Origin of the sequence: Methanoculleus sp. UBA303 (assembly GCA_002501655.1) — an archaeon.
Classification (GTDB): domain Archaea; phylum Halobacteriota; class Methanomicrobia; order Methanomicrobiales; family Methanoculleaceae; genus Methanoculleus.
In genome coordinates this window covers 1-56,704 of sequence record DANY01000035.1, presented here as the reverse complement: position 1 = coordinate 56,704, position 56,704 = coordinate 1, and the positions used below count along the sequence as shown (strand labels likewise).

The 56,704-nt window shown below is 61.1% G+C and carries 56 protein-coding genes and 1 tRNA gene; 12 read left to right on the top strand and 45 right to left on the bottom strand.

Features of this window, described 5'->3' with window-relative positions; all coding sequences use genetic code 11:
• Window positions 1–616 precede the first annotated feature (616 nt).
• From BP846_RS08570 to BP846_RS08550, 5 genes are all read left to right on the top strand, one after another.
• On the top strand, window positions 617–3,241 hold the full coding sequence (locus BP846_RS08570; RefSeq protein ID WP_292394423.1) for a PKD domain-containing protein: 2,625 nt from the start codon (window positions 617–619) through the stop codon (window positions 3,239–3,241).
• A gap of 419 nt (window positions 3,242–3,660) precedes the next feature.
• Window positions 3,661–7,389, top strand: coding sequence for a PQQ-binding-like beta-propeller repeat protein (locus BP846_RS08565; protein ID WP_292394421.1), 3,729 nt, complete (start codon window positions 3,661–3,663; stop codon window positions 7,387–7,389).
• Window positions 7,386–9,356 carry a helical backbone metal receptor gene (locus BP846_RS08560; protein ID WP_292394419.1) on the top strand — a complete coding sequence of 657 codons (1,971 nt, stop codon included), beginning with the start codon at window positions 7,386–7,388 and terminating at the stop codon, window positions 9,354–9,356. The genes BP846_RS08565 and BP846_RS08560 overlap by 4 nt, the downstream gene beginning before the upstream one ends.
• A 17-nt stretch (window positions 9,357–9,373) precedes the next feature.
• Window positions 9,374–10,468 carry a WD40 repeat domain-containing protein gene (locus BP846_RS08555; RefSeq protein ID WP_292394417.1) on the top strand — a complete coding sequence of 365 codons (1,095 nt, stop codon included), beginning with the start codon at window positions 9,374–9,376 and terminating at the stop codon, window positions 10,466–10,468.
• 10 nt (window positions 10,469–10,478) lie between these two features.
• Window positions 10,479–11,219 (top strand): sugar phosphate isomerase/epimerase family protein, encoded by a 741-nt coding sequence (locus BP846_RS08550; protein WP_292394415.1) that lies wholly within the window; start codon window positions 10,479–10,481, stop codon window positions 11,217–11,219.
• Window positions 11,220–11,223: 4 nt separating this feature from the next.
• Here BP846_RS08550 and BP846_RS08545 read toward each other — a convergent pair whose 3' ends face one another.
• From BP846_RS08545 to BP846_RS08525, 5 genes are all read right to left on the bottom strand, one after another.
• The gene (locus BP846_RS08545; RefSeq protein WP_292394413.1) at window positions 11,224–11,646 is read right to left on the bottom strand and encodes a hypothetical protein; all 423 of its coding nucleotides are present in this window, start codon (window positions 11,644–11,646) and stop codon (window positions 11,224–11,226) included.
• A 7-nt stretch (window positions 11,647–11,653) separates the two neighbouring features.
• Window positions 11,654–12,439 (bottom strand): energy-coupling factor transporter transmembrane component T family protein, encoded by a 786-nt coding sequence (locus tag BP846_RS08540; RefSeq protein ID WP_292394410.1) that lies wholly within the window; start codon window positions 12,437–12,439, stop codon window positions 11,654–11,656.
• Entirely contained in the window at window positions 12,370–13,893 is a 1,524-nt protein-coding gene (locus tag BP846_RS08535; protein WP_292394408.1) for an ABC transporter ATP-binding protein, read from the bottom strand. Before BP846_RS08535 ends, BP846_RS08540 begins: the two co-directional genes overlap by 70 nt.
• On the bottom strand, window positions 13,883–14,449 hold the full coding sequence (locus tag BP846_RS08530) for a hypothetical protein (protein WP_292394407.1): 567 nt from the start codon (window positions 14,447–14,449) through the stop codon (window positions 13,883–13,885). The genes BP846_RS08535 and BP846_RS08530 overlap by 11 nt, the downstream gene beginning before the upstream one ends.
• 247 nt (window positions 14,450–14,696) lie before the next feature.
• Entirely contained in the window at window positions 14,697–15,755 is a 1,059-nt protein-coding gene (locus tag BP846_RS08525) for a histone deacetylase (protein ID WP_349680768.1), read from the bottom strand.
• A 13-nt stretch (window positions 15,756–15,768) separates the two neighbouring features.
• Between BP846_RS08525 and BP846_RS08520 the strand changes: the two genes are divergently transcribed.
• Both BP846_RS08520 and BP846_RS08515 read left to right on the top strand, forming a co-directional pair.
• On the top strand, window positions 15,769–16,908 hold the full coding sequence (locus tag BP846_RS08520; RefSeq protein WP_292394405.1) for a V-type ATP synthase subunit C: 1,140 nt from the start codon (window positions 15,769–15,771) through the stop codon (window positions 16,906–16,908).
• Window positions 16,909–16,918: 10 nt separating this feature from the next.
• A complete protein-coding gene (locus BP846_RS08515) occupies window positions 16,919–17,563 on the top strand; it encodes a V-type ATP synthase subunit D (protein ID WP_292394403.1) in 645 nt (214 codons plus the stop codon).
• Here BP846_RS08515 and cmk read toward each other — a convergent pair.
• The 28 genes from cmk to BP846_RS08375 all read right to left on the bottom strand — a co-directional run bounded on the left by cmk (window position 17,560) and on the right by BP846_RS08375 (window position 33,506).
• Window positions 17,560–18,102: a (d)CMP kinase gene (gene cmk / locus BP846_RS08510; RefSeq protein WP_292394401.1), complete on the bottom strand. Its 543-nt coding sequence runs from the start codon at window positions 18,100–18,102 to the stop codon at window positions 17,560–17,562. The two genes, BP846_RS08515 and cmk, sit on opposite strands and share 4 nt — an antisense overlap.
• Window positions 18,102–18,722 (bottom strand): DUF106 domain-containing protein, encoded by a 621-nt coding sequence (locus BP846_RS08505; protein WP_292394399.1) that lies wholly within the window; start codon window positions 18,720–18,722, stop codon window positions 18,102–18,104. Before BP846_RS08505 ends, cmk begins: the two co-directional genes overlap by 1 nt.
• A gap of 6 nt (window positions 18,723–18,728) precedes the next feature.
• On the bottom strand, window positions 18,729–19,304 hold the full coding sequence (locus BP846_RS08500) for an adenylate kinase (protein WP_292394588.1): 576 nt from the start codon (window positions 19,302–19,304) through the stop codon (window positions 18,729–18,731).
• Window positions 19,305–19,499: 195 nt separating this feature from the next.
• A complete protein-coding gene (gene secY / locus BP846_RS08495) occupies window positions 19,500–20,933 on the bottom strand; it encodes a preprotein translocase subunit SecY (protein WP_292394397.1) in 1,434 nt (477 codons plus the stop codon).
• 20 nt (window positions 20,934–20,953) lie between these two features.
• Entirely contained in the window at window positions 20,954–21,379 is a 426-nt protein-coding gene (locus tag BP846_RS08490) for an uL15m family ribosomal protein (protein WP_292394395.1), read from the bottom strand.
• A gap of 5 nt (window positions 21,380–21,384) precedes the next feature.
• The gene (locus BP846_RS08485) at window positions 21,385–21,846 is read right to left on the bottom strand and encodes a 50S ribosomal protein L30 (RefSeq protein WP_292394393.1); all 462 of its coding nucleotides are present in this window, start codon (window positions 21,844–21,846) and stop codon (window positions 21,385–21,387) included.
• Window positions 21,846–22,463, bottom strand: a complete 618-nt coding sequence (locus tag BP846_RS08480; protein ID WP_292394391.1) for a 30S ribosomal protein S5 — start codon at window positions 22,461–22,463, stop codon at window positions 21,846–21,848. The genes BP846_RS08485 and BP846_RS08480 overlap by 1 nt, the downstream gene beginning before the upstream one ends.
• Before the next feature lies 1 nt (window position 22,464).
• Window positions 22,465–22,992 (bottom strand): 50S ribosomal protein L18, encoded by a 528-nt coding sequence (locus tag BP846_RS08475; RefSeq protein WP_292394389.1) that lies wholly within the window; start codon window positions 22,990–22,992, stop codon window positions 22,465–22,467.
• Complete coding sequence (locus BP846_RS08470) at window positions 22,992–23,444, bottom strand: 50S ribosomal protein L19e (RefSeq protein WP_292394387.1); 453 nt, start codon at window positions 23,442–23,444, stop codon at window positions 22,992–22,994. Before BP846_RS08470 ends, BP846_RS08475 begins: the two co-directional genes overlap by 1 nt.
• The gene (locus BP846_RS08465) at window positions 23,437–23,865 is read right to left on the bottom strand and encodes a 50S ribosomal protein L32e (protein ID WP_292394385.1); all 429 of its coding nucleotides are present in this window, start codon (window positions 23,863–23,865) and stop codon (window positions 23,437–23,439) included. Before BP846_RS08465 ends, BP846_RS08470 begins: the two co-directional genes overlap by 8 nt.
• A 5-nt stretch (window positions 23,866–23,870) precedes the next feature.
• The gene (locus BP846_RS08460) at window positions 23,871–24,395 is read right to left on the bottom strand and encodes a 50S ribosomal protein L6 (protein ID WP_292394383.1); all 525 of its coding nucleotides are present in this window, start codon (window positions 24,393–24,395) and stop codon (window positions 23,871–23,873) included.
• 13 nt (window positions 24,396–24,408) lie between these two features.
• Window positions 24,409–24,801: a 30S ribosomal protein S8 gene (locus tag BP846_RS08455; protein ID WP_292394380.1), complete on the bottom strand. Its 393-nt coding sequence runs from the start codon at window positions 24,799–24,801 to the stop codon at window positions 24,409–24,411.
• A gap of 12 nt (window positions 24,802–24,813) precedes the next feature.
• Window positions 24,814–24,993 (bottom strand): 30S ribosomal protein S14, encoded by a 180-nt coding sequence (locus BP846_RS08450; RefSeq protein WP_292394378.1) that lies wholly within the window; start codon window positions 24,991–24,993, stop codon window positions 24,814–24,816.
• A gap of 3 nt (window positions 24,994–24,996) precedes the next feature.
• The gene (locus BP846_RS08445) at window positions 24,997–25,500 is read right to left on the bottom strand and encodes a 50S ribosomal protein L5 (protein WP_292394376.1); all 504 of its coding nucleotides are present in this window, start codon (window positions 25,498–25,500) and stop codon (window positions 24,997–24,999) included.
• Entirely contained in the window at window positions 25,497–26,231 is a 735-nt protein-coding gene (locus BP846_RS08440) for a 30S ribosomal protein S4e (RefSeq protein ID WP_292394374.1), read from the bottom strand. The genes BP846_RS08445 and BP846_RS08440 overlap by 4 nt, the downstream gene beginning before the upstream one ends.
• Window positions 26,231–26,596, bottom strand: coding sequence for a 50S ribosomal protein L24 (rplX, locus tag BP846_RS08435; RefSeq protein WP_292394372.1), 366 nt, complete (start codon window positions 26,594–26,596; stop codon window positions 26,231–26,233). Before rplX ends, BP846_RS08440 begins: the two co-directional genes overlap by 1 nt.
• 13 nt (window positions 26,597–26,609) lie before the next feature.
• The gene (gene rpl14p / locus BP846_RS08430) at window positions 26,610–27,008 is read right to left on the bottom strand and encodes a 50S ribosomal protein L14 (RefSeq protein ID WP_292394370.1); all 399 of its coding nucleotides are present in this window, start codon (window positions 27,006–27,008) and stop codon (window positions 26,610–26,612) included.
• Entirely contained in the window at window positions 27,005–27,331 is a 327-nt protein-coding gene (locus BP846_RS08425) for a 30S ribosomal protein S17 (RefSeq protein ID WP_292394367.1), read from the bottom strand. Before BP846_RS08425 ends, rpl14p begins: the two co-directional genes overlap by 4 nt.
• A gap of 13 nt (window positions 27,332–27,344) precedes the next feature.
• Window positions 27,345–27,617 carry a ribonuclease P protein component 1 gene (locus BP846_RS08420; protein WP_292394365.1) on the bottom strand — a complete coding sequence of 91 codons (273 nt, stop codon included), beginning with the start codon at window positions 27,615–27,617 and terminating at the stop codon, window positions 27,345–27,347.
• Entirely contained in the window at window positions 27,614–27,817 is a 204-nt protein-coding gene (gene rpmC, locus BP846_RS08415) for a 50S ribosomal protein L29 (protein ID WP_292394364.1), read from the bottom strand. Before rpmC ends, BP846_RS08420 begins: the two co-directional genes overlap by 4 nt.
• On the bottom strand, window positions 27,818–28,510 hold the full coding sequence (locus BP846_RS08410) for a 30S ribosomal protein S3 (RefSeq protein ID WP_292394362.1): 693 nt from the start codon (window positions 28,508–28,510) through the stop codon (window positions 27,818–27,820).
• Window positions 28,510–28,971, bottom strand: a complete 462-nt coding sequence (locus BP846_RS08405; protein WP_292394359.1) for a 50S ribosomal protein L22 — start codon at window positions 28,969–28,971, stop codon at window positions 28,510–28,512. Before BP846_RS08405 ends, BP846_RS08410 begins: the two co-directional genes overlap by 1 nt.
• A 5-nt stretch (window positions 28,972–28,976) precedes the next feature.
• Window positions 28,977–29,390, bottom strand: a complete 414-nt coding sequence (locus BP846_RS08400) for a 30S ribosomal protein S19 (RefSeq protein WP_292394357.1) — start codon at window positions 29,388–29,390, stop codon at window positions 28,977–28,979.
• A gap of 10 nt (window positions 29,391–29,400) precedes the next feature.
• A complete protein-coding gene (locus tag BP846_RS08395; protein WP_292394355.1) occupies window positions 29,401–30,123 on the bottom strand; it encodes a 50S ribosomal protein L2 in 723 nt (240 codons plus the stop codon).
• A gap of 12 nt (window positions 30,124–30,135) precedes the next feature.
• On the bottom strand, window positions 30,136–30,384 hold the full coding sequence (locus BP846_RS08390) for a 50S ribosomal protein L23 (protein ID WP_292394353.1): 249 nt from the start codon (window positions 30,382–30,384) through the stop codon (window positions 30,136–30,138).
• On the bottom strand, window positions 30,381–31,133 hold the full coding sequence (gene rpl4p, locus BP846_RS08385) for a 50S ribosomal protein L4 (protein ID WP_292394351.1): 753 nt from the start codon (window positions 31,131–31,133) through the stop codon (window positions 30,381–30,383). The genes BP846_RS08390 and rpl4p overlap by 4 nt, the downstream gene beginning before the upstream one ends.
• Window positions 31,134–31,139: 6 nt before the next feature.
• Complete coding sequence (locus BP846_RS08380) at window positions 31,140–32,153, bottom strand: 50S ribosomal protein L3 (RefSeq protein WP_292394349.1); 1,014 nt, start codon at window positions 32,151–32,153, stop codon at window positions 31,140–31,142.
• A gap of 948 nt (window positions 32,154–33,101) precedes the next feature.
• Window positions 33,102–33,506: a Tfx family DNA-binding protein gene (locus BP846_RS08375; protein WP_292394347.1), complete on the bottom strand. Its 405-nt coding sequence runs from the start codon at window positions 33,504–33,506 to the stop codon at window positions 33,102–33,104.
• A gap of 141 nt (window positions 33,507–33,647) precedes the next feature.
• Between BP846_RS08375 and BP846_RS08370 the strand changes: the two genes are divergently transcribed.
• Window positions 33,648–34,490: a F420-dependent methylenetetrahydromethanopterin dehydrogenase gene (locus BP846_RS08370; protein WP_292394345.1), complete on the top strand. Its 843-nt coding sequence runs from the start codon at window positions 33,648–33,650 to the stop codon at window positions 34,488–34,490.
• Between the two features lie 245 nt (window positions 34,491–34,735).
• Here BP846_RS08370 and BP846_RS08365 read toward each other — a convergent pair whose 3' ends face one another.
• Window positions 34,736–35,665 (bottom strand): galactose-1-phosphate uridylyltransferase, encoded by a 930-nt coding sequence (locus tag BP846_RS08365; protein ID WP_292394343.1) that lies wholly within the window; start codon window positions 35,663–35,665, stop codon window positions 34,736–34,738.
• Window positions 35,666–35,845: 180 nt separating this feature from the next.
• The gene (locus BP846_RS08360) at window positions 35,846–36,853 is read right to left on the bottom strand and encodes a 5,10-methylenetetrahydromethanopterin reductase (protein ID WP_292394342.1); all 1,008 of its coding nucleotides are present in this window, start codon (window positions 36,851–36,853) and stop codon (window positions 35,846–35,848) included.
• A 339-nt stretch (window positions 36,854–37,192) separates the two neighbouring features.
• Between BP846_RS08360 and BP846_RS08355 the strand changes: the two genes are divergently transcribed.
• The gene (locus tag BP846_RS08355) at window positions 37,193–39,097 is read left to right on the top strand and encodes a tubulin/FtsZ family protein (RefSeq protein WP_292394340.1); all 1,905 of its coding nucleotides are present in this window, start codon (window positions 37,193–37,195) and stop codon (window positions 39,095–39,097) included.
• Here the strand turns inward: BP846_RS08355 and BP846_RS08350 are convergent.
• Window positions 39,081–40,049 (bottom strand): DUF128 domain-containing protein, encoded by a 969-nt coding sequence (locus BP846_RS08350; protein WP_292394338.1) that lies wholly within the window; start codon window positions 40,047–40,049, stop codon window positions 39,081–39,083. The two genes, BP846_RS08355 and BP846_RS08350, sit on opposite strands and share 17 nt — an antisense overlap.
• Window positions 40,046–40,471 (bottom strand): dCTP deaminase, encoded by a 426-nt coding sequence (locus BP846_RS08345; RefSeq protein WP_292394336.1) that lies wholly within the window; start codon window positions 40,469–40,471, stop codon window positions 40,046–40,048. The genes BP846_RS08350 and BP846_RS08345 overlap by 4 nt, the downstream gene beginning before the upstream one ends.
• A 55-nt stretch (window positions 40,472–40,526) precedes the next feature.
• On the opposite strand from BP846_RS08345, the gene BP846_RS08340 reads away from it, so the two are divergent.
• Window positions 40,527–40,598 (top strand) — tRNA-Arg (locus BP846_RS08340).
• 26 nt (window positions 40,599–40,624) lie between these two features.
• On the opposite strand, the gene BP846_RS08335 is transcribed toward BP846_RS08340, so the two are convergent.
• From BP846_RS08335 to BP846_RS08300, 8 genes are all read right to left on the bottom strand, one after another.
• On the bottom strand, window positions 40,625–43,600 hold the full coding sequence (locus BP846_RS08335) for a VWA domain-containing protein (protein ID WP_292394334.1): 2,976 nt from the start codon (window positions 43,598–43,600) through the stop codon (window positions 40,625–40,627).
• A gap of 435 nt (window positions 43,601–44,035) precedes the next feature.
• Window positions 44,036–47,116: a hypothetical protein gene (locus BP846_RS08330; RefSeq protein ID WP_292394332.1), complete on the bottom strand. Its 3,081-nt coding sequence runs from the start codon at window positions 47,114–47,116 to the stop codon at window positions 44,036–44,038.
• Window positions 47,117–47,580: 464 nt separating this feature from the next.
• On the bottom strand, window positions 47,581–50,652 hold the full coding sequence (locus BP846_RS08325; RefSeq protein ID WP_292394330.1) for a VWA domain-containing protein: 3,072 nt from the start codon (window positions 50,650–50,652) through the stop codon (window positions 47,581–47,583).
• 271 nt (window positions 50,653–50,923) lie between these two features.
• The gene (locus tag BP846_RS08320; protein ID WP_292394328.1) at window positions 50,924–52,318 is read right to left on the bottom strand and encodes a carboxypeptidase regulatory-like domain-containing protein; all 1,395 of its coding nucleotides are present in this window, start codon (window positions 52,316–52,318) and stop codon (window positions 50,924–50,926) included.
• Window positions 52,319–52,357: 39 nt separating this feature from the next.
• Complete coding sequence (locus tag BP846_RS08315) at window positions 52,358–53,881, bottom strand: AMP phosphorylase (RefSeq protein WP_292394326.1); 1,524 nt, start codon at window positions 53,879–53,881, stop codon at window positions 52,358–52,360.
• A 216-nt stretch (window positions 53,882–54,097) separates the two neighbouring features.
• The gene (locus BP846_RS08310; protein WP_292394324.1) at window positions 54,098–54,334 is read right to left on the bottom strand and encodes a type II toxin-antitoxin system HicA family toxin; all 237 of its coding nucleotides are present in this window, start codon (window positions 54,332–54,334) and stop codon (window positions 54,098–54,100) included.
• Window positions 54,335–54,550 (bottom strand): type II toxin-antitoxin system HicB family antitoxin, encoded by a 216-nt coding sequence (locus BP846_RS08305; protein WP_292394322.1) that lies wholly within the window; start codon window positions 54,548–54,550, stop codon window positions 54,335–54,337. It lies immediately after the preceding gene.
• 137 nt (window positions 54,551–54,687) lie between these two features.
• Complete coding sequence (locus tag BP846_RS08300) at window positions 54,688–55,107, bottom strand: hypothetical protein (RefSeq protein ID WP_292394320.1); 420 nt, start codon at window positions 55,105–55,107, stop codon at window positions 54,688–54,690.
• Window positions 55,108–55,461: 354 nt separating this feature from the next.
• Between BP846_RS08300 and BP846_RS08295 the strand changes: the two genes are divergently transcribed.
• Together BP846_RS08295 and BP846_RS08290 are read left to right on the top strand one after the other, a co-directional pair.
• A complete protein-coding gene (locus BP846_RS08295; RefSeq protein WP_292394318.1) occupies window positions 55,462–55,851 on the top strand; it encodes a PIN domain-containing protein in 390 nt (129 codons plus the stop codon).
• Window positions 55,829–56,038: a hypothetical protein gene (locus tag BP846_RS08290; protein WP_292394316.1), complete on the top strand. Its 210-nt coding sequence runs from the start codon at window positions 55,829–55,831 to the stop codon at window positions 56,036–56,038. Before BP846_RS08295 ends, BP846_RS08290 begins: the two co-directional genes overlap by 23 nt.
• The last annotated feature ends 666 nt before the right edge of the window (window positions 56,039–56,704 follow it).

The window sequence follows — 56,704 nt, the reverse complement described above, 5'->3', positions numbered from 1 at the left end:
CACAGCATCATCGAGAGTTCCTACCGGTGTTACCACACTGCACATGTCCCGCTAACATCCATTCAATATTTTTTGGTCTCTGTGACCATTGTATGGAACGTCAAAGGAAGTGGGTGCCCCTCCTCTTCCTTCCTCACCCTCTTGCGGGTCGTGCTCTGCTCCAGGCCAGCCATTCCTGCCTCGTGAGGGATGAATAGCCGCCCGGATCGTTTCATCCGGTATACCTGCGGCCACACGGGCATCATGGGTTTTTTGCCCGCGCGGGGAACCGGCAGACTGCTCACCCCCGATCCCGGCCCGGCGGCTCCTGAAGCGGGCAGATAGGTATGGTAACACTGATGCTTGCATTGCGCATCGAAGGTATTACTGAAAATATAATAATTGCGATCAGATATGAATGATCTTAATTTATATAATACAAAATAGCAGATCCCTATCATCCCATTTTATCTCCGACGCTCTCCCGACCGGCGATCGGGGGCGCCGGCGTGCCGGGCAACATAAACTAAAAACGGAGATGGTGAAGAGATGCGACACGCACTACTAATCTGTTGTATCGCTGGATCGCTGTGCATGATCGGGCCGGATACCCCGGGGGCAATCTGAGGGTGAGAACGTGAAAAATCAGTATATCCTCGCACTGGTCCTCCTCCTCGCCCTCGCCGCCGGTGCGGCGGCGGACGGGGGGGAGGTCCCTCCGGCTCTCCCCCATGAGTTCTACGGGAACGTGACGATCGGTGGAATGTCCGCACCTGCCGGGACCGTCATCACCGCAATGATCGGGGATGCGAACTGCGGCTCGATCCGGGTGGTGGATGCCGGAAGATACGGCGATCCCGACCGGCGCAAGGCGGACCGCCTGTTTGTGGAGGTGGCCCCCGACCAGAAGGGAGCAACGATCACGTTCCTCGCCAACGGGGCGGCGGCAAAAGAAACCGCGGCGTTCACGCCCGGCGCGGTGACCCGCCTCGACCTCACCTTCGACGAGGTCGTGACGGCACCGGTTGCAGCCTTCAGCGCGAACGTAACTGAGGGTGACGCCCCGCTCACCGTCGCGTTCACCGACGCCTCGACCGGCGCGGCAATCTGGTCCTGGGATTTCGGTGACGGCAGCACCTCCACCGACCGAAACCCGGTCCACACCTACGCGACCCCGGGCACCTACACCGTGAACCTGACGGTTACGAACAAGGCCGGGAGCAGCAGCGCGACCGCGACCATCACCGTGAAGACTCCAGTCGGGAGCATCACCGTGACCTCGGTGCCCGAAGGCGCTACGATCTGGCTTGATGGTGAGAACACCGGGTTTGCGACCAATGCCACCCTCACCGGGATCCCGGCCGGTGAGCACGTCGTCACCCTGAAACTCGACGGCTACGCTGATGCTTCGACAACAGTGACGGTCGGCGGCGGCGAGACTGCAGAGGTCCACCTCACCCTGACCACCCGAACCGGGAGCCTCGCCGTCACCTCGGTGCCCGCAGGCGCGAAGGTCTTCATCGACGGCGCCGATACCGGTAGAGTGACGAACACCACGGTCGATGGGATCTGGATCGGCACTCACACCGTCACCCTCAAGAAAGACGGCTACGTCGACGCCGCGGCAGAGATCGTCATCGAGGAAGCTAAGACCGCAACCCTCCACCTCGACCTCGAGGAGGTCGTCGCGGCCCCGGTTGCCGCCTTCACGGCAAACGTCACGAGCGGTGACGCCCCGCTCACGGTTGCGTTCACCGATGAATCCACCGGTGCGGCAACCTGGTCCTGGGCCTTCGGGGACGGGAACACCTCGACCGACCGAAACCCGGTCCACACCTACACGGCCGCGGGCACCTACACCGTCATCCTCACAGCGACGAACGCCGCCGGGAGCAGCAGTGCGACCGGCGTCATCACCGTCCAGGACGTCCCGCAGGCAGACCCGAAGGGGGAGGAGAACTTCACCCTCGGCGATGACGCAGTCACCACCGGCGAGGGCGGCCAGCAGGTGACCTTCAACGCCACCGCCGGGACCGGCAACGTCACCGGTAACGACATCCACCTCCAGACCGGCGGTCTTGCCGTCACCATCCGGACCGACAATCTCACCACCACCGGTAACGTCTCGACCGGCAACGTCACCGGCGTCCACCTGGAGTCCGCTCCCGTCAACGCTACGGTCGGCAGCGCCGGCAACGTCTCGGTCTCCTTTGCGGCCGAGATGAACAACTACAACCCCGCGCTCGGGATAACAACCTCGATCTACGAGCAGCCGGGCGACGCGGCGAAGACAGCGTTCGTCCTTGCGGCACAGGACAATAACCTCGAACTCGGCAATGTGGCATACGCGGTCTACTTCACCAAGACCAACATCACCGGAAACGACACCATCCACGACGCCGTCCTGCAACTGACGGCCTCGCCGGCGTGGGTGAACGCAAACGGCGGCATCGATGCCGTCCGGATCTTCCGGCTGGGCGACGACGGCAACCGCTCGGTGCTGGAGACGACCTACGAAGGGATGGAGAACGGCATGATGGTCTTCAGGGCCGTCTCCCCGAAGGGTTTCTCCGCGTTCGCGCTCGCCGCCGTAGCCGGTCCCGCGCCGGCCCCATCCTCCTCCCGGAGTAGCAGCGGTGGCAGCACCCCGACCGCGGTCGGCGCGGTAAGCAACCTCAAGGCCGGCGAGACTGTCACCCTCTCGATGCGGATGACGGCAGTCTCGGCGGTCACCCTCACCGCGAACGGCACGGTCAAGGACGCCATGGTGACCGTAGCGGAGACCTCGCTCCCGCGGGGCGCCGAACCCCCGGCAGGCACCGTCTACCAGTACGTCCGGACAACCCTCTACAAAGCGGCCGAAATGGACCTGAGCGCCGTTCAACTCCGGTTCGCCGTGCCGGCCGCCTGGCTCGCGGAGCACGGCTGCACCGCAGGACAGGTCGCGCTCTTCCGGCACACCGCCGACGGCTGGCAGAAGGTCCCCGTCGAGGCGCTCGATGACGCCATCTTCACCGCCGCTCCGGACGGGTTCGGCCTCTTTGCGATCGCGGCGACCGGGGAGGCCCCCGTCCCGACCGGCGACGCGACACCTGTGGCTACCGGAACGACGCCGGTCGGGACGGCAACCACGGCTCCGCCAGCGAAACCACCGGTCGAAGAGCCGTCCGCCGAAGGATTGCCCGTGAAGATGCTCGTCTTCATCACCGGCGCAGTCGTCATCATCGCGGCAGCAGGATACCTCCTCATGAAGAGGAGGTAACCTCCTGATTTTTGAACGAACCCCTCTTCAGTCGCCCCGCCGGACGTTCATCCGGTTGCTACGAAGGTCTCCTTGCTCCCCCGGGGGCGCCCGATTGGACCCACGGAGCCGGCACTGCCGGTTTTCATCCAGTCACACCTGCGCCGTGGCAGGAGGTCCGCGAAAGCACCCGGGTTACTGCCGACAACAGCAAAGACAACCCTCGTTACCGGCGGGGATGCGCGCGGCGCCGCCCGGGTCAACGGAATCGGCGATCTCATATCCTGGCGCTTCCCGCTGCAGCCCGGCCAGACCTGGAATAACCGGAGCAGGAGAGCACTTTCGTGTCGGTACATCCCGCCCAAAGATCAAAATAACTTTAGTTACATAAAAAACATTTTGTAAAGTTTTATTACCTTAAATAAAGTGTACTTGTACATATGGTATCGAGACAGTTATCACTCTTTGTTGGACATATCATGCTCTCCATCCTGCTCGTTGGAGTGGCTAGCGCATCGTACCCAATGTTTCACCACGACGAGCAGCGGACCGGCTACGTTCCCGAAGAGGGGCCGCAGACGAACGCCACCCTCTGGGTGGCAGAGACCGCCGAATTTGCCGAAGGTTCGCCGGCAGTGCATAACGGAAAGGTCTTCATCCCGACCTGGCCGGATATGGACTTCGCTGAAACCAACCCGATGGGGCTAGTCTGCTATGACGCCGCCACGGGGGCGGAACTCTGGACGAACGAACTCGGCGGCGACGGCATCGGTTCGGTCTCGGGTGTCGCCGTCGCCGACGGGAGGATCTACCTCGGCGGTACCGATGGGCGGCTCTACTGCATCGATGAAGCGACGGGGGAGACACTCTGGGCGAGCGACCGGATCGATGCCACCGGCTATTTCGGGCTCTCGTCCTCGCCCCTCGTCTACGAAGGGACGATCTACGCCCTCTCGGCTTTAGACGGCGTGCTGCACGCCTTCAACACCGATGGTACCCGGGTATGGGCCTTTGAAACAGGTAACGGTGTGCTCTCCTTCACCTCTCCCGCAGGCTACGACGGAAAGATTTACTGCGCAGGAAACAGGAGCCGGATCGTCTGCATCGATCCTGTAACGCAGAGCGCCGTCTGGACCTTCAATCAGGACGGGTCGGTGAAGTCTTCGCCGGTCATCGGCGGGGACGGGACCGTCTATTTCACCACCAACTCGCGATGCTACGCCCTCGACGGCACCACAGGCACGGAACGCTGGAACAGTTCCGTGACCGGGACGGCGGCGACCCCCGCCCTTGCGAACGGGTATATCTATGCAGGGGCCTATAGTGGCCTCCACTGCCTTAACGCGTCGACCGGCGAGGAGAAATGGCATTTCCCGGCAAAAGAGGTAAACGTTGCACCCGTCGTTGCCGGTAACCTCGTCTACGCTGCGACCAACGAGGAGGTCGGAAGACTCTATGCGGTGAACGCCGAAACCGGCGAAGAGGTCTGGTCATACACCCTCGAAACCCCGGGTGACGGCACGTTTGCAGCGTTTTATGCCTCCTCGCCTGCGGTATCGGACGGCGTCCTCTACATCGGCGCCGAGAACAACCGCTTCTATGCCTTCGGGGAAGGAGGGGCGCCGGAACCCGCATTTGCCGGATGGAACGGAACGGTGAGGCTTACAGAAGGAGAGACCTTCACGGTCACCCCGTTCAACAACGAGAGCGTCGCCTACACCGTCAACCGGACCTCGGCGCTCGGGGCGCTCGACGCCGCCGCAGCAAAAGGAGAGTTCAACTACACCGTCCAGGAGATCGCCTGGGGTCCGTTCCTCTACTCCATCGGCGGTATCGCCTACAACGAGACCTCCGAAGATTTATGGCTCTATTCGGTCAACGGTAAGTCTGCCGAAGTCGGGGTCGCAGACTGCAGCCTCGAGGACGGGGACACCGTCACCTGCTGGTATGGGGCACGGGGTTCATCGCCGGAAACCGCCGGTGCGGTGGTCAACATCACCGTCTCCATCCTGGCGCCACCCGCCCCGGTGCCCGGCCTGTGGAACGGGACCGTGGCCCTGACTGAAGGAGAGACCTTCCAGTTCACTCCCTCAAACAACGCCTCCGCCTCCTACACGGTCAACCGCACCACCGACATCGGGGCGCTCGCTCTGGCGGCAGAGGCCGGAGGTTTCACCTTCAACGCCTCCGATACCTGGTACGCCTCCTACGGATCATTCCTGCTCGAAGAGATCGCCGGCATCGCAAACGATGACTGGACGCAGGAGAACGCGCGATCATGGTCGATCTTCATCAACGGCGCGGCAGCCCCGGCCGGGCTCGGAGCGAACTCCCTTACCAACGGCGATCGGCTCGCCTTCTACTACTGCCCGACAGACGCCGTCACCTGGGCGCCGCTTATCGACCAGGCGACCTCTACCATCATCATCGATATCACCGTCCGCGACCTCACATGGGAAGGAGCGGTCAGCCTGACGGACGGCCAGACCTTCACAGTCACCCCGTTCAACAACGAGAGCGTCGCCTACACGATCAACCGGACTTCAGCCCTCGGGGCGCTGGATACCGCCGCTCACAGCGGCGGTTTCAACTACACCATCCAGGAGACCGCCTGGGGCCCGTTCCCCTATTCCATCGGTGGTATCGACTACAACGCGACCTCCTGGGACTCCTGGTTCTATTCGGTCAACGGTGAGACCGCCGATATCGGGGCCGTCGATTACCGCCTCAAGGACGGCGACGTCGTCACCTACTGGTACGGCGCCTGGGGATCGACCCCCGGAGCCGCCCGTGCGGTAATCACCATCACCGTCTCCATCCCGACATCAGGGGGCGGAGGAGACGGCGGCGGCGATTCGCCGTCCCCCTGGATCACCGTCACCCTGAAGCCCGGGACGTTCACCATCACTGCGGACAACAGCAAAAAATCCTACACGCTCAACCGGCAGACAGCACTCGGGGCGCTGGATGCAGCCGGAGTTGGGTACACCATCGACGACTCCTATTACCAGGATTACGGGTCGCTCTTCATCAACTCCGTCAAGGGAAGAACAAACGAAGGGGCAAAGGGCTGGATGTACCAGGTAAACGGCGAAAGTCCCGGCGTCGGTTCCAATGCGTACACGGTCAAAGACGAGGATAAAGTCGTCTTCTTCTGGAGCGAGGGGATGACCTCGACCCCGGCGACCTCGCCGGACGTCGTCTCCATCAGGGTCGTGATCCCGGGAGCATCCAGCGACTCCGGCTCTTCAGGCGGCGGGGATCCCGGTTCATCGCTCTCCCCCGCCGGCGGCGGGCAACAGGGCGGCAGAGAGCCGGGACCTGCGTCGTTCCTCTTCGGGCTGCCGGCCGGAGCCGCCGTCGAGCTCGGGGAGTGGGGCCAGGCCTTCTCGATCAACACCACCGGGGATGGAGTCATCGTATCAGGAAACACCCTCACGATCAACCGAAGCGGCCTCGTGCTGACCATCGCCGCGAGGAACATCGACGAGAAAGACGGCGTGGCGAGAGGCCTCATCGAACACGTCATCGCGGCGATCAACCAGGTCTCCGCTGAGATCGAGGGTCTGGGGACCGTCGCCGCGTCGCTGGACTTGAACCTCACCGGTATCCCGGCAGCCGACGGCCGGCTCGATATTGCATTCAACGCCACCCCGGATGGAAGAACGGCAAACGCTTTCTCCCTTGCTGCCGCAGAGAAGAGTGAAGCGATAACTGCTCTTGCCTACACCATGACCGTCACGCGGACCAACCTGGAGAACGGCGAGGATATCGCCGGGGCGGTGATCCGGATGACCATAAGCCCCGGGTGGGTGGAAGAGCACGGCGACGTGGGTGCTCTCAGGATCGCACGGTCTGCAGAGGACGGCACATACGAATTCCTCGATACCCGGATTGCCGGAAACGATGAGAGCGGGAACCTGATCGTCGAGGCGGCCTCACCCGGCGGCCTCTCGGTCTTCGGCCTGCTGGCGGTCACGGCGGCGCCCGCAGCACAGGACGGAGCCATTACCGCCGTTACCGCTGCCGTCCCCGATACCCCTGCTACACCAGGAGCGCCTGCAGGCTCATCGCCGTCTCTCTCATCACCGCCTATCATCGCTCTCGTGGGCGCGGTCCTGCTCATCGGGGCGGTATACCTTGTCATCGAGCGGAGAAGACGAACATGAAACACGGTATCAGCATCCTGCTCATCCTCCTGCTCTGCGTCGCCTCCTGCGGTGCCTACCCTCTGGACGGGGGCGACCCGGCCATCCGGACCTCCCTGGACTATCTCCGCGACTGCCAGAAGAGTGACGGCGGTTTCGGGGAATCCGGGCGCGAGAGCAGCCCCGGCACATCGTCATGGGCGATCATGGCGGCCGTCGCTGCAGGCGAAGACCCGCGGGGATGGGTGAAGGACGGCAACTCGACCATCGACTACCTCCGGTCGATGAACGACGATATCATGGCAAAAGGAGGAACTGTTGATATCGCCCGCACCATCCTGACGCTGGTCGCGGTCGGAGAAGACCCCCGTGCCTTCTGCGGGACCGACTACGTCGCAGAACTGAAATCCCGGGTGAAACCCACCGGTCAGGCAGGAGACCATGTCTTCACGACGATCTGGACGGTCATTGCTCTCGCTTCGGCCGGCGAAGAAACCGATGTACCGGCCGCATGGCTGGCATCGCAGCAGAACACCGACGGGGGCTTCCCCTGGACGCCGGGTGCCGAGAGCGACCCGGACGACACGGGCGCCGCACTTGAGGCACTCGCGGCGGCAGGCGTCTCCCGCGATGCAGCCGTGGTGCAGGGCGCGCTTGCGTACCTCAAAGGAGAGCAACTCGAGGACGGCGGTTTCCATTACGGGGGAACAAGTGCTTCAAACTCCGCATCGGATGCCTGGGTCATCCAGGGTATCGTTGCCGCGGGAGGCAACCCTGCGGAGTGGAGAGCAGGTGAGACGAGTGTGGTCGATCATCTTGCCGACCTGCAGAATCCCGACGGTTCGTTCCGCCACACCGCCTACGTGACCGACAACCCCTGCGGGATGACGGCAAGTGCAATCCCTGCACTCCTCGGAAAACCCTACCCGGTAACCCCTTCAGAGACCATACAGTCGCCACCCACCACACCCACATCGGGCGTCACGACCGTCGCCCCGACCGCAACCCCGGCCTGGATACCCGCTCAGGCAGCAACGGACGCCGGGGGGAGAACCATCACGGTGACCGACGACTTCGGGGAGACCGTCACCATCCGTGGAGTACCGCAGAGGATCGTCTCGCTCGCGCCCTCGAACACCGAGATCCTGTATTCCCTTGGTCTTTGGGACCGGGTCGTCGGTATTACCGACTACTGCAACTACCCGCCGACGGCCGCCGATAAACCGAAGGTCGGCGGATTCAGTACCATCAGTATCGAGAGGGTGATCGCGGCCAACCCCGATCTGGTCTTTGCCGCGCTCGGCAACACCGAAGACGTGGTCAACCGCCTGAGAACCCTCGGGATGACTGTCGTCTCCCTCAACCCGGAGACGATCAGCGATGTCCTGCAGAACATCGAACTTGTCGGGGCGGCCACCGGGCAGGAGGAGGAGGCGTCGGCGTGCGTGAAGGACCTCCGGGCCCGCATCCAGGCAGTGACCAAAAAGACAGAGGGCCTGACTGAAAAGCCGTCGGTCGCCCATGTCATCTGGTACGACCCGATCTGGGTCAGCGGCGGGGGAACGTTCCAGGACGAGGTGATCAGAATGGCCGGGGGGACCAACGCGTTCGGTTCGGTTGAGGGATGGAGTATCATCGGCCTTGAAGAGTTCCTCACCTCAGACCCGGAGTACATCCTCGTCAGTTCGGGCACCGGCATGGGCGAGGGAGGGTATGATATCATCCATACCTACTTCATGAACGAGCCCCGGATGCAACGGCTCAAGGCGGTCCAGGACGGCCATGTCTACGTCGTCGACGCCGACATCATCAGCCGGGGAAGCCCGCGGATCGTGGATGCGCTGGAGGAGGTGGCGACCACCCTCCACCCGGACCTCTTCGGAGCGAGCGCCCAAAAAACGACCCCAGCAGCCCGCTCACCGGGGTTCGGCGTGATTCCGCTCGCCTGTGCGTTCTTCGCTGTCTTCCTGCTCAGGGTGAAGAGGTAGGACCGGAGGGGTGCAGAATGCGGCAGAACCCACTCTTACCACTCTTTCTTGCGGCCATCCTCGCGAGCGGCCTTGCGTGCCCCGTCCAGGGGCAGACGCTCGCCGGCGAAGAGGTCTGGCGGTCCGGCACCGGAGACCGGGTTTTAGCGGTTGCACTCTCAGAGGACGGCCTCTCCGGTGCCGCGATCACGGGAGAGAGGGTATACCTCTTTGACGAGAACGGGACGGCGCTCTGGAGTTACCCGGTATCCTGCGGCAGGAGCGTGGCCATATCCTCTGACGGAGAACATATCGCGGCCGGAGGGAACCAGCTCCTGCTCTTCGGCCGGAACGGCGAGGTGCTCCGGCGCCATACGCCCACGTCCAGGGTACTGGGTATTTCCATCGCTGCAGACGGGCGTATGGTCTATGCAGGGACCGGTACCGGCCTCCTTGCCTTCTCCTCCGACGACGAACAAACGACCGCCAACACCTCCTGGTCCTCTGAGATGGGAGACCCGCTTGGAAGCGTATCGATCGACGGGGAGGGATCGAGCATCGTCGCCGGCGGCGATTCAGGAAAAATCTACTTCTTCAGCAGAGACGGCCGGCTTCTCTGGAACTACAGGACGGGCAGCAACGGCGTCCGGGCGGCCATATCCCATGACGGCTCGACGGTAGCCGCAGCATCGCCCCAGCGGGCCGTATTCCTCCTTAACCGGCATGGACGGCTGCTCTGGAAGTCTCCAGCGGACGAACGGGTTACGGACGTCTCACTCTCCGGAGACGGGTCGACTCTTGTGCTGGCGGACGGCGGCATCTCCGTGTTCAACCGGGACGGAGAGGTCGTGTGGAGGTGTGTTACCGGGGAAGAGACCAGGTGCGTCTCCGCCTCCCCCGGCACAACCCATATCATCGCCGGTGCGCTCGACGGGACAGTATCGGTATTCAGGCTGCAGCCAGAAACCAGCCCTGCCGGTACATCATCCCCGGATGCCGTCGTCGCCGCCGAACCATCCCCCTCCCCGGAGGAGACCTCCTCGGAGCAGAGGGCGGCACTCTCCGCGGCCGCGCCGGTTGCTATCGGCGCGTGGCTTGCTGCACTGGCATGGTGGAAGAGAGAGGAGCGGTGACCAGGATCCCATGCCGGATACGTGTATCGGCTGCTCCACCTGCTGCCTGATGGACCGGACGCTCGAAGAAGCGCTCGCCCTCATAGCCCGGCATACGAGCCTCGCGGAGATCCTCTCCGACGGCCCTCACTCCCTCTTCCGGGAAGAAGAGACCTGCCACTCGTTCGACCTCCGGTATACGGTCCACGCCCCGGTCGCTGATATCAACATTGCAGCCGATAACGAGCACCTGCGGAGGGCGGCCGTCAGGGTCGTCAGCGACCTCGCGGAGATCTGCGACCGTATCGGCGCACAGCGGCTGGTCGTTCACCCGGGACACGTCTGGGGGGAGGAGGTGCGGAGCGCCGCCGAGCGGGCCCTCGACCGTTCGCTCAACGATCTCGCTCTCGCCCAGCAGGACATAAACGTCCGGATCGCCCTCGAGAACATGGGAGCATGGGAGATCTGTTTCTTCAGGGAGCCCGGGTTCCTCGACCGCCTTGCCGACAGCGGTCTCGGGTTCGCCCTCGATGTGGGGCACGCCCATGTCAACGGCAACCTGGGCCCGTTCCTGGAAGAGGGAGGAGCGATCCACGCTCACCTGCACGACAACTGCGGCCGGATGGACGACCACCTGGCATGCGGGGAAGGAAGCATCGACTTCGGGCGGGTAATGGCGGCTCTCCCGGGGGGTGTCACGAAGGTCGTCGAACCGGTCTCGTTTCAGCAGTACGAGAGGAGTCTTGAGCACCTGGGATCGCTCCGTCGCTGAACGCTCACGGACCCCGCCCGATCAGTCGTTCCACCGCCGCGCGAAACTCACGGAACTGCTTTGACACCTCCAACCCCGGAGAGCCCGGATAGGCGTTTGCGCCTCGCACGACGATTCTGTGCCCGTCCATCTCCAGCCGCAGGTGCCAGTAGGTGACATCGCAGCATGAGTAGGCGGAGACGTACTCCGGCTCCCACTCCCACACGCCGAGCCGGCCGGCGGTCTCCCGGAACTGCGCCCACTCCTCCCCTGTAGGCGACGCCTCCATCACCACCCCGGAGTAGCCGCCGGCACTCGCCCATTCGTAGAGGAGCCGGCCGTCATCCACGAGCCTGACGTAGAGAGACGGCCCCACGCTCCCGCCGATATAGAACTCGAACGACGTCGGAAGGGAGGGGGAGGAAGGGGAAGATGCACCGTCGCGCATAGCCAGACTATACGACCAGCATTACCAAATACCCTGCGACGAGAAGCCCCATACAGCAGATCCCGGCGACGTCGGCCCTTCCCGGGGCGAGGTCGCGCATGGGCGTCCGCATACCGGAGCGGTACCCGCGGAGGTCGATGGTCAGCCCGAGGACCGTGGCTTTCCCGAGGGAGTTTGAGACCAGGGGGATGATGATGGGGAAGAGCCCCCGGACCCTACCGACAGGGCCCCTTCCGGGGTTGTAGGCACGGGCAAGCTGCGCCTCGTGGATCCGCTTCCCCTCGAGTTGCAGGCTCGGTATGAACCGGAGCGCAATCAGGAAGATGAGCGTGTAATCGACGGGCATCCTGAGGCGGTCCATGACATGAACGAGGTCGCGCGGCTGGGTGGATATGACCAGAAGCTGGAAGGCAAAGAGCATCGCCGCAAACCGGAGCGACATCGCGAGCGCAAGGTCGATCGCCCCCACCGTGATAGGGAAGGCCCCCCCGATGACCGGGATCGACGGAGGGACCAGGTAGCCGAGGATATTCCCGCTCCGGATGGTGAGTATGGTAAGGGCAAGCAGGCTTGCCGCGAGCGAGAGGAGCAGGGGCACCTGGCGGAGGAGGTCGCGGGCGAGCCCCCCCGCTACCGCTACGGCTACAACCGCCCCGACAAGGGCCGCAAGCATCATGGCATCGCTCGTCAGCACCGCAAGGGCCACGACGACGACGGCAAAGATCAGTTTGGTGAGTGGGTGGAGGCGGTGAAAGGCGCTCTCACGGGTGACGTACTGCATAATTTCGGGCATGCTTCCTCCCCATAGGTTCTCTCGTCGCGGACGATTCTTCCCTGCTCCATCCTGACGATACGGTCTGCATAATTCTCTACCAGGTGCATGTCGTGCGTCACCATGACGACCGTGTGGCCTTCGTATCGCAGGCGGCCAAGGATATCCATGACCCTTCCTGACTCCCGGGCATCGAGCCCGGTCGTAGGCTCGTCGAGCACGATCACCTTCGGCCTCATGGCGATGACGCAGGCTATGGCCAGACGCTGCCGCTCGCCCCGCGAGAGCGACCTCGGGTAGGCCGCCTTCCGGTGGAGGAGGCCAACTTCTGCGAGGGCTGCGTCGACCGGATGCCCCGGGTCGCCGGGATCGATGTTCTGGAGACCGAAGGCCACCTCCCCCTCCACGGTCTCTGCAAAGAGCATGGTGTCCGGATTCTGGAAGACCAGACCCACATGACGCGCGAGTTCCGCTACCGGGACGGTCGCGGCATCGAGCCCGTCGACAGTGACGCTGCCTTCGGTGGGACGGAGCAGCCCGTTGAAGTGCTTGACGAGCGTCGTCTTCCCGGACCCGTTCTCCCCGACCACGGCCACGATCTCACCGGGAGCGACATCGAGGTCAAGACCCCCAAGGGCCGTCACCCCGTCGTAGCGGTGGACGAGCCCCCGGACCGATATGAGGGGAGGGGCCTCGCTCCGTGGGACTGCCGCCGGTGCAGTGGGCCGGACGCTGCCGCCCTTCGTGAGGGCAGCCTGTATCATCTGCGCGGGGGACCCTTCTCGCGTGATTGCCCCACCTTCGACAAGGAGCATCCGGTCCGCTATTGCGGCGATTGCACCGAGTTTCTGCTCGACGATGAGCACGGCCGTGCCCTCGCCCGAGAGCCGCCGGAGGAGGGCGGAAACCGCACCGGTCGCCTCCGCATCCAGCTCGGCGGTCGGTTCGTCCAGGACCAGAACCTCCGTGCCGAGGGCGAGGGTTGCGGCGATGGCAACCCGCTGCTTCTGCCCGCCGGAGAGGGTGTGCGGGGCCCGGTCTGCGAGGTCGGCGATCCCGGTCGCCTCCATCACCTGGCGGAGCCTTCGCCGCATCTCCTCCCGGGAGATCCCGAGGTTCTCAAGCCCGGAGGCCACCTCCTCCTCGACGGTAGAGAAGATGAGCTGGGCGTCGGCGTCGTCGAAGACCACCCCGACGTGCCTTCCAATCTCGGCCATGCTCCGGTAGTCCCGGGCGCTCTTCCCGAGGATGGTGATTGCGCCGTTAAGCGTGCCGCCGTACTCGTGGTAGAGGATGCCGGACGCGGCAAGGCAGAGGGTCGTCTTCCCCGCCCCGGTAGGGCCGGTGACGAAGACGATCTCCCCCCTCCGGACATCAAAGTTGATCCCATCGAGTGCCGGCGACTCCGACCCGGGATAGGTGTAGGAGACGCCCTTGAGAGAGAGGGCGGTCTCCCGACCGAGATCAGAAGTCATCTGCCGGTCCCATACCCGGGGATGGAACTGCCTGCGGGGCGCCCCGCATCAGTGCCCGCGATGCCGGCACATCGAGCGCCTGAGCAACGACGGCGTTGACCGTTGCCGTGATGAGGACGATCGGGACGGTTACCGCGAGGAACGCCCCGATCGTCCCGAACTTGCCAAGGACCGTCGGGGCCACGGCAAGGAGCGCGATGAGGATGAAGGAGAATCCGCTCGCGAGGGTGGCCAGAAGCGTCGTCACGGCGGGTGCGAGAACGAACCGGTCTCTCAACACGAGATAGGTTGCGAGGCAGACGACCGCCCCGATGGGTTCGCTGATCAGGTTTGCGGGGGGGAATATCGAGTGGCTGATGAGAGCGCAGACGACGCCCGCCACAACGCCGATCCCGAGCGCCTCCCGGAACGTGGGCACGACGAGGATGATGGCGAGGCTATAAAAGGCGATCACGAGGTTCGATACGATGGGGCCGGGGATCAGGAGCGACATGTACCTGATGATGGCCCCTACGGCAAGGAGTATGCCGACGATTGCAATGTCTCTTGACTTCATGGTATCAGTTTACCAGTATGGAGTTCGATGAGCGATCGGGTTCGAGTATGTGCGGGGGATCAGTACGGACGCCAGCGTGGACGGGGAAGGGGCCAGAAGAGTCCTCCCGGGATGCTCCCGGAGGCGATGGACGGGGCTGAGAGCCCCGGTAACACCTTACTCATTGTAGTACAAGATAGTTCATTGATGTATATATAATTACCAGGGCTTTCAAGCCGCCCGCCAGCGGACGTCAGGTTCAGTCCGGTCACGAAGAGGTAGACGGTATCGATCCCCGTGCTCGTCCCCGTGAGCGTGACATCGCCTTCACGAGCATCCGGGTGCTCGCTTTCGGCTCACTGCCTCCCGGGGTGAAGCGCGCTCCGTCAAGGGCCGCGATTATCGCTCTGATGGCCCCGGCATGCGATCGCCCGTAGCCTCCCTCGAGCACGAGGGCGAGAGCCCCGCACCCGGCTTCCGCCAGCATCCCGGTCAGGGCTCCGAAGTCGTCGGGTCTAAGAAGCATCGAACCGAGCGGGTCGTCTGCGAGCGCATCCTGGCCTGCCGACACCACCACAAGATCCGGCTCGAACCGCCGGATCGCCGGGACGAAGATCTTCCGAAAGACCAGGGCGTAGTCGGCACCGGCCGAGCCTGGCTCAAGGGGCGCGTTGACGGTATACCCGACGCCCGGGCCAGCACCCTGTTCCTCCAGCCACCCGGTCCCGGGGAAGAGCCCCGCCTGGTGGATCGAACAGTAGAGCACCCGGTCGCTCCCGTAGAACACCGCCTGCGTCCCGTTGCCGTGGTGCAGGTCCCAGTCGAGGATCGCCACCCGGTCAACCTCGCGGAGCGCCCGCATCACGGCAACGGCAACGTTGTTGAAGAGACAGAACCCCATAGCCCGGTCCGGCGTGGCATGGTGCCCCGGCGGACGGACCAGGGCAAACGAGTGCTCGCCGTCGAGCGCCCGCGCCACCGCTTGAGAGGCAGCCCCCGCCGCGTACAGGGCCGCATCGAACGATCCGCGGGTGACGTAGGTATCAGAGTCCAGGTAGCAGGTCCGGCCGGCGGGACACTCCCTGCAGAGCGAGCGGACGACCGCGATATGCCGGTGCGTGTGCACCCGTGCGAGGTCCCGGGGCGTCGCCTGCTCCGGGGCTATGCGGCGGGCACCGGCCGGCACCCCGCCGAGGGCGGCCTCGAGGCGTGCCTGTGACTCGGGGTGGCCGGGATCGTCATGGCCCGCAAAGACATCCCCGGTCACGATCGAGTATGGCATGGTGACCGGGCGGGATCGGTCGGCACGGGAGATGAACCTTACCATCGGGTGTGCATTTATGAGAGAGCACGAACATGAAGATGTCGTGGTGATCTCTCCATCGTGCATCTACGCCTGTACCCGGTTTCGGGTCCGCAGGACGAAACTCCTTCCTCGTGAAGAGTACCTGCGTATCATGCGGATGAGCATACCGGAGGTCGTCGCCCACCTTGGCCGGCAGGAGGATTACCAGGACGTCATGGATCTCGCCGGCGACTTTTCCGGCGCCCAGCTCATCGAAGAGGCGGTAAACCGCAGTCTGGCCCGGTCGTTCCGGAACGCCATGGTGATCGCCCCGGGGGATCTGCACACCCTGACGGGAGAGTACCTCGCCCGATGGGACATCGCAAACGTTATGGCGATCCTGCGGGGCACGGTTCACAACATACCCCGGCGGCAGGTCCGCGACCTCCTTATCCCGGCAGGGGAGGTCGACAGCGCGCTCCTCGACCACCTCCTCGACCTTGCGACCTGCAGTGAAGTCCTGGAGGCTCTCCGGGGCTGGCGGCTCTACCCGGTCCTTGCTGAATACTACCGGATCTGCGGAGAGCGGGGTGTCTTTGCCCGGATCGAGAACGAACTCTACAGATGTTATTACGCCGGGCTGCTCGGTCTTGCCGCATCCGGGTGCAGCGGCTGCCGGGAGCTGATCGCCTACCTCCGGTTCGAGATCGATATCACCAACATGAAGAACCTCCTCCGGCTCCACTGCGCGAGGGAGGCGTGCGACATCACGGTCGTCGACCGGACCATGATCTCGGGCGGCCGCATCCCTCTCAGCCTCTTCCGCCGACTCTACGGCGTCGAGACGGAGGAAGAGTTCGTCAACATCTTTTTGCAGACCGAGATCGTCCCTATCCTGGCTCAGGCGGTGCGCGAACTCCGGCAGGACCCGAATTTCTCGAGCATCGACGCCGCGGAACTGGTCTGGCGGCGGTGGCACCAGCACCGGCGCCCCATACATGAGGTCGAGATAGCGATAACCCGTGTCAGACTCCAGCAGATGGATTCCCTCTCCCGGCGCCAACCGTTCTCGGTCCTGCCGGTGCTCGCCTACCTGGAGCGGAAGAAGTACGAGGTCGCGAACCTGCGGGCAATCGCGCGAGGGAAGGCGTTCGGTCTGCCGTCCGAGCGGATATGGCAGTATATTGTCATGTAAAGGAGGTATCATGCCGGTTGACGATATCAAACCCACCCGATCCGGCCTCCTGATCGTCAGGCGGCGGATGGCACTCGCGGAGCGGGTACACCGGCTTCTTGCTATGAAACTCGACGGCATGATGCTGGAACTGATCAAACTCGCCGATCAGGCCGCCCGCGATCGTAAGGAACTCGAGGAGAAATACGCTGCGGCCCGGGAGATGGTGGCGGTCGCCGCCATGATGGAGGGGGAGACGGGAGTGCTCCTTGCAGCGCTCTCGGTGGAGGCCGCCCCGACCTACACGGCCGGACAGAAGAACGTCTTCGGGGTGTGCCTTCCGGACCTGGAACCGGTGATGGTGAAGAAGACACTCGACCAGCGGGGGTACAGTGTCCTCGGGACATCATCGGTCATCGACGACGCCGCCGACGCCTATGAGGACCTCCTCGAAGCGATCGTAGCAAGTGCCGAACTCGAAGGGAGCATCAAGCGATTGCTCGATGATATCGAGCGGACCCGCCGGCGGGTGAACGCGCTGGAGTTCAAAGTCATCCCGGAACTTGTGGAGAAACGCCGGTTCATCGAGGACCAGCGCGACGAGATGGAGCGGCAGGAGTGGACACGGCTCCGACGCATCAAAAAAATAAAGGAAAAGAGAGCGGAAAAACCTTAGAGGTTTTTGTCCTGCTGCGCGAGGCACGCAATTGCCGTATCCACAATCGCTCCAAGAGCGTCCACACCGAAGGTCTCGGACGAAAGGACGATATCGTACGGCGAGAGGTCGCTGATATCGATGCCATAGTAGTTCCGGTAGCGGGTAGCCTCTGAGTTCTGCCGGTTCACAGTGTAGACCCGGGCCCCCTCTTCATCCATCTCGTCACGGCCTGCTATCCGCTTCGCCCGGCAGGAGAGTGATGCAGAGAGCCAGATCCGGAGATCGGCGTTCTCGATCATCCGGCCCGAGAGCCTGCCCTCGATGATAATGTTCCCGGCACCCTCGCCGATCTCTTTCTGCCGGGCGTCGATCATACGGTCGACCGAGGGATCGTTCTCTGCAAACCTGCCGAACTCAGCGAGGTCCATGCCATGCTCCCGGGCAAGCTGGCGAAAGACCTCTCCCGCAGAGGTGAGGTCAAGTCCGTACTTCCCGGCCAGGTACCGGGCGAGCGATGTGGTACCGCTCCCCGGCGGGCCGCTGATGGTGATCCGCATCAGAGCCCTCCGATGTTGAGAGATTTCCGGATCACCTGGCTGATGGTCAGCGAGCAGATCATGTACCAGAGGATCCAGGCAGGCACGATCCAGAACGCAACACCCGAGAGGGTGACGGCCCCAAGGAAGGGCATCACGATGCCGCTCGCAATGGTGGTCGGCGCGCCGACCGCCGGGAGTCGCAGGAGGAGCCAGAAGAAGATCGGCACCGACAGCACGAGGATGATCGCCATCGGGGTAAACTGCTGCCGGGAGATATCGAGTTGGTCCTGCATCATCCGTTCCTGCTTTCCTTGGAGTTTCTTGACCCGCTTCTCGTCCCCGGAGAGCTGGGCCTCCCTGAACTCCTTCTGAAACACTCGCATCTTCGCCTGCGTCTCCTGCATCTTCTCGTAATCGATAGTGTACTTCTGGACAAGCGACGAGTACAGCCCCGTGATGCCGGAGAGGATCAGGATCATGACAAAGAACGGTACGCCAAGGGTATCGATGAAGGGGCCCAGCAGTACATCCATCGCTGAACCGACCGTCACCCGAATCCACTCGATGCCGTAGGAGAGCATCACGAGCATGGTAAAGAGGAGGGCGATCGTCGGGCCGTGCTTCTTCAGGTCCACCATGTCAGGTTACCTCAGCACATCCACCAGGTCGCCGATGCCCCGTTCGAGCAGGAAGTTTTCGTTCCTGACGATCTTGATGGTGCAGCCGGTATACATCGCATACGCCGCACTGACGGCGCGGTTGAACTCCTGGTGTTCGGCGATCGCACGGGCTCCTTCCATATCACGGACCCTTGAGGCATCGCCGAGCCGGCGCATCAGGATCTGGTCCGGGTCAGTCTCCACCAGCACGACCATATCGGGCATCAACTCGCGAAGCACCCATTTGGGCAGCCCCGCAAGGAACCCCGTCGGTGTCTTGACGCTGCTATGGGTATCGATGATGATGTTCGCATCAGTGCTCATGGCGGCGATCCCTGAAGCAGCCGCCTGCTGGAGGCGTTTCTGGACATCTTTTCCGAGCTTGCGCATCTCGTCGCGATTCGAGACCAGATTATCTTTCCGGGCCACATCAAACATGAATGTGCCGAAGTTGACAGCCTGATAAGCGATGCCCTCGGCCGCCAGTCTCTCCATCGCACCGTTGATGACAGTGGTCTTCCCGACACCGGGAACCCCCGTCACGACGACTTTCTTCCCCAACTCTATCACTCCATTTAGATTATAGTTCCCTGCAAAATAAATCCACGCCCTCAAGAGTAATTCTTTTCGGAATCACTCGGGGCCCTGAACGATCACAAGGATCGTTCGGACAAGAAAAACGACCGGGTTGTGTTGGTCTGGAAAAAATGGAACGCCCGGAACCACCCTCTTGAAAGAGAAGAGGTGCCTTCGGACTTACTCCTTCCCAAAGAACGACCGCATGAACGGGTACATCTCCATGATCTGCTGGCTTGCGACCTCCTCGTAGAGCCGGTAGGTGATACTCACCGCAAGCAGCAGCCCCGTTCCGCCGACCGCGCCGATCACACCGAAGAGGTTCGCGACGACCGAGAGGACCCCGATGAACGCACCGCCGATGACGGTGATCCGCGGGATATAGCGGTCGAGGTACTTCTCAAGCACCTGGGCGTTCCGGCGGTAGCCGGGGATATGCATCCCGCTCCTCTGGATCTGCCGTGCCACATCCTTTGAGTCGAGACCTGCGGTCTTGACCCAGAAGAGCGCGAAGATAGCGCCCCCGACCACCATCACGGTGATATCGATGCCCATCCGGAAAAGGATCTCCCAGGGGGCATGCCCGAGTTCGGAGAGCCACCACATCCAGTCCTGCGGCTGGTTGATCGGTGCAATGTACCACATGAGACCGTTGATCGGTTGCTGATTCTGGAACTCGCCGAGGACCGTTATCCCGGCGTTTGAGAGGAACATCCCGATCATCTGGATGTTCGCCTGCAGCACTCGGACCAGGATCATAGGCAGAACACTCGCATAGATGAGTTTCACCGGGAAGCGCGCGCGGGCGCCGCGGACGGCGGTATGCGCAAGCGGGATCTCGATACGGGTCGACTCCACGTAGACGATGACCATGAAGATCACGATCGTCGTGATGAGAGCGAGCATATCCGTGCCGAAATACTCGAGGAAGTTTGCCCCCGACGTCCCTATGGCGAACAGCCGCGGGAAGAACCCTATCGGGAAGGGATCGGTGCCCGTCTGCCAGTTCAGGAACCCGTTCACGAGACCCTGCGAGACCCCCGCAACGATGAAGAGCCCCACACCTGAGCCGACGCCCCACTTGGTGACGACCTCGTCCATCAGCACCACCAGCAACCCGCCGATGCAGAGTTGGAGGAAGATCAGGAGCGAGACCGCAAGCATATTCCCGCCGAACAACTGTGCCGCTACCGACGGATCGGGCATCATCATCCCGCTCACGACCATGGGGAGTGCCTCGACGATGATCATCACGAAGATGAGCATCTTCTGCAGGCCCATGTACATGACCTGGCCGCGTGCATCACTGGTGTCGATCTGCAGGATTCCGGCACCCTTGAGCAGCTGCAGCACGATCGATGCGGTGACGATCGGCCCGATGCCGAGATGCAGGAGCGAACCGCTCGCACCGGCAAGCAGGGCACGCCATAGTCCGAATATATCCTGTGACTGTGGAGAGAGTCCAAAGATATCGATATTGGTCAATGTGAAGTAGAGGAGCAGAATCGCAAGCGTCCACATGAGTTTATTCTTGAAGTGGACGTGCCCCTCCGGACTTCTGACTGCAGGCATCGCTGCAAGGATGGGTTCAAATCTATCCAGCAGATCTCCCATGGTTTCACCTAAAAAGGAATTTAGACGGTCATTGCCTGACCGCCCATCTCCTCAATTTTTGCCCGGGCCCGTTCTGAAAACTCACGGGCGGAGATACTCATCTTGTGGGTGACTCTTCCGCCACCGAGCACCTTGTCGATACCGATCTCGGTGGCGTCGAGGGCAATGAGGTCTCCCTCCTTGCTTGCAAGTCCCTCACGGAGCAGTGCCTCGGCCATCTGATCGATCTCCCCGATATCAAGGGCGGATACCGGCACGGACGTCTTGCTGACGAAACCGTGCTTACCGTTGGATATCTCGCCCTTCAGGTAGAAGTGGGAGAAGCGATGATCGCGCTGCCCGGCTCTACCCCGTCCACCCCTGTTGCCGGCGCCACGCCGGTTCTTGTGCGTGCCGCCGCCACAGGTTCGTGAACCTCTGTATTTGGATCTCTTGTTTACGGGCATCAGTCTCACCTCATCTTATAGAGGAGATCATTGATCTCGGGGCCATAGTAGCCGAGAGCCCCACCCTGCTGAAAGGTTCGCTTGATGGTTTTATAGCCCTTTCGTGGAGGGTGCAGTCTCAGCACCGGCTTGATCTCAGCCAGATCACGGAAAGCGGTCTCACCGTTGCAGAGTGCTGTTGCGAATTCGTCGATGCCGGCATACGGTGTATGCGCACGGACGTAGTCGTCGGTCAGCCGCTCGTCCCCGGTCAATCTGCCCCGGGTGCGCAGAAGGGTGGCCAGGATCTCCTGGTCCACCTCGCCGTACGCCACGAAGTCCTTCACCTTGCGGATCATGCCCAGGTACGCAGGGGTATCGGGCACGAGGACGCAATGGTTGACATGGTGCAGACGGAGCATCTTCAAGGTGTCCTTGATCTCGCGGTTGGTCTTGACCACGCCGCGTACCTGCACTACCGCGTACATCACTCTGTCCCTCCGATCCGGACAATGTTCGTCTGCCGGAGCGCCTCGAACGTCGCTCTGGCGTAGTTGATGGTCGTCCGGGTCTGCCCCCGGTTGAAGGCCCAGACATCCTTGATACCTGCAAGCGTCAGGACCTTCTTCGGGATATCCCCCGTCACGAGGCCGATACCCTGGGGGGCGGGCTTCAGCGTCACCCGGACACTGCCTGCCTTGCCGGTCACTTCGATAGGGATCGAGTGAGCGGCGTCACAACCGCATTCCCAGCTCCCGCATCCCCGGGAGACCTTGACGAGATTCACTTTTGCGTTTGCTATTGCTTTCTGGATCGCGTTGCCGACCTGGGCATCCTTGCCCTGGCCGAACCCGACATAGCCGTTCCGGTTACCGACCACCACAACGGTGCGGAACTTCACACGGCGACCCGAGTCGGTCATCCGCTGGACCATGTTGATGTCCAGCACCTCGTCCTCCAGGTCGGGCACGAGGAGATCGACGATCTGGGGCTCCTTGATCGGCCTGCCGCTTGCGAGCACCTCATCGATACTGGTGATCTCGCCTGCAGCGACCATGCGCCCGAGACCGGTGAGCGGAATCCATTCTTCCTGTACGTATGCCATGTCACACCAGCTCCTTCTTGATGGCCAGAGCCACAGCCTCTACATTTGCCACCAGGTTGCCTGCCTTCTCAGGGACATACCCGGCGATGTGGGCACCTTTGAGCCGTTCCTCATCGGGGAGGATCGACTCGCCGTAAGGGATATCGAGACCCCCGTCCACTGCTCCCTTGAGGGCAGCAAAGACGCGTGCACCGGGCTTTGCCCGGGCGAGCCCGATATCCAGAATACCCTCTTCATACCCTGCATTCAGCGCCTTGACCGCGAACAGCATCCCGGTCAGGTAGGCGGCCGGAGTGCAGGAGGTCGATCCCTCGTAGCCGTAGTCTGCAAGTTCAGCCGAGTATGCAGCCACCAGGGTGCGGTCTCCTTCATTCTCGGGGACGACCAGCTGCACGATGATCTGCCGGTTCGTCTTCCGGACGACCATCCTCGGACTTCCTGATGACAGGAGCGACATCCGCTTGTAGTAATCAGTCTTGCCCTCGTGCCTCCTGCGGAAGGGCACGAAGTATCTTGGGCCGGTTGCCATTATTTCATCCTCCCTGCCATCGTTTCAACATGAGCCGTAAGGTGCGACACACTCCGGAACTGACCTCCGGAAGCCCGCCGGTACATCAGACGGTAGAGACCCCGTTCGATTGTGCCTTCTTCGCGCATATCGCGCAGAGCCCGGCGCTGTGCCCGGATCTTGCCTATCCACATGCGTTTGCCTGGGCCGCGAGCACCGATGGCACCCTTCCGCCGCCCCGGTCCTTTCCGGTGGCCGTAGGAACGTTTTGCCATCCGCACGCGTGCCCTGCCCCGGCTGTTCCCCTTCACGGCGTGAGCCTTTATCACACCCTCCGCGACGAGCTCGCGCAGGTCGTTTCGGGAGATGGCCGCCTCGATATCAGCCTGGCGCTCGGGATCGAACCAGACACGGTTGACCCCGCATTTGAGAATGGCAGCTGCCATACGTTTCTGGTTGGCGAGGTCACTCATCCTCATTCACCTCTTCTTCGCTTTCCGCAGTCACGGCCACACGGGTGAGGTCTCTTGCGTTCAGCACCTTGAGCCCAAGCTCCAGGGCCCGCGCCTGAATCTCTCCGCGCTTTCTGTTCCCTACGGATCCGCCGATCCGGATGGCCTGAAGGTCCGGGTTCAGCCCGACGAGTTCTGTCGGTGTAAAGACCCGCACTTCCTCATAGCCGCTCGGGTGCATGCCGCGGATTGCGACAGGGCTCCCGTATCCCGGCCGGGGAAGAACGCCCTTTGCTCTGAACTGCCGTCTCTGCTTGCTCTGCAGACCACGCGGGCGCCGCCACACATCTTCCAGTTTCGCTTTTCGGTGAAGTCCCCGCCTCTTGAAGGCGGGCTTGTTGTGCCGGGTGCGGACGCGGATCAATCGTTTTCTCTCATCCATTGCTTTCACGCCCTCTCGGTGATGTAGATACCGTCCTGGAACACCCGGGGATCACGGTTCGTGATCTTCGTCGCGTGCTCGATGTTTGCGGCGGTGTTGCCCACCTTCTCCTTATCGATACCGGTGAGAGTCACCTCGTCGTTTCCGATCTTGATAGTGACGCCCTCGATGATCTTTGCTATCCGGGGCTGCTTCTCGCCAAGGAAGTTGGCGATCTCGAGGCGGTTACCCTGCTGTTTCAGCTGGATTGGGAAGTGGCTGTAGACCACTTTCATACGATACTCGTAGCCTTCGACGACACCCTGGATCATGCACTTCACATGTGCTTCGAGCGTGCCGCTCATGGCAAGGAACCGCTTCTTGTTGGATGCCGTGGAGACAACGACTTCGCTGCCTTCAACGGCGACACCGATCTGCGGGAAGCGCATGTCACGGGTCAGTGTGCCCTTCGGTCCTGAGACCGTGAGCACGCTGCCTTCGAGCGTGACGTCCACACCGGGAGGGATCTCGACCTGTCGTGTTATTCCCATACTCTTCCCTCCGTTAGTAGACGTATCCCAGCAGTTGTCCGCCGACACCCTCGCCCCGTGCCTGCTCGTGGGAGATGACCCCCCTCGATGTGGAGACGATCAGGATACCGAAGTTCTTTGCGGGGAGGTACTGCGACTCCCAGTATTCCATATCAGCCATCGCCACCGGGAACCGGGGAGTGATGGCGCCACACTTATTGATCGTTCCGGATAGTTGGACCCGGAACTGGCCGCCACGGCCGTCGTCGATGAACTCGAAGCCGCCGATAAAGCCATTTTCCTGCATAACGCGAAGCATTGCACCTAACAGTTTGCTGGCTGGTTCAACGATAACCTCGCTCTTTCCAGCGTCGCCAGCATTCTTGATCGTGCTCATCGCGTCAGCGATTGGATTCAGTCGTGCCATGTTCTCTAACCCCTAGTTCATCTTCTTGAAGCCCATCTTCCTTGCCCACTCGCGGAAGCACTGGCGACAGAAGTAGATATCGTACTTACGTACAAGGCCCTGCTTCCGGCCGCAGATGCGGCAAACGTTCGCACCACGGCCGAACATCTTTCGCCTCTCGCCCGAAGAAGGTGCTCCTGAATCTTCTGCCATCCCTTACACCTCCACCTGGTAACGCTCGCGCATGAACGCGATGGCTTCCTCTTGATTCACTTTCTGGTCCGCCGGCAGTTTCCTGCGCTCGGCACTCCTGCGTGCGATCCGCACGCCTTTGCGCTCGAGCACCACGTTGACGTCCATGCCGTAGATGCCGATCGTCGGGTCGTAGGACATGCCCGGGAAATCGGTATGCTCTTCGATACCGAAGGAGACGTTGCCGGTCCGGTCGAACTGCGAGGCTGCGAGCTGCCGCTCGAGGATATTGAGCGCAGTCTCGACGAATTTCTCGGCGTTCTGCCGGCGTAAGGTGACCTTGCACCCGATGGGTGCGCCCTTCCTGATACCGAACGCCGGTTGGGTTCGCTTTGCGATGGTGCGGACGGACTTCTGGCCGGTGATCCTCTTCATGAGGTCCTCGGCCTTGACCAGCCGCTCACCGCTCTCTCCGACGCCCATATGCACGACGACCTTGTCGATGTAGATATCCTTCATCGCGCTCATGCCGAGACCTCCAGTTCAGGTGCAATCCCGGAGCGGCCGACCATGAAGATGTACTCTTCAATGGTCTCAAACCGTTCATTGGTCGAGTCGTCCACAAGGATCACGCGGTTCGGGACAGAACTTGCGGTCCTGACAACCTCAATGATCCTGCCGACCTTCCCGGAGTGCTTTCCACCGACGATCATGGCCACATTGCCTTCTTTAAAGGGGAAGTGATCGATGATCCGGAACCGGTCTTCACCGGCCGTCCCGTCGCCGAGGGTCACCACGATGGAGTCTTTCGCCTTGTAGGTGTTGTCGGCGAGGATGTTTGCGCCGAACGCAAGGTTCAGCTGCACCCTGCCACCCCGGATGGTGGTCTTGTTCCGGATCTTGCAGAGCCGGGTCGTTGCAGACTCCGCCGGGATCTCTATGGCAATCAGGTTGCCCCGCTTGTCCAGCTGGATGCGGTAGTGCTTCCCGAGTTTCGGGATCGAGACGATGTCAAAGACACCAAGGCCAATCTGCGGGTTCCGGCAGGGTCGTCCGTTGACAATGATGTCCCGCTGGTGCAGGATTTTCCGGACCTCACTCGCATTCTGTGCGATGCCGATATGCTCGCGGAGCCAGACACCGACCGGCAGGGCGCCGGCATTGTGGGGGCCCGGGGCGGTCTTCATGACGAACTTTTGTACTTTCTTCGGTATGTGCCAGGACCCTGGCGCAACCAGTCGCTTGAGATGGTTGGACATTATGCTCCGCCTCCGAGTCTCTCCTCACGTAGTTTGTCTTTCAGGTTGAGCTTCGTGATCTGCACGTTTGAGGGGTCGACCGGCCGGGGAACCTCAGTTCCATCGGACTTGGTCACCATCACGCCGTGCACGACCAGTCGGCACATCTTCATATCTACCGCATCGACGACGCCTTCGTTACCGGCGAAATCTCCACGGAGTACCTTGACGGTGTCTCCCTTGACCACGCGGGTCCTCCGGGCGTTGTGTTTCCCACGGAGTTCAGGGGTAAGTGATGCGGAGAGGAACCGGCCCCGGGTGTGGTTCGGTGCGTTGTAACGCGCCTTACGCTGTTTTCTTGGTTGTTTGCTTGCTATGCGTACCATTCTTCACCACACCTTACACGATTATCGTCGCCATGGAGGCGATCTTCGGGAACCGCTCTGCGATCTCGCGGGGGACAGGACCCTTGATCTCGGTTCCCTTCGGCTCGCCACGCTCGTTGATGAGCACCATGGCGTTGTCCTCGAACGAGAGCCGGATACCGTTCGGGCGGCGGATCTCCTTCTTCTGCCGGATGACCACCGCTTTCTCGAGTTTCCTCCGCATATCGGGGGTGCCCTTCTTGACGCTCACGGTCGCGATGTCGCCGACGCCCATGCAGGGCTGCCGCCGCCTGACACCGTGATACCTGTCGACCGAGACGATCTCCACGAGCCGTGCGCCGGTGTTGTCGGAGCAGATCATCTGGGAGCCGGTCACGAGGGCGCGCGGGATGGTCGACTGCATCGCCTTCATTCCTTCATCACCTCGACCACCACGAAGTTCTTTGTCTTGGAGAGCGGCCTGCATTCAGCGATCCGGACAACATCACCCACGCCGGCGTTGATGCAGGGTGTGCTGTGGGCATGGTACCGGGACCTGCGTTTCTCGTACCGCTTATACTTCTTGACGTAGTGGAGGAACTCACGCTCCACGACGACGGTACCGTTCATACGGTCGCTCACGACTTTGCCGGTAATCACCTGGCCGCGTACCGGCAAAGTGCCGTGAAACGGACAATTTGCGTCCTCACATTCCGTTTCCGGAACGGGGACGTCCAACCCAATGTTTTGTGCCATTATTCATCCTCACTTATCTGATGCGCATGCTGATCCGCCGTTCCGGCTGCGTCTCCAGGCACGAACCATCCACATCGACAGTCGTGCCGTCCGGAAGCCGGAGGCGGAATACGCTGAACCGTTTCGGTATCCGCTTCTCTCCCCGCCCGGTCAGGATGACCAGGGTATTTCTGGTCTCATCAATGATGCGACCAGATACCCCGACATGACCCGGGTTGCTCGCGCGGGCGACCAGAACGTCGAGGCCGATCAACTCGTGCCTCAGGACGTTCTGGGGAGAGATCATGCGTTCCTCCGTGTATTCTGCTCGGTCCGGATGCGCGCGATTGTCCTCCGGACTTCGCGGATCCTCCCGGGGTTCTCGGTGGCACCGCCAGCGCTGACTTTCCCCCGCTCCTGGATCAGTTCGAGGGAGAGTTTCTGCTCCTGCTCGAGGAGTTCCGTATCGGAGAGTTGTTTCACTTCCTTTGCGCGAAAGATTGCCATTTATCTCTCCTCCGCGTACTCCTCAACGGAGATCTCCTCGAACTCCTCGTCACCAACCTCTTCAGGCTCTGCGGGCTCGACCGGAGCCTTCTTCGGCGCGGGTTCGAGGACATCGAAGGTGTCGGGCAGCCGTGCATCCGGCGGAACAATCTTGACCTGGACACCGATGGTGCCGAGCTTCTTGATCGCAAGCGCGTAGCCCTTCTCGACGATCGTCTCGCTGGGCTCACCGCAGTGCTTGACGTAGCCCTCGGTGAACTTCTGGGTCCGTGACCGGGCACCGGTCAGTTTCCCGGCGACGATGACCTCGCAACCGAGCGCACCGGAATCCATCACCCGGCGGATCGTGCTCTGTCCGGCCTTCCTGAAGTACCAGCCACGCTCAAGGGCGTTTGCCAGCCGCTCAGCCATGATCTGGGCGTTGAAGTTGGGGTTCTGGACCTGCTGGACCTCCACCTGCGGAGACTCGATGTCATAGGTGGTGGCGAGATCCAGGGTGAGCTGGCGAACCTGCTTGCCGCCCTTCCCGATCACGATGCCGGGTTTCTCCGCAAAGATTGTCACCTGGGTGCCGAGCGGCGTCCGGGTGATATCCATGCCGCCGTATCCTGCCCGCTTGAGTTCCTTCGTGAGGAACTTCTCGATGCGGACATTACGTACGCCGTCAGTGATAAACTTCTTCTCGACTGCCATTACGCCACCTCGGTCACTACTATCTCGATGTTCACGGTTTCCCTGCGCTTCGGGGTGGCGCGACCCATCGCACGCGGGAAGAATGCCCGGAGGCCACGGCCCGTGTTGGCGGCAACATGGTTAATCCGGAGGTTTCCAGTGTCGAGCCCGATGTACTCGGCGTTCTTCTCGACGGACTCAAGCAGCCTGATATAGGCCTCAGCAGCCTTGACAGGATATCTGCCTGCGGCCCAATTCTTAAGACCCCGCTTGTGGGCGACGTTGCTGTTGAACCGCTTGAAGGGGATGGCCTTCTTTAACTCCACAACATCAGCGAGGTACGCCTTTGCTTCAGTGGTGGTCATCTTCCGGATGAACCTGGCAATCTCGATTGAGTGTTTGGGAGAGACGGGAAGTTCATTCGCTTTTGCGCGAGCGACGTTCTCGCCCTCAATCTTTGCTGAATATTCAGTTCTTGCCATGGTCATCACTTCAGCGGTACGTACTTGCTCGACCGGGTTGCACCGATACCGGCGCTGCCGTGGGAGACCCTCCTGCGGGTCAGTGCAAACTCTCCAAGGTAGTGGAAGACCGCCTCAGGCTGAATCTCTACCTTCTGGAACTCCTTCCCATTGTGGATCTCAATCGTTCTGCCGATCATCTCGGGCAGGACGATCATGTCACGCAGATGGGTGCGGAGGTTCGCGTCTCCCGACCGGACATCGGCGAGAAGTTTCTCGTGTTCCCGGGAGAGACCACGATCAAGTTTTCTGCGTGCCCGGGCCGGCATGATCGGCAGCAGCTCAGAGAGAGCCATCTGCTGCAGGTCCTCAACGGAGTGGCCGCGATAGGTGAACTCCTCACGCCGCCGCGGCATTCGCTTCTGTGTCTTCTTTGCCATGATTCACCCCTCACTTCTTCCACTTGCCGGTTCTCCGGGCGGCAATATGCCCTACTTTCCTGCCGGGGGGCGTCCCGTGGGATACGGTCTTTGGCCGCCCGCAGTGCTGGTGGCCGCCGCCGCCGAACGGGTGGTCGATGACGTTCATGCAGACACCCTTGACGCGAGGCCACTTCTCAGCGGAGGATCTGACGTGGAAGTGCTTCTTTCCTGCCTTGACGAACGGTTTTTCACCCCGTCCGCCGCCGGCAACGATACCAACGGTTGCCATGCAGACACCGTTGAACCACTTGTTCTTACCGCTCGGCATCCTGACACCGACCCTGCCATCCTCGGCCTTGCCGATGACCAGGGCCTGGACACCGCCCGAACGAACGAACTTGCCGCCGTCGTTCGGGCGGGCTTCGATGTTGCAGACGTATGCACCGACCGGGATCTCCCGGAGCGGCAGGGTGTTTCCGTTCTTCACGGCGCCTCCCGGCCCCCAGGATACCGTATCCCCGACACCGAGTCCTTCGGTAGCAAGGATGTAGACCTTCCGGCCGTCTTCTTCGAGGCGGGTGAGAGCGATCGGCGCGTGGCGGGCGGGGTCGTGCTCAATGTCGACGACGCGCCCGGAGATCAGGGCGGTATTCTTCCCCGCATGCCGCAGCTCGGCCTTATACCGGTGCGACGGTGCACGGTAGGTTGGACCGCCTTTTCCCCGATTCTGTGCTATAATTCGATGTGCCATTCGTCACTCACCTTACATGATTCCCAGCCGACTGAGGATCTCTTCAGCCGCCTTTGCGTCCGAAAACTTTACAATGGCCTTCTTTTCGCCCTTCATGGTCATCATGGTGCGGACCTCGGCCACTTCCTGCTCGAAGGCCGACTCCAGTTCGCGTTTGATGTCCTGCTTGGTGGCATCCCTCTGCACGATAAACTGGAGTTTGTTCTCGCCTTCGAGCATCATCGTTGCTTTTTCAGTAACGAAGGGGTGTTTTATTTTCATGAGAACTCCTCCAACCTCCTGATTGCAGATTCCGTCCAGATCGTCAGGCGTCCTGCCTGCGTGCCGGGTGCCAGCAATTCGGTGTTCAGCTGGTTGACCGTCACGGCGTCGACGCCGGCGAGGTTCCGGGCTGCCCGGAGCGGCTCGTTCCCGGTGACGATGAGGATGCTCTTGCGCTGCTTATAGCGGCGGCCGCGCATGGTACCACGCCCTGCACGGACCTTTCTGCTGCCCTTCGCCCGCTCGACATCGGCATAGACCCCGAGAGCGGAGAGCGCCGAGATGACGTCGCCTGTCCGGGTGACCTCTTCGAACCGGTCCTCGAAGACCAGCGGGAGGTCGCCGCCCTCAAAGAGGTGCCCGCGTCCCAGGACGAGGTCCCGGAATGTGCTGGCTGCGACGGCAGACCGGAAGGCCTTCTGCTTCTCTTTCCGGTTGATCTCCTTGACGAGGATCTTTGCGACCTTCGGGGGATGCGCTGCACGCCCGCCGGTTGCCTGCGGCACCCGGGCCACTTTGCTGCCGTTCTTCAGACGGGGAACCTGAGCGACACCCCGGCCGCTGCCCCAGGACTCTGCCGAGGTGCGGAGACCTGCGTAGGGATCTGTCCCGTGCGGCTGGAACCGGGTGCTCTGGAGCGCGAGGACTGCCCGCTTAATCAGGTCGGGTCTGTACTCTTCATTAAAGATTTCCGGGAGATCGATCTCGTGGATGATCTCGCCTGTCAGTTTTCGAACCTGTGCCTTCATCGCTGCTCACCCTTGCTTGCTCTGCGCGCTGACGAAGCTGATCGCCGGCGTGCGGATGGTCTGTTCACCCTGCCGTATCGCGGACCGTATCCGGACCAGCCGCTTGTTCGGCCCCGGAACTGAACCCTTGATCAGCACGTAGGGACCACGCACAAGGCCGTAGTGGAGGAACCCACCTGCCGGGGTTATGTCGTCACCGTTCTCGCCAATCTTTAAGATACGCTTGTTGAACTCGGTGCGCTGCTGGTAGCCCATCTGGCCCGACTGCGGGACCTGCCACCGGACATGGTGCGGGTGCCACGGACCGAGGTTGCCGATGTGGCGCTTCTTGCCGCCGCGGGAGTGTTTCCCCTTCCGGACCTGGACGCCCCAGCGCTTGACGGGGCCTTCTGTGCCCTTACCGGTGGTGACGGCGGTCACGTCAACGAATTCGCCGACCTCGAGGTTACCGGAGATCGTAATCTCTTTCCCGAGGATTCCGGCGGCGTAGGCGATCTGGTCGTCGAGGCTTCCGCCGGCGATCCGCATCTCCATCAGGTCAGGGACCTTCTTCGGGACGCCGGTGAGTTCCATGGGCCGGGTGTAGGCCAGAGCGTAGAGTTCCGCGACCCTGCCTTCGCCGATTGCGTTTCTGATGGTCTCAAGAGCGGCGGCGGTATCATGGTTCTTCGGGACATTAATGCGGCGGGACAACTCCTCATCGAGGTCGGTTGTCCAGGCCTCGGTCAGCGCGTGCCTTCCGTAGGTATCCTCGCTGTATGCGCGCACGCCTGCCACCCGCATGGGCGGGATCTCAACCACGGTCACCGGCACCATCACGTCCTTGCCTTCGGTGGGGCTGCTCTTGTGGTCATCCACCATGATGACGTGGGTCATCCCCACCTTGTACCCTGCAAATCCCTGCACGGCCGGGGCTCCCGTGTACTCCGGCCATGAGCCGTACCGGGGGACCGGGCTCTTTGCCCGTTTTCTCGGGCTGTACGCGAGGGATCCTCTGCGTGGCCTGTTAATCTTCGGCATGTTTCAATCAACCCTTCATGCGTTGTAGTGTGATGCACCGACTGCAGGCCTGCTGCAAAACGGTGCGTGCGCCGAATCCCATGCCGGACATACCGGCATGATCGGTCTTCTGGCGAACCCATACCGGGCTGGACATCGAACACCCCAACGATTTCGCCGGGGTGTGATGGGAAACAGTTGATGGAGGCAGCGGGGCGTGGAGGTCGGGGAGACATTCGTCTCCCTTCGTGCATTCCGATCGCTCTTCGCTGCCGGCCCGGGTGCACCGGGTGCGTTCCAGTCGTCGCCAATAGATCCTGACTCTTTGACGTTTCCAGGAAGAGATATCCCGGAACCGGGCGCGCTGCACTGGCGTTGGCCCAACGTCTCGATCAGATCCAGCTCCTGTCATCCCGTTGTGACGAGCACAACTCCATATCGACATCGGCCCTCCATACGGAGGGTTCGACCTTCGCTTTGTCTGGTACCTTCTGCACTATCCTGCCGCGGGTCTCTGATCCGCGTATGTTGCGAGATCAGAGAGATTCCGGGGATCGGAGGCACATGATGTGCCGGCACCCCCCCGAATTCAGGCGGGACTGTGCAGAGCGGTTTCTTAAACATTGCTTAAAATGAGATATAAACCTTGTTATCAGATTTCCCGGGAATTTGCGCCAAACTCAAATTTACTGCAGGCGCGACACCAGTTCCCCGAACTGAACGGTTGGCTGGATGAACGAAGGGCTGCGAGGACCCCGTTGCCGGCAAACAACCGGGAGACTCCCTTCTGCAGGGCTCCCGCTCCGCCACGAGACCCGCGCGGTGCGCACCCCTGTGCGCGATCCGACCCCGAAACACGGGCGCACTGATGTGACCCGCCCGCGCGGGTGCGCGCTCCTCGACGACCTCTACGTCAAGGCGTGGGGGGCTCATATGACCCCCGCGCGGGTGCGCGCTCCCGGAATCGCTTCATCCGAAGTACAGGTCGCCATCATTGTTGATGTAGATCTCAACATCCTCGCGGACCTGCCTGCTCCTGAACCGGTCGGGGTTAGCGTCCCTAAGCCTGTTAATGAGCGATATTGTGTCATACTTGACCTTTACCCCCATCTTCTCGGCTTCAGCATAGATGATATCGGGAGCCTTGAGCAGATCGAGGCCGCTCTGAAGCGTGCAGAGGTGCGCAGCGTCGAGCGTGTAGAGGAACTCGAGTGTCTCACGGGCGCGCGATATATTTTCGAGAGCAGCCTTCTCAATGGTGCAGACGTTTGCCTTTGAGGTATGGATAATCTCTGCAATCTGTTGTTGCGTCAGCCCTTTCTTCCGGTAGCGCAGGACTTCTTTCTGGCGATCGGTAAGCAGACCTTGTTTCATCAACCATATATGGACCTGTTAAATTTAAACACTTTTCCTTAACTCACCCTCCTTCAGACGAATTTTTCCGGGCCATTTCAAAACGTTTATATGAGAACTTGGCAATACTATCGTGTTCTCAAATTTTGAGAGGTGTTTAAAGTGGTTGTTAAAGTAGGAATTGCGAAACTGGGAAATATCGCCAGTGGTGTCATGGGCGAACTTCTCCTCGATGAGCGTGCCGACCGTGAGGATATCATCACCTTCATGGCAACCTCCGGGACGAAACTGCAGCCTGAGGACATCGAGCGTGTGGTCAGCAACATGAAGGCATGGGGTCCAGACTTCTGTATCGTCGTCTCCCCGAACGGCATCCTTCCCGGACCCACCAAGGCCCGTGAGGACCTCGCAGCGGCTGGAATTCCCTGCGTCGTCATCACCGACGATGTCACCACCAAGAAGGAGCAGTTCGAAGCGCTCAAGGCGAGCAACTTCGGCTACATCATCATGAAGGCCGACGCCATGATCGGCGCCCGCCGTGAGTTCCTCGATCCCATCGAGATGGCGGACTACAACGGGAACCTCGTCAAGGTGCTCGCCCTCACCGGCGCGTTCCGCAAGATGCAGATGGAACTCGACAAGGTGATCGACCAGGTAAAGGCAGGCAAGAAGGGCGCGGACCTTGCGCTCCCGAAGGTCGTCATGACCTCCGACAAGGCAGTCGACGGCGAGTTCAGCAACCCCTACGCGCTCGCGAAGGCCCGTGCCGCCTACGAGATCGCGCAGGCGGTTGCAGGCGTCAACGTCAAGGGCTGCTTCATGACGAAGGAATGGGAGAAGTACATCCCGATCGTCGCGAGCGCTCACGAGATGATGCGCCAGGCCATGATCCTCTGCGAGGAGGCACGCGACCTTGAGAAGGGCATGGATGCGGTCATCCGGAAGCCCCACAAGAAGACCGGCGAGATCGTCTCCAAGACGAAGCTCATCAGCAAGCCTGAGTAAATCCAACACCACTTATCTTTTTTCACAGTCGTCATCGGACTGAATGCTGCTACGGTAAGGCATCCCGTGCGGCGTTATGGCCCCCTCCCAGGAAGACGGAAGCGCCCGGGCGAGGTCGTCGGATGTATGCGTGAGCCCGGCCGGCCCGGAGCCGGGTCGGGAGACCCCGATCCCCGGCCCGCTCCTCAGAAAGGGTCTACTACCGGGGCCCCGGGAAAAGGATGGTAGCCGGGAGGTGCGGAGAATTACTTCCCGCCCCGGAAGAGGGTGCCCAGGTCTTCAGGGAGCGTCAGGATGACCGGTTCCAGGTGCAGCCGCTCCATGAACGCCGAGTCGCACATCGAGAGACTGTTCGGGTTTAACCGCGCAATGAGGGCGCAGAAAACCCGGTGGCCCCGCCCAGCATTTTTGGGGGCATCAAAGAAGATCGAGGCGTTAAAGGCATGTGTGCCGAGGCTCCGGTAGAAAGTGATGACCCGGAGAATCCCATCGGCCAGCGGCTCGACATATGGTCCGAGTTCGGCAAGTGTCGATATCGGGAGGATCCCCCGCACTTCCCGCTCGCCGAGAGGGACGGGGTTTGCCGACCAGAAGATCTCGTTCTCGAAGAGGAATCTGCCGGAGCAACGCTCGTGCTCCATCAGGTCGTCCCAGTAGAGGCGGCCGTGGTCGGCGAGGTACCTGCGGCCGGCGGAGAGGTAGAGGTCCGCGAGGTGGGTGGGCTCCGGATCGGCGATACCCTGTAGGTGCGGGTGGACGATGCTCGCACCGGCTGAGGGGAGGTAGTTCCAGTTGATGCTCGCGTATCCTGGAGACCGGGACAGGGCTTCTGCCGTGCCGGATATAGCATCGGCGAGACACCGGACGTCGAACCGGCCGGCCGCGTGGTCGGGCGTGATCACCGTGACCACATGATGCTCGGCGAACGGGTAGAGGTTCGGGAACGTCACGCTCTTCCCGCACCGAAGACGGCTACCGTCCTCGAACGTCGGGGTGGAGGTGTCTATGGCATCGGGGCAGAACGGACAGCCGTCACGGTATGAGGGCATGGCAGGAGCGGTGTCGATCTGCCGTTCGACCCGGGCGGGGCTGATCCGGCAACGGATACCGGTGAGGGACTCCCGGCGGTACTGGAGGATCCCCCGTTCGGTCCGGATCTCATGGATGGTGAACATAGCCCTTCATACTCCGATTGGCGCGCCGACTGTATAAAACCCTGTCCGGATTGCCGGAGATCGAGACCGAAGGCTCCGGCGGGGCGTGAAGCGCCCGTGAGAGGGATACCTGCGGGCCCATCCGCACGAGTTATTCGGCGGTGCCGTTCGAGACAAAAAAGTGATGAGTGTTTTCCTGCCTTACACAATGTACTTGCCGAGCAGGCGGATGGAGGTGGTCATGTCGGGGCCGAGGGGCGAGCCGAAGATGATCTGGGTAACTCCAGCCTTTGCGAGGTCTTCGCACTTCTGCTTGACGGTGTCGGGGGTTCCGGCGATGGTGAAGGCGTCGATCTCTTTGTCGCCGACGAGTCCACCGACGGTCTTGAAGTCAAAGCGTCCGAGGGCTTCCTTGATCTTCGCGACGTTGGCGAGGTCGAGGCCGTGGCGCTGCAGGAGCGCGGGCGGGGAGCCGGCGGCGATGAATGCGGCGACAATCTTTGCGGCGTTCCGGGCCTTCTTCTCGTCGTTGTCGATGGACATGGCGGTGTAGGCGCCGACATCGAACTTCTTCTTGCCGACCTTCTCCATCGCCTGCTTGATGATCGGGATGGCGACGTCGAAGTCCTTGGGGTTCGAGGCGTTGATAAGGGCGCCGTCACCGACCTCGCCGGCGAGTTCGAGCACCTTGGGTCCCTGGGCACCGATGTAGACCGGGATGCCCTTCTTGCCGGGCAGGGTGACACCGGTCAGCTTGGCGCCGTCGTAGTCGAAGAAATCCATCTTGCCGCTCTTCTTGACCTCCTCGCCGGCGAGGAGTTTCCGGATCTGCTCGACGCCTTCCCTCAGGTGGCCGACGGGCTTGACGGGGTCGATGGCGAGCTTCGGGAGCGTCGAGAGGTCGCCGGGTCCGATACCGAGGACGGCACGTCCATCGGAGATCTCGTTTAAGGTAGCCATGAAGGATGCGATGGCTGCCGGGGTGTCGGTGAACGTGTTCATGATACCGGGTCCCATCTTGATCGAGTCGGTATTCGCCGCGATCATGGCGAGGGTCGGGTAGGCATGACGGTTGTTGTAGTGGTTGGTGATCCAAGCGTAGTCGATATCCTTAGACTCTGCAAGCTTGGTGTAATTCACCACCTGCTTGACATTGATTGCTCCGGGCACAAATTCAATTCCATATGTAGTCAAGGCTATACACCTCATTGAGTAGTTACGTGCAGGGAGTTAAATATATTACCATTTTGTGCTCGCCAAACGACACGCACCGCACAGGTAGTGCAAAACGGAAGGGTGTAACGGGTTCCCCAGGGCATCCGGGGAATTTCCTCTCTTATCTCGCAGCGGGCTCCTGCGAGAGGAAACTAAAACGGAAGGTTCAAATACGTTGCTTTTATGAGCGGGTGCGCTCCCGGCCCCGGGGATGTACAGAAATGTATATGTCCGTCCGCCCACATACTCATCAGTAGTTTCGGGGATATGCGCGCTTTTTTCCAGCGGCAATGGTCACTCCGAGCATGCTAAGGTTCAGGACAGGGAGTATACATGCGAGTGCTGGCGATCGGGTTGGGTGGCGCCGGATCACGAGTTGTGGATAACCTCTACGACCACGACCGGCGAAGCAAAGTCTGCTGCATGAGTGTGGTAGCAATTGACATCGACCCGAACTCTCTTGTGCAGCTCCGATACCTCCCGGACCCCGCGAGGGTCTTCTTTCCGCGGATCGATGTCATGGACCCCGACGACATCACGAACGTGATCGATATCGAGGAGGTGATGACCCGGATCCAGGGTATGGATACGATGGAGATCGACGCCATCCTGCTCTGTTGCGGGCTCGGGGGCAACGTCATCGATATCGTGCCGCTCATCACGGACGAACTCCGGAAGTCCTACGTGGAGCCGATCTTCGCTCTCGCCATCCTGCCGTGCCTGAACGAGGGGAAGCGAATATCAGCCAAGGCCGCCGACGACCTCGATATGCTCCAGGAACTTGCCGATGCCGTCATCCTCTTCGACAACGAGACCTGGTCGCAGAAGATCAGGGCGGCCGCAGCTGCGGGCGAGAGGGAGAACACCGGCATCATGGACCAGCTACGCCGGGACCCGCTCTCCCGGGAACTCAACCCAAAGACCCACTACAGTATGCTCAACGAGCGGATCGCTCGCCAGATCGGTCTCCTCCTTCGCGCAGGCGAGTTCAACGAGTCCGGGATCGATGCCGCTGAGGTCGTCCTGGATGCCGGAGAGGTTCTCAACACCCTGAAAGGGAACGGTTTCGTCGCGGTCGGCTACGCTGCCGAGCGCCTGCCGACCGGGGGGTGGCTGGACTTCATCTACCGGCGGAGGTCGCTGAAGTATTTCATACAGGGCTCCCAGGAGAAGGCGGCCCGGATAGTCTCGCTCGCCAAGAAAGCAGTCTACGAAGAGATATCGGTCCCCTGCGACCTCACAAGCGCCGACAAGGCGCTGGTGCTGATCGCGGGGCCTTCGGCCGAGCTCTCGATGAAGGGGTTTCAGACCGTCAGGAAGTGGATCGACCGAAACATTGCCGGTCTCGAGATGCGGTCCGGCGACTACCCGGTGAAGAACACATCGTTTGTCGGGATCATCATCGTGCTCTCGGGGCTCGCGAACGTCCCCCGCGTCGAGGATCTCCAGGAGATCCGGGCCGAGTACAGGCTTGAATGCGAGGAAGAAGCACTGAAGGCTGAAGAGGAGGAGCGGCTGCGCGAGGAGGCAACCCGGGCAGCTGAGACCGGGGTTCCGGGAGAGGAAGATGCCCCGGAGTTCGCCTCCCCCTTTGAGTCAGCGTATCTGGAAGAGAGTGGCTATATGGCAGAACCGTCTACAGCAGAGAAGGATGAGATGATTACACTCCCGGGCAGCGGCAAGAGCGGTTCGAGGAGCAGGGACGACACCATCGATATGCTCCCGAGAGCCGGGAAGAACCAGGACGACGGAGCCGTCATCCTTCCCCCGAAGCAGGGGGGGAGAGAGATTGACCTCACCGGGTCCGCCTCGGTCACCTCGTCTATGCCTGCACCGAAGAACTCCGTCTTTGGTCCGAAGGGGATCAGTATCGAGAAGACCGCCCCGAAAGACGATGCGGTGCTCTACTCCGCATCCATACAGCCAGTGCAGCGCCCGAACGACGGGCCGCTCGCCGGTGACACGGTCACACTCGACCGCGGGATGCGGCGGCCGAGCGACGGCATCCTCGATGAGCCCGGCCTCCACATGCGCGAGGCGGCCCCCGCACCGAAGGATAGCCTGCTGGACCAGACCGGCCGGGGGTTCGGCCGCGGGGGCCCCCGCCCGAAGGAGGTTGACCCCTCGCGCGGGAGGCTCGCTGTGATCGACGCGACCGAACGATCAAAGAGCCGAAAAGATGAGGAGAAGAAACCGGAAGGCGACACGGACGATGGCGGGATCACCTGGATCCGGTAGCGTCCGCTATTTTTTCGAACGGTATGGTCCCGGCGCCGATATCGGTTCTGACGACGTAGCCCTTCTCAATTGCGTTTCCCACCATGTTCATACCGGAAAACGCGACGACGGATAGCCGGTAGGGATGCTCTGGGAGGTTGAACTCCCCGATGCCTCCTCCGGCGGGGAAGCTGAACCCGCACTCCGCCATCAGGCCGGCGGCCTCCTCCACCTGACCCCGCGCGGCCGCAGGCACCGCACGGACGTTTGCGAGCACCACACCGGCCCGAGACGTCACCAGTCGGTTGATCGAGGTGAGTCCGGCGGATATGAAGAGATGGAGCGGGTCGACCGACGTCCCCCGGTAGCCGATGAGGTCGAGGAACCCGGCAGAACCGCCTTCGTCGACGGCAATCCTGCCGGCATACTCAAGCCTCGCCGGTATACCCATCTTCTGGAGGACGCCGTCCAGGGTGACGCTGCAGGCCGTCATGATCCCGACCTGGCCGTCGGGTATGCGGGGATCTGAATCGACGATCCGGTAGGTGTCGAGGAGCCCGTAGCCAGCTTCGGCCACCTCATCGAAGGCTGCTGTGACACCCGGAAGGTCCTCCTCCCGCACGAAGGAGAGGTTGTAGGCGACGTTTCCCGTGCCGGCCACCGGGTCGAAAGTGCTCTGGAACGCGAGCCGCTCGAGCCTCGATATGATGAAGCCGATCCGCTCGTCGACGAGGGCGCTCTCGCTCTCTGCGGTCCCCGCCTCGGTGAGGATGCGTCCCCGGTTCCCGACCTTCTCCGTAAACCCCATCTCGTCGAGGTACTGGAGGTAGTACTGGACGGCGCGGTCGCTCAAGACAAAACCCCGCTCGGCCATCCTCTCGCTCAACCTCTTCGCACCCAGGGGTTCGTGTGACTCTGCAAGGATCCGCAGGATCTCAAGATATTTCCGTTCCGAACGTATGGCTGGGCTCATCGTGTCTGCACCGCGCCAACACTATCCTGATACCTGCCCTGGTAGAGCCGGTCGCCGTTCTGCACTTCCTGGAGGATCATCTGCACGATTCGGTCGCCTTTCGCAAGGTGGATCTCCTCCGTGCCGGCGTTCGTCAGGCAGAGGGTCAGCTGCCCGCGGAACCCCGGATCTACGAACCCGCCGCCGAGGAGGACGCCCCGGCGGGCGAGCGAGGAGCGGCACCGGAGGGTTGCCGCAAGGTCGGCGGGGAGTTCCACCCGCTCGATTGAGGGGACGAGGGTGCACGCGCCGTGCGGGAGCGCGGTCTCCTGGGCTGCTCTGAGATCGTAGGATGCGGGCTGCTGGGATGCGCTGTGGTACGGCTCGATGACGAGATCGCCGTCCTCGCGCCTGCGAATGATTTCGCTGGATGAGAGGATCATTGTATAGTGTACTGACATAAAAACGCTTAATAACTTATGATAGAAACCCATAAGGGGACTCATGGGGTAGGGGACATCCTTTTGGGCTTCGAACCCAAGGACGCGGGTTCAATTCCCGCTGAGTCCGTCATTCTTTTCGTGCAGCCAAAAAAATTATGCGATCCGGATATACGCTTTCTTCCATTCTCCGACCCGGATCGAGGGGAAGAGCACTCTCGCATCGGGCGCGTCGTCCGCTGAGGCGCGTACCCGGACCCGGTACTCCCCGGGCGGGAGGTCCCGGAGATCAAGGGTGGCGACGCCCCCGGTCGCGGTGCTGCCGGCGGTCCGGGTGTCGAACCATACCCAGGAGAGGCCGCCGTCGTTTGAGTACTCCGCAGTCTCGGTCACGGTTCCCGCCCCGGTGTACGCGAGGTCCCAGGCGGCGGTGAGGAACTCCAGCGCCGGTTCTGCGCAGGTGTAGCGCGGGTTTGAAAGCGTGAGCATTTCAGAGCCGAGGCCCGTGTTGGTGAGGTCCGGCACGGCCGTGATGAAGGTGTCGGGGAGGTCGAGTGCGGCCGTCCCGTCGTTGAAGCGTATCTTTGATGCGGGCCCGAAGACGTTGATGTTGCCGTCGGTGAGTACTTTGAGACGGAACGTCGCCTCCCAGACCTGATCGAGGTGGACGGTGCCGACCTCGAAGCTCAGGGTGTGGTCGTCGTTCCAGTCGTCGGTCTGGTTGATGGTCCTGTCATGGATGATCGTATAGTTTCCCGTCTCGTTGTCAACCCAGCTCTCGATGGTGGTCGATATATTCGCCTTGTGGATGTAGGCAAATACGTCCCCTCCCGCCCGGTCTTCGTCGTTGACCCGGATCGTGCCGAAGTCGAGGGCCACCCGGGTATCGACGCCGGCCTCGGTCTTGAGCTCGCCGGCGATACGCTTGTAGATATCGGTGAGTTCTTCGCCGCTCCCGGCATGCTCATAGAACCCGCCGGTTGAGGTCGCGAGTATACGCATCGTCTCGTTGACCGTTGGACTGGGTTTATAGGCAAACGTGATGGTATAGAGTTTCACACCGTTGTCGCTGGCAAACCGGGACATGTTCTGGTTGGTGAACTCGCCGTCGGTGCATTTCAAATATGTCTCTCCGCGCTTCTTTTTGAGGGTTCCACCAAGACCATCGTAATACCGATAGTTATCCGGTTCTAATTTGCTGCCACTGAATGTGTAGGCCCAACTTGCATTTTCAGGATACCCCGTCCCGTGCCCAATCGGGCTTCCATCATAGTTCCAGTCGCCGTCGGTCATGATGACCACGGCTTTGACGGCGCCGGATTGCTTCTGGTTCTTCTGCATGAGTATTGCCTCGTAGATTGCCTGCCGCAACTGGGTTGCGCCGTTCGCTGAAAGAGCGTTGATCTTTCTCTTCACTCTAGTGAAATTGTTTGTCAAATCCATCTCTTTTGACGTCTCAGAGGCAAACGAGATCAGGCCCACCCGGTCCCGGTCAGGGTCCATCTGGCCGATGAAGGTAGACGCCGCGTTTTTCGCTGCCGCTATTCTCCCCCCCGAATTATCCTGGGAACCATCAATAGCCCAATTCATACTCCCAGACTTATCTATCACCAGCACCACATCGATCGGGTCCGGCTGCATTGCATACCCATCCCCCGTCAGCTGGATGGTGACGTCGACCGTATTGTTCACCGCAACCGTCTGGTTGGAGACATTCGTCTTCACGGAGAGGTAGGGGTAGTTCACCCAGGTCAGGAGAATATCCTGGCTGACATCCCCCCACGTCGCCCAGACGGTCGCCGTGCCCTTTGCGGCGGCCTGCTCTCCCGCCTTCGGCCGGGCAAACGACCCGGGGCTGAACCGGACGATGGCGTACCCGTCCTCACCGGTCGTGGCGGTTGCCACGTTCTGCCCCTCCTCCTCAAGATAGGGAGCCCCGGTCGGGGTAGATCCACCGAGATCGATCGAATCGGTATCGATGGTGAACGTCACCGTCTCCCCCGCGACCGGGTTCCCCTTGACATCGATCACCTTGGCCCGGAGTTCCGAGACGGTGCCATCCTTGACATCCCGGCTCGGCATCGACTGCGGGCTTGCCGAGAGAAGCATGTTCACCGGGTCGGTATGGATGAACTCGACGACCTTTGATGCGGTCACGCTCGCGTTGTCCACGGCCGTCGCGGTTATGGTGATCCTGCCGGTGCTGTCCTTCGGGCCGTAGGTGAGGCAGGCGACGCCGGTGCCGTTCGTTGTCAGGACTGCGCCTTCACCCGCGATCGACGTGACGACCTGGAGGTCGCGGCCTGCCGCCGGGTTGCCCCAGGCGTCAAAGAGCCTGTAGGTCAGGGTGAAGGTTTTCTCCCCGGTCGCGGGCTGGTAAGGGAATGGATCGGCATCCGGGCTGACCGAGATATCGATTCCGGCGGGAAGCCCGGTGGGCAGTCCGCGGACGGAGGCATAGCGATCGAAGCCTCCCGGGAGGACGGTCATCCGGACGATGTTCTCACCGGCGGTGCGGCCGGTCACAAGGTCCGCCCGGACAAAACCCGTGGCGTTGATTGTCCGTTCAAGTTCACGCACCGGCACCCCCCCATCGCCGATGAAGACGGCATCGTCACCGACCGAACCGACACTGAAGCGCACGGTCTCGGCGACCCTCCGATCGTCCACCGGATTGCCGTGCCGGTCGGCAAGCCCTACGGTGATCGTGGTGCCGTCGCCCGCGGTCACTTCGCCGTCATAGTGGAGGTATGCGATGCGGGAGGGCAGGTCATGGTCGATCTTCTGTTCAAACCGCGCCTCCACCGCCCCGGCACGAGCGGTTATCACGGCGACGCCGCTCGTCCGGTTGGTGGTGAACGTGGCGACGGCGGTCCTGGACGCACCGGTGGAGACGGTCGCCGGTGCCAGGCGACCGAAGGCCGGGTCGACATCGAGCGCCACGGTGCGGTTGGCGAGCGGCGCCCCGCCCCCATCAAGCACCTGCACGGCTATTTCAGCCGAGTCGGTCCCGTTTGCCACCAGCCAGTCGGCACCGCCCGAGAGGATGATCCACCCGGGGCCGGCCGCACTCACTGCAGGAACGATCAGGCCGAGCAGGATCATGAGGATGATTAATTTTTGAAAATTCATGCTGAGATCAGAGTGCCCTGATCCCGCACCATATATATAATTATTTTCATTTGATCCTGATTTGGCAGGGGCACGTTAAACCCACGAATGTCGCCCGGATGGGCAACACATAGGATTATTGAAGATAATTTCAACCAATATTACAGCACAGCCATCACACTCTGCCACACAACAATCATATAGACATTCTTTGCCTTATTTTTGATGCATACAGAACTGTTAAAAAAAGCAAAAATAATCTCTGTTGCCAGATTAATGGAGAATTTACGGATTTAATTAAAAATAACTTCACCGGGCAGCGTGAGGTGCTCCGTCGGGTATAAATATCGGCTTGTGCGGATAAAGGGGAGGGCGCCCGGGCCGAGGTCGGCCTCCTGGCCTGCAGCCGGGAGGCCGCAGGAGAGACGGTCCGGGGGTACCCCTGCCGCAGGGCGATCACTGGAGCCGGATATAATTCTCCTGCTGGTTCCCGACCAGAATATGCCTGCAGATCTCCCAGGCATCCGGCGCATCCGATGCGGTGGCGTAGACCCTGACCACGTATTCACCCGGGGAGAGGGCCCGGACGTCGAAGCAGGCCTCCATCGGGCTTACCCCCGGGGGAGATGTTCGGGTGCCAAGCGAGACCCAGGTGTATCCGCCATCGCCCGAGCAGGAGATCGCCTGCACAGCCTCCGCCGTCCCGGTGTAGTTCAGGTCCCAGGCGAGGGTAAGGAACTCGGTGGCCGGGGACGTGCAGTCGAGGTTGGTGACGCTGAGCGACCGGGCGTCCATGGTGGTGTTCTCTTCACCAAACACCGTGATGTAGACCCGGGGCAACGGCACCCGATCGTGGTCGTTGAAGGTGATAGTCGCACCATCCCCAAAGAGGCCGATCGTGCCCTCGGCGAGGACCCGGAGCCGGAAGGTCGCTTCCCAGGTCTGGTTGAGACGGATGGTGCCAATATCGAAGTGAAGTTGTTTGTCCCGTTTCCAGTCGTTGATCTGGTTAATGGTATCATCATAGAGGACGTTGGTTCTGGTCTTGTTAAGAATATGGGTGGAAACCCCGGGCTCGGGGACGTAGTCGAAGATCAGCTCACCGGGGACGGGAGCGCTGTTCACCTCCACACTCTCGAAGGCGATGTCCATGGCAGTGTCGACACCGGCTTCGGTCATGAGCCTTTTAGCGATCGCTTCAAACGCCTGCTCGAGCATAACATGGTTGCTGGCAAAGAAGTACTCGCCACCGGACTCATCCGCCAGGAGGCGGGGAACATCCTCCTGCGCCTGGGACCCACTTCCCGTATAGTAGATCGGGAAGATCTGGATACCCTTACTCGCCGCATACTTTGCCAGATTCTGCTGCCCCCCGAGGTCATCGAACGGAATGTAATTCGTCGAATCCGGTCCGCAACTCTCCGGGTCAGTAACCACAGATCCTCCGGCATCCGGCCCGAAGGGGCTACCATAATAACTGTACCGGCTCTGCATCAGGACGACGATCGCTCGCACGGAGTCCTCGCTAGTTGGGGGGGTTCCCTCCAGCGTTTTTATCGCCTTGTACAACCCGTAGCGGAGCGGAGCGCTCGGATTACCCTCTTTACTGTTCTTCATCGGCACTACATTCCATAGGGAGTCGTGGATGGCAGGGGAGTTCCCCGGGGCCAGATCGTTCCGGAGATCGGCATAATCGTTGTACCAGATCTTGCCGTTCCCAGGATAGTGTTCCCGAACATAATCAGCATCATCACTTGGATTCCCATCATCCCCCGCACCCTTGACCCAGGTATACTCCTTGGATTCGCTCCTCAGTTTCAGGATATCGACTTTGTTGCCTGCATATGGCGGGCATGTGGGTTTGTCGCCGTACAGCATGAGGCCAACACGGTTATTCTGCCAGCGGCCGATATCGGTATCTATATACCAGGTGAAGTTTTCGGCTGCGGCACGGGCATAGATCATCCGGTCATGCATACCACCCTCATCATTCAGGAGCATCCCCTCTCCCCGATCAAGGAGGATGACCACGTCGACGGGCGCATACCGGGGGATTGCCCAGCCGTCGCCCTTTAGCCTGATGGTGACATCGATTGTGTCGTTCACCGTAACCGTCTCCGGAGTGACATTCGTTGTGACGGCGAGGTAGGGGTAGTTCACCCACGTGAGGGCGACAGAGCGCCTGATTTCCTTCCATGCCGCGACGACCTTGCAGGTGCCGGTCGCGGTCGGACTGTAACCAGGGGCACGGTACTCGGTGGTGAACGCGCCGGGGGTGAACTCTACGGCCGCGATGCCGTGTGTATCGGTGGTGGCAGTCTCCCCGGAGAGCAACGGAGCCGCGGTTTGGTTAAAGCAGTTGTCCACGGCGACATCTTGTATCGAGAACCCGACCACCTCTCCTTCGACCGGGTTGCCGTACTGGTCGACAACCTTCGCCCGTATGACTATCGGGGCAGAGCCGAGCACGTCTCGGCTCGGCATCGCCTCGGGGCAGGTGGAGAGGAGGAGGTTCGTCGGTTCGCTGCTGACAAATGCAAGCGGCTGTGAGCGAGTAGCGGAGGTGTTGTCAACGGCAGTCGCCGTGATGGTGACACCGCCGGTCGTCTCCCGCGGACCGTAACTGACCTGTGCCTGACCATAGGTGTTCGTCGTCACCCGCGTCTCCCCGTCATCGCTCATGTTTGTGGTGATCGCGAGCACCCGTCCGCAGGACGGATTCCCGTACTCGTCGAGGAGCGTGTAGGTGATGAGGAACCGGCTTGACCCGTCGGCAATGACACCAGGGGGGTTTCCCCTGGGCTGGACGTCGACCTCGATCGCACAGGGCTCCCCGCTTGCCACGCTGCGTATCGTCAGATAACGGTCGGGCAGCGGCTCGGGCAGGCTGACCAGGACGATGTTTTCGCCCGGGAGCGTGTCGACCCTGAGTGTTATGGTGGCGTTCCCGGCCGCGTCCACCCTGACCGCCTCCAGGGCACCATTGAATGCCGCGGCGCCCGAGGGGGAGCCCACGATGAAGCCCACTGTCTCAGCCTCCCGCCGACTGTCCACCGGGTTGCCAAACCGGTCGACCATCCGGACGGCGATCTCTGTCATCCCCCCGGCGGTCACCTCCGGCTCGTACCAGATGTTTTCGATCCGGGAGGGGGCCGCGTGGTCGATCTGCTGCAGAAACGTCTCCTCCCGCACCAGCACAGCCTCCCCATCATCGTATGAGACGGTCACCGTGATCGGGGCGGCCCCGGCGGTGGTCCGGGGAGTGAAGACTGCAGTTGCCATGCCGGTGGCGTCGGTCGTGATGACGGCGGGCGTGATGCTCCCGAAGGTGTCGTCCACCGCGAACTCAACCGTGGCCCCCCCAAACCGGGTGCTCCCAGAGGTGCTGTTCGTGACCTGGGCCGTGATGGTCGCGGCGTCGCCGCTCCCCGCCGTCAGCCATTCACGGTTTGTGCTGATCGTAACCGTATCGGGTACCAGGGCGCCGGCCGGGACCGCAAGGAGGAGCAGCCCGGCGATGACTATGTACGCGCACATCCATCTCCGCATATGTCTTCGCAGGGGGACATTTGCATGAAACTGTATATAAATATAGCTTATTAATTAGAACATATTTACAGCATTAAAACGAATTCTGAAAGTTATAATTCCCTATTTTGAAATAATATTTGATTATCAGGCTTTTTTATGAACGGGCATCACTGCGGCCCGGGGCACGCGGCGGGGTTCGTTTCCCCCACGAGAAAGAACCGTTCCCCGGTTCACAGGACGCCAGTTGCAGAAACAGTTAACGCGAGGAGAGGCGCCCGGCCCGGGCCACGGGGAGGACGGCCGGAACGACATTCCACTAAAGATAAGCGGCAGGAGTCCGAACGATCCGGCAAAAGTGCCCTGCGGGTAACAGTTGACTCATCCGCCGGGGGAGCGACCGGCCGCCGGGTTCCCGGGGGGCAGGGCGGTATGCCGGGCTGATCCGCCCGGCAACAAAAAGGGAGGGGAGTTCACCCGATCTTGATATGGGAACGCGATGGGTCCTTAATGTGGGCCCACAGACTGGTCGTATTGTCGTCTTCGGCGCCGCGGGCCGAGGCGGCCACTGTTATCCAGTATTGTCCCGGCGCGAGATCCCTGACGTCCATCATGGTCGAGTCCGTTATCATAGTATCCTCACCTGCAAATGTTCCGGCGGGCAGGGTCTTTACGAAGAAGGTGGACGGCGACTGTCCGTCTTCATACCGCGAGTAGGCAAGGGATACGTCGACTTCCTGGGCGCCGTTGTAGTTGATAACCCATGTCAACGGGACGACGTCAACGAATGGTCCGGGACCCGGTTCCGGGGTAAATTCAACAACGATGGGCGATATGATCCCGGTGTTGTCGATATCGACACCCGTGATGTATGTGTCAGGGAGGATCAGTCCCTCTCCACCGCCGTCGAACGCGATGACCGAGTTGCTGAGGGATTCGTTGAAGATGTTGATGTTGCCGGTCTTGTTTACCTTGAGGCGGAAGGTCGCCTCCCAGGTCTGACCGAGACGCACGGTGCCGATGTCGAAGTGGAGTTGTTTGTCCTGCTTCCAGCCGTCGCCGTCGGTCTGGTCGATGGTACCATTATAGAGGACGGTGCCGGCTCCGGTCTGGTTATGGATATGGGTGGAGACCCCGTCCTTGTAGACGTAGTCGAAGACCAGGTCGCCGGGGACCGGGTTGGTGTTCACCTCGACGTTCTCGAAGTTGAGGTTCATCGTGGTGTTGACACCGGCCTCTGCCTTGAGCTCGCCGGCGATCTCGGTGTAGATCCTGGCAAGGTCGCCGCCGGTGTCGGCATGGTAGTGTTTCCCGCCGGTCGCCTCTGCAAGGATGTCCATCGTCTCCCATGTGGTATTGCCCTCCTCGATCTCGTCAGTGAACGATATCATGTACAGCCGGACGTTGTTCTTCTTCGCGTAGACGGACATGTTCTGGCTGGTGTGCAGACAGGCGCCGTTAACCCAGACTTCCCCTATCCCAAGCAGAGACTCCCTAAGATCCCAGAAGTACTTATAGTCCATCTGGGCCCTCTTCCACAGCATACTGTCTTCTGGAAGAACTTCAGCCCAAGGAGGAATCGCACTAAGATAAAACCCCGTACCCCGGGCAAGCGGATCGCCGTAGCAATTGTACTCACCGTCGGACATCAGGATCACGGCACGCACGGCATTGGGGTTCGCATCCCCCGCGGTCCGATTCATCTCCCAGATAGAGTCGCGCAACGCTTTCCGCGTGGCGGTAAATATCCCTGATTCAAGGTCCTCAATAAGATCGTCCACAGTGCTGCTCACGTCCAAAAAATTGCCCGTCAGGGGCAGATTACGGGTGGTGTAGCCGCTATACGAAACCAGGCCGATCCTATCCTGCTCGGGGTTCATCTCCGCTACGAAGGTCTTTGCCGCATTCTTTGCCGCAGCCATCCTCGTCGTATTCGTGCCTTCATCCTTCTGATTCATACTCCATGACCGGTCAATCGCCAGCACCACATCAACCGGGTTCGACTGAAGCATACTCCCGTCGCCCTTCAGCCGGATCGTGACATTGACCCCCTCGCCTTTCGCAACCGTCCGGTTGGAGACCTCCGTCTCCACCGAGAGGTACGGATAGTTCTTCCAGGTCAAGACGACATCTCGGGTGACGCTGATGCCCCGGGTGACATTTCCCCACGTCGCCCGGACGGTCGCATTGCCGGTCGCAGCGGCGTCCCAGCCCGGCGCCTTCCGATCGGTGAACGCGCCCGGGCGGAACTTGACGATAGCAGACCCATCGGAATTGGTGATGGCGAACCCCGTCTCCAGTACCTGATCCACAGTCTGGTTATAGGGTGCGGAGCGGTTCGAGACAATTTCAAACGTCACCGTCTCGCCCGCGACCGGGTTCCCCCTGATATCGATCACCTTTGCCCGGAGTTCTGAGACAGAGTTCGCGTTCGCATCCCGGCTCGGCATCGACCGGGGGCTTGCGGAGATTACCATATCTACCGGTTCGGTGCTGGCGAACTCCACCTCGGTCGAGTCACTCACGCTCGCATTCGCGGCGGCCGTTGCAGTGATGGTCACGACGCCGGCGGACGCCTCAGGCCCGTAGGTGACCCACACCTCCCCACCGGAACTCGAGTTGATGAGCTTCGACTGCCCCTGTAACCCTGAAGAGTTCACCCAGAGGCCCTGGCCCCCTGCAGGGTTTCCGTACGCGTCGGTCAGCACATACATCAATGTTACCGTATCCTCCCCATTGGCCGAGGCCGTGGCATCTTCCGGGAAGACCGACCGTGTTATACCCGCCGGCACGCCGTCCGCCGCACCACGAATGGTGATATACTCACCCCTGATGGGCGCCGGCGGCTGGATATAGACGATATTCTCCCCCGTCACCGTGTCGACACGGAGTGTTGCAGTGGCGTTCCCGTTCTCATCCACCGGCACCGTGATCTCATCCCTACCGTTGGCGAACACCGCCCCTCCCCCGGGCGAGCCCACCACGAAGGTCAGGTTCTCAGTCTCAGAGGGGACATTCAGGGCGTCTTCCCGCTTGCTGTCCACCACGTTCCCGTACCGGTCCACCATCCGGACGATGATCTTCGCCTCCCCCCCGGCGGTCACCTTCGGGGAGTACCATGTGTTGTTGATCTGATACGGCGTCGCATGGTCAATGTGCAGGTCGGTGTAGTTTATCACGGACGCATCCAGCGCCATCCTCGCCGTGACGTTCACATCCCCGCTCCGTATCCCGTACCTGAAGACCGCCGTCGCTCTTCCATCATCAGAACCGGTCTCCGCATGCGCGGGGGATATGCTCCCGAGGGTGTTATTCACTACAAAATCAACGCCAACACTCTCGAACGAGGTGCTGCCGGAGGTGCTGCTAGTTTCGTCGGAGGTGCTGCTATTGACCCACGCCGTGACGGTCGCCGTATCCCCGCCCCCCGCCGTCACCCACACGGGAACCGTGCCGACCACGATATCATCTGGTATCAGCGCCCCGGCCGGGACCGCAAAAAAGAGCAGCCCCATCGCCATGAACGCATACGTCCATACTTTCATACTCCACCGTACCTGCACCTGATACACCCGAACATATAAAGGTTGTCAATGAAATCCGCAATCCGGAGGGCTCCGTTTTGCCACAGAGCAATAATATCCACGCGGATTGAAAAAAATTCGGCAGGAGAGACCGTCTGCCAAATAAAAAGTATTAATAGGCTCTGATCCTGAAAAAATCCGTTCCGCCGGGAGAAAAATCTGTCGTCGAACTTCCGGGAAACCCTGCTCCCGGAGGGGCCAGCCCCCGGGAAAAAGAGTGGGCCAGGTACCCCTACAGCCGGCCCCGCCCGAGAGACCGGCCCCGACCTGTCCCGGCATTCCGGCGCCGCACCACAACGACCGCCGCAAGGATGACCACAGCAACAACCCCGACGCCGGCCACAAGCACCCAGACATTGAAGGTCTGCTCCATGGCGAGCGGGACCGTGAACTCGGTCGTGCCGAGCGGGATCTCGGCATCGACCGAGATGTTCTCGTAGCCGTCGCGGGTGGCGGTGACGGCATACACCTTGTTCGTAACGAGCGCCGTATTGAAGCATCCCAGGCCGTCGGTCACCCCGACGACCTGGCCGTCGATGACGACGATCGCATCGGCAACCGCCTTCCGGTCGGGGCCCTCTGCGCGGATTGTCACGCTCGCCCGGTCATACTTCAGCTCGGCGACAATATCCTCACCCTTGCCGGAGATCTGGCGCGTCTCGGTCCAGTCCCCGTACCCAGGCGCCCGCACCACGATCTCGTAGGTGCCCGCGTGGAGGTCGGAGATCGTGAACCGGCCGTACGCATTGGTCTTGCCCTTGAGCGTCCCGTTGAGGAAGACCTCCGCCCCCGCAATCGGCTTCATCGCCTCGTCGAACGCCGTTATCGAGACAGGGTATGCCGACTTCGAGAGGTGCACCAGGATGAGCACATTGTCCGCATCAAGGTAGCGCTCTTCCTGGTAAGGCTGGTAGTCCGGCGCCGTGACCTTGAGAGAATACCTCTTCTCCCGCTGCAGGTGGAGCGTCAGCCTGCCATCGGCATCGGTCACCCCGGCGCGCGCGCTGTCGACAACGACCTCCGCGCCTCCAAGGGGAGTAGAGGTCTCGCTGTCCCGGACCTGGATTGCCAGGAGGTCGCTCGAAAAGAGCCAGTACTGGACGACCCTGCCGCTGCTCTCCATCTGCACGGTCTTTGAGAGGTCGGAGTAACCCGACGCGCGGATCTCGACATTGTAGAGCGTATCCCCCCTCACCGAGAACGCCGCGCTCCCGGCGCTGCCAGTAGTCCCCGAACTCGAGACCCCATCGCCCTTGATCTCCACCCGGGCACCAACAACCGGCCGCAGGGTTCCCGCATCGTAGAGCTCGAATGTGAGGGTTTCATCCTTGCAGGCCATATCGACCTGGATGCGAGTTCTATCAGCATCGACGTACTCCGTCCAGTCCCGGTACCCTTTCCGAACGACTTTCAGGCGCAGATCCTTCTTCCCTGAATGGACATAGGAGTAGGTGCCGTCCGATGCAGTACTGCCCACGTACTCACCGTCGATGTATACGGATGCGTCGGCAAGCGAGTTGCCGTTCTTCTCATCGGCCACGTTGATCCCCAGGGTGACGGCCTGCGCCGTGCAGCAGAGGAGGAGACAGGAGGTGAGGAGGGCTATGATGAGACGATGTTTCAACATGCTGGAGTGTACTGCGGCCAAAAATTTGAGTGCATCGGTTTACACCCAGCGTTCGGGTGGGATACGCTCAAGGACCATCCCCTCCACGACCACCGGCATAAGCACCCTGCCGACCTCGATTGCGCGTTCGAGCCGCCATTCCCGCTCGGCGTAGATGGTGAAGATGGGATCGCCCTTCCTGACCCGGGTCCCTTTCTTTGCGTGGATGTCAAGCCCCGCGCCGTGGTCGTAGGGTGAACCCGCGAGCCGGGCGAGCGTCACGAGCGCGCTGTTGTTCAGCTCGATGACGTAGCCGTCCTGCGGCGCTCTTACGACGAACTGGTAGTCTCCGGGAACGATATCCTCGGCCTTCACCGTCGGGTCGCCACCCTGGATCTCGATGATCTGCCGCATCTTCTCGAGGGCCTTACCGTTCCGAAGGAGGTTCCCCGCCACCTCAGCCCCCTGACCGTAGGCTGCCTTTCCGGCCATCTCGAGCGCAATCCCGGCGATCGAGAGGCTCTTCAGGATTAAGGAGTTCGGTTCGGTCGCCCCTTCGAGGACGGCGAGTGCCTCACGCACCTCAAGGTTCGGGCCGATCGTGTGGCCGACGAGCGACTCCCCGTAGCTCAGCGCGCACTCGACCCGCATGCCGAGCCGCTCACCGAGTTCGATGAACTCCCGGGCGAGTTTTCGCCCTTCCTGTGCCGTCGCGATCTTGGTGTTCCGGCCGACCGGGATATCGATGACCACGATGTCGGCGCCGACGGCGAACTTCTTGGCCATGACGCTCGCGATCATCTGGCCCCGGGCGTCGATCCGGAGCGGGTACTCGTAGGTGATGATCTTATCGTCAGCCGGGGCGATGTTCGTGGCCCCGCCCCAGACAATGACGCCGCCGACCTTCTCGGTCATCTGCTGGACTTCGAGCGCCGAGAACGAGACGGGGGCGAGGACCTCCATGAGGTCTGCGGTCCCGCCGGCGCCGGTGATGGCGCGGGAACTGGTCTTTGGGATCGGGAGGCCGCTCGCGGCGATGATCGGCGCGATCAGGAGGGTGATCTTGTTTCCGGGCACACCCCCAATGGAGTGCTTGTCGACGACAGGGTGCCGGGTGAAGTGGAGGCGCTCCCCAGTATCGACCATGGCCCGTGTCAGGTACTCCACCTCGTCCATATCAAGGCCGTTGATGTAGGATGCGGTGACGTAGGCGGTGATCTCGCCCGGCGAGAGGGTGTCGCTGACGATATCCCTGACGATATCCAGAGTCTCGTCTTTGGCCAGCCTTCCTCCGTCCATCTTCTTCTTGATGTGCGAGAGGGATGCCGGCCGCTCGGCGCCCCGGACCTCGACGGATGTTCCCTCGTCGACGGCGAGCGCGGCGTTCAGCGGCCGGTAGACCCCGATGGCGCCCGGCTCGATGAGCGAGCCGGTGGTATCGACATGGGCCTGGGCGCTCTTTCCCGTCGCTTCGTCGGCGATCTGAACGCGGTCGCCGTCGCGGATCCGCATGGTCCGTGCGTCGGTGCTGTGGAGGAGGACCCCCCGGTTTGCTATGTCGAGCAGTTTTACGGTCAGTTTCATACGCGTAACCCCATCCTGGTTGAAATTGAGGCTTTGTACTACTTAAGGGCGGCTGATCGGGGGTGGAGGGGACCGGGAGAGCCCGGCCGTTCGATTGCAGCGTGGGCACAGCTGGTCCTGCGCCCGGGGGCCAGAACCATTACGCGGCGTCCGGTGCGGCGGTCAGGGCGCCTCCGGGCGGTAGCCATGGAAGAAGGGAGAGAGGTGGTTCTATTTTCATACGCGCTCATAAACCCGCAGGAACTCTTCCCGCGGAATTCCCGCCTGTGTGCAGATGCTCCGCAGGGTCGAACCTTTAAGTTTAGGGTGATTCGGCATCGTGAGCGGCGTCGTTGTGCCGTCCGGACCGTTGCGAACAAGCGAAATGTGGTTACCCGTCCTTATGACTACAAACCCGAACGCCTCCAGCGTCTTCAGCACCTTCCGCTGGGGCGCATCGTGCGGAAACTTCATCTAAACAGCGACTTCGGCAACGAAGGTCTCCATGATGTCGTTGTTCTCGAACGCACCATTTCCAAAGGTTTCTATATGGAACTGTATGGCAGATTTCACTTCGGCAAGGGCTTCTTCGTAGGTATCCCCCTCGGCAATGACGATACCCTTCAGCCCCAGGGGGTAAGCGACATAGCCATCAGGGTGCTTCTCGACGATGATCTTCAGGACTTTCATGAATTCACCTCACCCATATTCGATCGGGGTGGGACGATCAGTGTGGTATTCGACCTGATTGGCAATATACTTTAGCCCGGTCATCCGTTGGCGAAACTCCATTCTTCTCCGGGTCATGGTGCAGGTATCAAATGTGGTCACGGGTAATAACTTATGGGACGCAGTGGAAGGTCGAAGGATTCTTCACCAGTATCAAACAGATTTTTGGAAAGAGGAGGACAGGTGATGTCCCGGAGAGTCTGCTGAGCATTGTCGTTGTGCAGGAGCCCGAAGTTCTCGTTCGGTTTGGATTGGACATAGTCGCTGTACTCCTTGAAAGGAAAGTCCTTCTTCCGGGTAAATAGGAGGTAGGATCCAATGAGCACTTCAACCATTGTGGTGAGAACCGGCCGGATCCCCTGAAGGATCCTTCTGTTTTCTTTGTGCGTTGCATAGTGCTGCCGGACGTTGTACAATCCTACGTTGTACAAGCTCTTGGCATGGTACGCGAGCGCATCAATGATCCGATACGTCTTCTTTGGAAGGGGCAGGTAGTTGCTGACGACTCGTAGTGCCATTACCTCCGTTCTCTAACTCTCATCAGCCATTAGGAATAGCCGCGTGGGGTGAAAGTGTACGGACCAGGGGGTGCAATTCAGAGCCCCACGGCTCAAGCCGGGGGCTTTCTTGCACCCCGAAAACCCCGGATCTGTAAGCGATACGTAGGCGAATAACCCCTCGATCTGCCGGAACCTTCACACCGTCCGGAGCGCCGCCCGCCGTTTCCCTCCGCTTCAGTGGGGCACTGGCATGCCCTCAACTTTTATTGATGGGTAAGAGCAATTGTGAATTAGGACGTAGATATGAAAGTCTATTCGGACGTTTGCTGTCTGTGTCGGCCGTTTGACGACCAAAGATCTCATCGTATCAGGATGGAGGCAGAGGCCGTGATCGCAGTCCTCAATGGATGCATAGGAGGTTGGAAACTGGTTGCGAGTGAAGCGATCAAATACGAAATTGCTAAAATTCCGGGTGAAGAGAGGAGGAGATCCGTCGAGAACCTTCTGCAATTTACACAGGAGCGGATTATGATCGATGAGACGATCGTGAACCGTGCCCGAACGTTCTATGAGATAGGCGTTGATGCATTTGATGCTCTGCACCTTGCATCTGCCGAGAGTGCCGGCGCTGTGTTTCTCACAACCGATGACGCCCTCATAAAAGTTATTATGAAGCACGTGGACAAGATCTCTATCGAAGTACACAATCCTGTAGAGTGGCTCATGGAGGTGACAGCCAATGGAAGTAAAGACGCTCAATGAGATCAGGATCCAGGGATTCGAAGTGCTGGTAAAGAATCTCGGACCTGCAGATGCGATAAGGTTCATCCAGAGTTATTCCCACGGGAGCGGGGATTATACGAAAGAGCGCAAAACCTGGCTCAAGGAGGATCTCGATACGGTTGTTGCAGGGATCCTGGAGCGCCGGAAGAAGGAAGATCGTACCTGAGGTTGTGCCCGCTCCGGGTGCCAGGGACTGCGGGTCCTGCGTCAGGCGGCGCTCTGCTGTTCTCCACCAGCCCCGCCGCCCGATAGTGAAGCGCAGATGGGGAAAAGCATATGCCCTGCGTGGATATACGCTGATTGTAACCAGAACAAAGGCTCAAGCGACCAGAATGGCAGGTGTGTCGAGTGCGGCGAACGGTATACTTTGAGGAAAAATACGGGGTTACTGAGGTCGTGTCCGTTTTTCCATCGCTGAAACCTCAGGAAATCTTAACGGGGGGGGTGCGATCACCATAAAGTACACCTAAGTTAACAATTATGATAAGATCGGTGTACCAAATGAAGAAGGCGAGAGATGGCAAATGGCAATTGAGATCCTGAAGTCCATCGCCCGCAATGGACAGGTATTCACATCATCGAGTCATCGAAAAGATTGAGGGCTATACCCAGGGAGGGGAGGAAGCGTTCATCTCTTCGGGCAAGGAGACCCCCTGCGCAAGCGGGGGGAGGAATTGCCCCCTCCATACTGTTTTTGTGTCCTCGAGTCGATACACTGTGTACTAGCGCACTGACGCTGACTCCTGAAGAGGAGGTTTCAACCACACTACTACTTGCGTATGATGTGCGCTGCCGGGTGGGGAGCAAGTCACTGGCGTCAGGTTAAGGTCAG

Bases quoted from the DNA above. Each gene is read 5' to 3' on its own strand.
- BP846_RS08565 (WP_292394421.1), top strand. From the start codon at position 3,661: ATGGTATCGAGACAGTTATCACTCTTTGTTGGACATATCATGCTCTCC.
- BP846_RS08560 (WP_292394419.1), top strand. From the start codon at position 7,386: ATGAAACACGGTATCAGCATCCTGCTCATCCTCCTGCTCTGCGTCGCC.
- BP846_RS08555 (WP_292394417.1), top strand. From the start codon at position 9,374: ATGCGGCAGAACCCACTCTTACCACTCTTTCTTGCGGCCATCCTCGCG.
- BP846_RS08550 (WP_292394415.1), top strand. From the start codon at position 10,479: ATGCCGGATACGTGTATCGGCTGCTCCACCTGCTGCCTGATGGACCGG.
- BP846_RS08545 (WP_292394413.1), bottom strand. From the start codon at position 11,646: ATGCGCGACGGTGCATCTTCCCCTTCCTCCCCCTCCCTTCCGACGTCG.
- BP846_RS08540 (WP_292394410.1), bottom strand. From the start codon at position 12,439: ATGCCCGAAATTATGCAGTACGTCACCCGTGAGAGCGCCTTTCACCGC.
- BP846_RS08535 (WP_292394408.1), bottom strand. From the start codon at position 13,893: ATGACTTCTGATCTCGGTCGGGAGACCGCCCTCTCTCTCAAGGGCGTC.
- BP846_RS08530 (WP_292394407.1), bottom strand. From the start codon at position 14,449: ATGAAGTCAAGAGACATTGCAATCGTCGGCATACTCCTTGCCGTAGGG.
- BP846_RS08525 (WP_349680768.1), bottom strand. From the start codon at position 15,755: ATGGTAAGGTTCATCTCCCGTGCCGACCGATCCCGCCCGGTCACCATG.
- BP846_RS08520 (WP_292394405.1), top strand. From the start codon at position 15,769: ATGAGAGAGCACGAACATGAAGATGTCGTGGTGATCTCTCCATCGTGC.
- BP846_RS08515 (WP_292394403.1), top strand. From the start codon at position 16,919: ATGCCGGTTGACGATATCAAACCCACCCGATCCGGCCTCCTGATCGTC.
- cmk (WP_292394401.1), bottom strand. From the start codon at position 18,102: ATGCGGATCACCATCAGCGGCCCGCCGGGGAGCGGTACCACATCGCTC.
- BP846_RS08505 (WP_292394399.1), bottom strand. From the start codon at position 18,722: ATGGTGGACCTGAAGAAGCACGGCCCGACGATCGCCCTCCTCTTTACC.
- secY (WP_292394397.1), bottom strand. From the start codon at position 20,933: ATGGGAGATCTGCTGGATAGATTTGAACCCATCCTTGCAGCGATGCCT.
- BP846_RS08490 (WP_292394395.1), bottom strand. From the start codon at position 21,379: ATGCCCGTAAACAAGAGATCCAAATACAGAGGTTCACGAACCTGTGGC.
- BP846_RS08485 (WP_292394393.1), bottom strand. From the start codon at position 21,846: ATGTACGCGGTAGTGCAGGTACGCGGCGTGGTCAAGACCAACCGCGAG.
- BP846_RS08480 (WP_292394391.1), bottom strand. From the start codon at position 22,463: ATGGCATACGTACAGGAAGAATGGATTCCGCTCACCGGTCTCGGGCGC.
- BP846_RS08475 (WP_292394389.1), bottom strand. From the start codon at position 22,992: ATGGCAACCGGCCCAAGATACTTCGTGCCCTTCCGCAGGAGGCACGAG.
- BP846_RS08470 (WP_292394387.1), bottom strand. From the start codon at position 23,444: ATGAGTGACCTCGCCAACCAGAAACGTATGGCAGCTGCCATTCTCAAA.
- BP846_RS08465 (WP_292394385.1), bottom strand. From the start codon at position 23,865: ATGGATGAGAGAAAACGATTGATCCGCGTCCGCACCCGGCACAACAAG.
- BP846_RS08460 (WP_292394383.1), bottom strand. From the start codon at position 24,395: ATGGGAATAACACGACAGGTCGAGATCCCTCCCGGTGTGGACGTCACG.
- BP846_RS08455 (WP_292394380.1), bottom strand. From the start codon at position 24,801: ATGGCACGACTGAATCCAATCGCTGACGCGATGAGCACGATCAAGAAT.
- BP846_RS08450 (WP_292394378.1), bottom strand. From the start codon at position 24,993: ATGGCAGAAGATTCAGGAGCACCTTCTTCGGGCGAGAGGCGAAAGATG.
- BP846_RS08445 (WP_292394376.1), bottom strand. From the start codon at position 25,500: ATGAGCGCGATGAAGGATATCTACATCGACAAGGTCGTCGTGCATATG.
- BP846_RS08440 (WP_292394374.1), bottom strand. From the start codon at position 26,231: ATGTCCAACCATCTCAAGCGACTGGTTGCGCCAGGGTCCTGGCACATA.
- rplX (WP_292394372.1), bottom strand. From the start codon at position 26,596: ATGGTACGCATAGCAAGCAAACAACCAAGAAAACAGCGTAAGGCGCGT.
- rpl14p (WP_292394370.1), bottom strand. From the start codon at position 27,008: ATGAAGGCGATGCAGTCGACCATCCCGCGCGCCCTCGTGACCGGCTCC.
- BP846_RS08425 (WP_292394367.1), bottom strand. From the start codon at position 27,331: ATGGCACAAAACATTGGGTTGGACGTCCCCGTTCCGGAAACGGAATGT.
- BP846_RS08420 (WP_292394365.1), bottom strand. From the start codon at position 27,617: ATGATCTCTCCCCAGAACGTCCTGAGGCACGAGTTGATCGGCCTCGAC.
- rpmC (WP_292394364.1), bottom strand. From the start codon at position 27,817: ATGGCAATCTTTCGCGCAAAGGAAGTGAAACAACTCTCCGATACGGAA.
- BP846_RS08410 (WP_292394362.1), bottom strand. From the start codon at position 28,510: ATGGCAGTCGAGAAGAAGTTTATCACTGACGGCGTACGTAATGTCCGC.
- BP846_RS08405 (WP_292394359.1), bottom strand. From the start codon at position 28,971: ATGGCAAGAACTGAATATTCAGCAAAGATTGAGGGCGAGAACGTCGCT.
- BP846_RS08400 (WP_292394357.1), bottom strand. From the start codon at position 29,390: ATGGCAAAGAAGACACAGAAGCGAATGCCGCGGCGGCGTGAGGAGTTC.
- BP846_RS08395 (WP_292394355.1), bottom strand. From the start codon at position 30,123: ATGGCACATCGAATTATAGCACAGAATCGGGGAAAAGGCGGTCCAACC.
- BP846_RS08390 (WP_292394353.1), bottom strand. From the start codon at position 30,384: ATGAAAATAAAACACCCCTTCGTTACTGAAAAAGCAACGATGATGCTC.
- rpl4p (WP_292394351.1), bottom strand. From the start codon at position 31,133: ATGAAGGCACAGGTTCGAAAACTGACAGGCGAGATCATCCACGAGATC.
- BP846_RS08380 (WP_292394349.1), bottom strand. From the start codon at position 32,153: ATGCCGAAGATTAACAGGCCACGCAGAGGATCCCTCGCGTACAGCCCG.
- BP846_RS08375 (WP_292394347.1), bottom strand. From the start codon at position 33,506: ATGAAACAAGGTCTGCTTACCGATCGCCAGAAAGAAGTCCTGCGCTAC.
- BP846_RS08365 (WP_292394343.1), bottom strand. From the start codon at position 35,665: ATGTTCACCATCCATGAGATCCGGACCGAACGGGGGATCCTCCAGTAC.
- BP846_RS08360 (WP_292394342.1), bottom strand. From the start codon at position 36,853: ATGAGGTGTATAGCCTTGACTACATATGGAATTGAATTTGTGCCCGGA.
- BP846_RS08355 (WP_292394340.1), top strand. From the start codon at position 37,193: ATGCGAGTGCTGGCGATCGGGTTGGGTGGCGCCGGATCACGAGTTGTG.
- BP846_RS08350 (WP_292394338.1), bottom strand. From the start codon at position 40,049: ATGAGCCCAGCCATACGTTCGGAACGGAAATATCTTGAGATCCTGCGG.
- BP846_RS08345 (WP_292394336.1), bottom strand. From the start codon at position 40,471: ATGATCCTCTCATCCAGCGAAATCATTCGCAGGCGCGAGGACGGCGAT.
- BP846_RS08335 (WP_292394334.1), bottom strand. From the start codon at position 43,600: ATGAATTTTCAAAAATTAATCATCCTCATGATCCTGCTCGGCCTGATC.
- BP846_RS08330 (WP_292394332.1), bottom strand. From the start codon at position 47,116: ATGTGCGCGTACATAGTCATCGCCGGGCTGCTCCTCCTTGCGGTCCCG.
- BP846_RS08325 (WP_292394330.1), bottom strand. From the start codon at position 50,652: ATGAAAGTATGGACGTATGCGTTCATGGCGATGGGGCTGCTCTTTTTT.
- BP846_RS08320 (WP_292394328.1), bottom strand. From the start codon at position 52,318: ATGTTGAAACATCGTCTCATCATAGCCCTCCTCACCTCCTGTCTCCTC.
- BP846_RS08315 (WP_292394326.1), bottom strand. From the start codon at position 53,881: ATGAAACTGACCGTAAAACTGCTCGACATAGCAAACCGGGGGGTCCTC.
- BP846_RS08310 (WP_292394324.1), bottom strand. From the start codon at position 54,334: ATGAAGTTTCCGCACGATGCGCCCCAGCGGAAGGTGCTGAAGACGCTG.
- BP846_RS08305 (WP_292394322.1), bottom strand. From the start codon at position 54,550: ATGAAAGTCCTGAAGATCATCGTCGAGAAGCACCCTGATGGCTATGTC.
- BP846_RS08300 (WP_292394320.1), bottom strand. From the start codon at position 55,107: ATGGCACTACGAGTCGTCAGCAACTACCTGCCCCTTCCAAAGAAGACG.
- BP846_RS08295 (WP_292394318.1), top strand. From the start codon at position 55,462: ATGGAGGCAGAGGCCGTGATCGCAGTCCTCAATGGATGCATAGGAGGT.
- BP846_RS08290 (WP_292394316.1), top strand. From the start codon at position 55,829: ATGGAAGTAAAGACGCTCAATGAGATCAGGATCCAGGGATTCGAAGTG.